This window comes from Streptomyces sp. HM190, assembly GCF_009857135.1.
GTDB lineage: Bacteria > Actinomycetota > Actinomycetes > Streptomycetales > Streptomycetaceae > Streptomyces > Streptomyces heilongjiangensis.
In genome coordinates this window covers 6137886-6195556 of record NZ_CP047318.1, presented here as the reverse complement: position 1 = coordinate 6195556, position 57671 = coordinate 6137886, and the positions used below count along the sequence as shown (strand labels likewise).

Below are 57671 nucleotides of genomic sequence, written 5' to 3'. Positions count from 1 at the left end.
AGAACCTGGCGATACGCACGGGATTCTCGCGCCCCTTAACTGAGCTGGCTGGAGTCTGACGCTCCAGGCTAACGCGGCACAGGGGGCCCGCCTCGCGCATCCGACGTGCCGCGACCGGCCGTGGCACGCGAAAGGGCGCCCTGGTCGTGGTGCCGGGCGCCCTTCGTCCGCTGCCTGCCGGAGCGGTCCTGATCCTTCTCGGGTTTCACGGGATCCGCTCTCACCGGTTCCCCGGGATCCGCCTTGAGCACGGCGCGGGTTCCGTGCGTACGTGAGCGTGCACCTACTCGGCGGACTGGGCGGGCACGGTCATCAGGACCGTCCGGCGGGGGTTCGCCGTCCGGGAGGGGAGGTCGACGGGGTGCTCCTGCTCCGGCGTGCGCAGGTCCTCGGTGTCGGCGAGGTGGGCCAGCGTGGTGCGCCGGGGGTTGGCTATGGTGCGGACCATCATCGTCGTCTTCACTGTTGTCCTGAACCTCGTCGTGAACGGGCGCCGGGCCGGGCCGCAAGGACCGCCCCACAAGCGCGGGTTGTCGGATTCGCCATCCCTGTAAAGCGTCAGGCTAAACATCCGATTCCCGGGCCAGGACGCGAAGAAGGCGTGATCACCGTGTGAGTTTGCTCACCTACTCACAGGCAAATCAGGCAATCCGGACCCTCCCTCCACTCCGACAAAACGGGCATCAGTAAACTGAATCAGGCATTCCGCTGCTGATCATGGCGACTGGGACACCCTCCACCCGCCCCCGTATCGCGGGAGTTTGCCCGCTTTGCTGTGAATCCGCCTCCACGTCGGGTGATCCGCCCCTCACGCGCTGTCACTGTGAACAGACCGTTATCCGTTGGCCTTGTTGCAGATCCGGCACTGTGCTGGAATTCCACGGACCGCCGCCGGATCGTGCCGGCGCGCAGCGGCGCAGAGCAGCGCCGGGCGGCGGTGGAAGGGGGAGCCAGCGCCGGTCACTCACGACCACCAACAGGGGACGTAATTCAGGGCGCCCCCAAGACGCCGACACCGTCCCGCCGTTCATTCGGCGGGGCGCCTGGTCCAGAGGTTGCGACGCTAGTGCAGGGACGTTTCAAGAGGGATGGCAGCGCTTCGGCGGAGCCGGAGCCACACAACGGAGCCGGTAACGGTTCCTCCCCCCAGCACGCCCAGAACCCGGGTCCGGCGGAGATCGGCGACGGCGGTGAGCGCTCCGGGCGCACCGGCGCGTCAGCTCCTCCCGTTCCGCCCGGCAAGCCCAAGGGCGACACGGCCGGCGTGACCGGTCCCGGATCACGAGTAGCCCTGCGCAACTGGCGCATCTCCACTCGTCTCGTCTCGCTGCTCGCCCTCCCCGTGGTGGCGGCGACCTCGCTGGGCGCGCTGCGCATCGGCGACAACGTGGACGACATCCAGCAGCTCGACAACATGCGGCTGCTGACCGACATGACCAAGCAGGCGACCGAGCTCGCCGACGCGCTGCAGAACGAGCGCGACCTCTCCGCCGGTCCCCTCGCCCAGGGTCTGGACGCCAGCGACTTCACCGTCAAGGGCGCCCGTGAGAAGACCGACCAGGCCCGCGTCCTGTTCGCCGACGCGACGCAGGAAGCGGACAGCTCCAGCACCACCCAGAACCTCCCCGGCGTCCGCGACAGCCTCGTGCGCGTCGTGCGTGAGCTGAACAACCTCAACAGCGTCCGCAACAAGGCCTACGCCGACCCGAAGAACTCCACACAGACGGTCGAGGCCTACCACCGTCTGATCATCCAGCTGCTGGAACTCTCCCAGGACATGGCGGAGGCCACCAGCAACCCGGACATGATCAAGCGCACCCGCGCCCTGGCCGCGTTCTCCTCGGCCAAGGAGTACGCGTCCGTGCAGCGCGCGGTCATCGCCGCGGCCCTGCCGGAGAACAAGGACACGTTCGGCACCCTCTCCGAGAACGACCGGCTCTACGCCAGCTCGGCGCTCGCGAACGAGGAGTCCGACCGCACCGCCTTCGCGGACATCTACGGCGACGGCGCCGAGGTCCTCACCAAGCCGATCGACGACGCCAGCCCCACCATCGAGGCCTCCGACCTCTACGCGGACCGCGTGCTCGCCAGCGCCGGCGGTCTGCGCGGCCAGGACAAGCGCTCGTACAAGGACTGGATCGACGACTCCGGTACCAAGATCGAGCGCATGGAGAAGATCGAGGGCTCGCTCCTGGAGGAGATGGAGCAGACCGCTCGCGCGCTCCGTGCCGACGCCGAGCAGGAGGCGATCATCTCCGGTGCGCTGATCCTGCTCGTCCTCGGTGTCTCCCTGGTCGGCGCGTTCGTCGTGGCCCGCTCCATGATCCGCTCGCTGCGCAGGCTGCAGGACACGGCGACCAAGGTCGCCCAGGACCGCCTGCCCGAGCTTGTCAAGCAGCTGTCGGAGTCGGACCCGCAGGACGTCGACACCTCGGTCGAGTCCGTCGGTGTGCACTCGCGGGACGAGATCGGCCAGGTGGCCGCGGCCTTCGACGACGTGCACCGCGAGGCGGTCCGCCTCGCCGCCGAGCAGGCCCTCCTCCGGGGCAACGTCAACGCGATGTTCACCAACCTCTCGCGCCGCTCCCAGGGCCTCATCCAGCGTCAGCTCTCGCTCATCTCCGAACTGGAGTCCCGCGAGGCCGACCCGGACCAGCTGTCCTCGCTGTTCAAGCTCGACCACCTCGCCACCCGCATGCGCCGTAACGGCGAGAACCTCCTCGTCCTCGCCGGTGAGGAGCCCGGCCGCCGCTGGACCCGCCCGGTCCCGCTGGTCGACGTGCTCCGCGCCGCCGCCTCCGAGGTGGAGCAGTACGAGCGCATCGAGCTGGCCTCCGTGCCGACCACCGAGGTGGCCGGCCGTGTGGTCAACGACCTCGTGCACCTCCTCGCCGAGCTGCTCGAGAACGCGACCTCCTTCTCCTCGCCGCAGACCAAGGTGAAGGTCACCGGTCACGCGCTGCCCGACGGGCGGGTGCTGATCGAGATCCACGACACCGGTATCGGCCTCTCCCCCGAGGACCTCGCGGCGATCAACGAGCGCCTCGCCTCGCCGCCCACCGTGGACGTGTCGGTCTCCCGCCGCATGGGTCTGTTCGTGGTCGGCCGTCTGTCGCAGCGCCACGGCATACGCATCCAGCTCCGTCCGTCCGACTCGGGCGGCACGACCGCGCTGGTCATGCTTCCCGTGGACGTCGCGCAGGGCAACAAGAAGCCCGCGCCCGGCAAGCCCGGCCAGGGTGCTCCGTCCACCGGTGGCCCCGCCGCCGCGCAGGCCGCGGCAGGTGCCGCCGCCGCGCGTCGCCAGGCCGGCCAGTCGGGTCCGCAGCTCGGCGGCGGCCCCTCCGGCGGCGGTCTGCTCGGGGGCGCCCCGCAGCGCGGCCAGGTCGGCGCCGGTCAGGGCCCGCGCGCGGCACTGCCCGGCACCCCCGGCGGCCCCGGCAACCCCGGTGGTCAGCGCGGGCCGCAGGGCGGTCCGCCGATGCCCCCGCAGGGCGGTCGGCCCGCCCCTGCGGGCGCCGGTGCCGGCGCGTTCGGCGGCGGTCAGGCCCCGGGTGCCCCGCAGGGCCTCCAGGCCGCCGGGACCAGTGGTCCCGACACCAGGAACTTCGAGAACTTCAACGACTCCGGGCGCCAGGGCGGTTTCGCCGGCGGCGGCTCGGGGCTGCGCTCCGGCGGCAGCTTCGGTGACGGCGGTGCGCCGCGTCAGGGCGGCGCCGGTGACAGCGGTCCCGCTGCCGTGCCCCCGAAGCAGGGCAAGGAGCGTTCCGGCCGGCGCCGGCCGCAGCTGCCCGGCCGTGGCGGCCCGCGCGCCGAGCTGCCCGGTGGCAACGCCCCGCGCACGCCGAGCTGGAGCGACGAGAACGCGCAGCCGCCGGCGCCGCGGGCCTCGCTGGACGCCCCGCGCGGCCACGACGAGCAGCCGGACGTGACGGCGCCGATGCCGCGGGTCGACCCGAACCAGGGTCCGGCCTCGACGTCGCAGTTCCCGCGTCCCGACTTCGACGCCCCGGCCGCCGGGCAGAACGGCTCCGGATCCTTCGTGCGCCCCGACGTGTTCGGCGGCGCCGGTGCCCCGCCCGTGTCGGGCGGTCCGTCCCGCGGCGCCGAGGACCCGGCGTCCACCGGCCGCTTCGCCACGGCGGGCTACGACGGCTCCGGCACGGGCCAGTTCCCCGTGCCCGGCCGCCCGGCCCCGCAGAACAACGGCCAGTACGACGCGCCGGACCGGGCGAACGGCCAGGACACCGGTCAGTTCGGCGTCCTCGGACGGCACAGCGGCCAGGACACCGGGCAGTACGACCCGTCCGGCCGGCAGAACCCGCAGGACACCGGTCAGTTCGAGCGGCCGCAGGTCAACGGCGAGAGCTTCGCCGGGCCCCGCCAGCCGCAGCGTCCCCCGATGCCCCCGCAGCGCCCCGCGCGCCAGGAGCCGGAGGCGCTGCCGCCGGCCGCGGGCCCCGGCGACGGCCGTACCCCGCTGTACGACACGCTGGAGACCAACTGGTTCCACGGTCAGGGCGGCCAGAACGGGCAGAACGGCCAGGGTGGGCAGCAGCCGCAGCGGCAGCCGGGCAACGGCGTCGCCCCGCAGCGCCCCGTCCAGGCCCCCGAGCCCCCGGCCGCTCCGCAGCGGCCGGCGGCCCCCGCCGCGCCGGCGTCCACCGCCTGGCGCAGCACCCCCAATGACGACCTGGTGCGCCAGGCCGAACGCGTCCGTCAGCCGTCGGCGGGCGGGGTCACCACCTCCGGCCTGCCTCGTCGAGTCCCGCGCGCGAACCTCGTGCCGGGCACGGCTCAGCAGCAACAGCACCAAAGCGGTCCGCAGGTCTCGCGTGCGCCTGACGACGTACGTGGCCGGCTGACCAATCTCCGTCGGGGTATCGCGCAGGGTCGTCAGGTCGGCAACGGCCAGACCGGCAGCTTCCCGAACCCCACTCACCAGCAGGAGCGTTAGTTGAGCCAGATGAGCCAGGCGGCACAGAACCTCAACTGGTTGATCACCAACTTCGTGGACAACACCCCCGGGGTGTCCCACACCGTCGTCGTGTCCGCCGACGGTCTCCTCCTGGCGATGTCGGAAGGGTTCCCGCGCGACCGGGCCGACCAGCTCGCCGCCGTCGCCTCGGGACTCACCTCGCTCACGGCCGGGGCGTCCCGGATCTTCGAGGGCGGGAACGTGGCTCAGACGGTCGTGGAGATGGAGCGCGGGTTCCTCTTCCTCATGTCCGTCTCGGACGGCTCGTCCTTGGCCGTCCTGGCCCACCCCGAGTGCGACATCGGCCTCGTCGGTTACGAGATGGCACTGCTTGTCGACCGTGCGGGCGCGGTTCTCACACCCGACCTGCGCGCCGAACTCCAAGGCAGTCTGCTCCACTGACGCCTGCGGATCCACAGAACTCACCAAATCACCGTCCGGCCGACACAGTCCCCCCACCGGCCCCCGTCAGACGGCACGACTGACCGACTTGCTGTCCCGCTCGGAGGATCAATGACCCCGCCCACCGCTCCTCACGATCCGTACGCAGAGCCGTACGGAGATGAGGGCGACCAGCCGCTGGTTCGGCCGTACGCCATGACCGGTGGCCGGACGCGGCCGCGTTACCAGCTCGCCCTCGAGGCGCTGATCAGCACGACGGCGGACCCCGCCCATCTGATGGGGCTGCTTCCCGAGCACCAGCGGATCTGCCACCTGTGCCACGAGGTCAAGTCGGTGGCCGAGGTGTCGGCCCTGCTGTCCATGCCGCTCGGTGTGGCACGGATCCTCGTCGCGGACCTCGCGGAGGCCGGACTCGTCGCGATCCACCAGCCCGGTGGCGACGAGAACGCCGGTGGCGCGCCGGACGTGACTCTGCTGGAAAGGGTGCTCAGTGGACTTCGCAAGCTCTGAACAGGGTCGGGCCACCACCTCCGCGAAGATCGTGGTGGCCGGTGGCTTCGGCGTCGGCAAGACCACGTTCGTGGGTGCCGTCTCCGAGATCAACCCGCTGCGTACCGAGGCCGTGATGACCTCGGCGTCCGCGGGTATCGACGATCTGACCCACACCGGGGACAAGACCACCACCACGGTGGCCATGGACTTCGGCCGTATCACGCTCGACCAGGACCTGATCCTGTACCTGTTCGGCACGCCCGGCCAGGACCGCTTCTGGTTCATGTGGGACGACCTGGTCCGCGGCGCCATCGGCGCCGTGGTGCTGGTGGACACCCGCCGTCTCGCAGACTGCTTCCCCGCGGTCGACTACTTCGAGAACAGCGGTCTGCCGTTCGTCATCGCGCTCAACGGCTTCGACGGTCAGCAGCCGTACACGCCGGACGAGGTCCGCGAGGCGCTGCAGATCGGGCCCGACACCCCGATCATCACGACGGACGCGCGGCACCGCGCGGACGCCAAGAGCGCGCTGATCACGCTGGTCGAGCACGCGCTCATGGCCCGTCTGCGCTAGGGACACGGCGGGCAAAAAGCCGCACCCGGACCGGAATTACGGATCAAGTCCACAACTTCATACGGCAGTTGTCGTAGGTACACCGGTGCCGACTGTGTCTTGTGACACGGTCGGCGTCGGTGTTCATAACGTTTCGACAGAGAAATAGGGTGGTACGACCACGCGTCGCGGTCGATCAGTACCGCTGCGCTCACGATCGCACCGCTTTTTGCCGGAGCTAGCTCTGTATGACCGTTTTATCTGGGACTTACATCACGCGGAATCGTTGCCTCCCAGTGTTTGGAAGTGCGCAACGTGACGTGCTGGAATGCCTGAACTGCCCAATAGTCAAAGACGTACTAGGGCGTGGAGTCACCCGCGGCACGACGTAGGTGCCGGCGCCGAGAGGTTGTTGGTCGAGTGAGGCGAAGCAAGAAAGGTCCCGAGCCGTCGGCGCGGGGCAACTTCACCCCGCCGCCGCGCGGAGCGGCACCCGCACAAGTGACCGGACCGGAGCCGACGGCAGCTCCCGCGCCCAGCGGCAGTCGTCTCTCCCCTCGCAACTGGCGGGTACCCACCCGTCTGAACGCGATCCTGCTCATCCCCGTGCTGGTCGGCCTCGTCATGGGCGGCTTCCAGGTGAAGGGGTCGATCAACACCTGGCAGGAGGCCCGCGACGCCGAGAAGGTGGCCAAGATCGTGGCCGCCGCCGGCGAGTACGCCGAGGCCCTGCTCAACGAGCGCGACCTCTCCGCCGAGCCGCTGCTCCAGGGCAAGCGGGACAGCGACATCGTCAAGGACGCCCGCGCCCTCACCGACGAGAAGGCCGACGCCTTCCACACCGCCGTCGTGGGGATGCCCTCCGGCCAGGGCCTGGAGCGCCGTCTCCGCCTGGTCGAGGAGGCCGAGCCGCAGCTCGACAAGATCCGGCAGACCGCCTACACCCGCGCCGCCGACCCGGTACAGACCGAAGAGGGCTACGTCGCCGTCGAGCACCTGCTGATGGAGTTCTCCAACGAGCTCGGCCTCGGCACCGGCAACGTCACCGCCTACGGCCGTACCGTCTACGCGATCGCCCTCGCCAAGGGCGCCTCCTCCCTCCAGCGCGCGATCGGCATGCACCTGCTGATCCGCCCCAGCGAGGACGAGGCGACCTTCCGCCGGCAGATCACCGCCTTCGCCTCGTACGCCTACCTCGAGAACATCGCCATCCAGGAGTACGTCTCCGGTGGTACCGAGGCGGACGCCGCCCGGCTCCAGCAGGTCCTCGAACAGAAGGAGGAGGAGGGCAAGAAGCAGGTCACCGACGCCGCGGCCGCCGCCAAGGCCAAGGGCCAGGACTTCACCGCGCCGCCCTCCTCCATGCTGAAGATGATCGAGGCGATAGGCAGCGGGCGGTCGCCCGACGAGCTGAAGGCCCTCGGCATCACCCCGGCCACCTGGATGGCCGCCTCCACCCTCAAGTTCGAGGGGTACAGCGAGGTCGAGAACGAACTGATCAACCGCGCGGTGGACGAGGCCGGAACGATCGCCTCCGACGCCCAGCGCGACGCCTACATCAACGGCGCGATCGTCGTGGTCGCCCTGCTCGCCGCGTTCATCATCGCCGGGATCATGGCCCGCCAGATGAGCCGCTCGATGCGCCAGCTGCGCAACGCCGCCTTCGGCATCGCCGAGCAGCGGCTGCCGATGCTGGTCGACCAGCTCTCCCGCACCGACCCCGGCCGGGTCGACACCCGGGTGGCGCCGATCCCGATCACCACCACGGACGAGATCGGCGAGGTCGCCCGCGCGTTCGACCAGGTGCACCGCGAGGCGGTCCGGCTCGCCGCCGAGCAGGCCCTGCTGCGGGGCAACATCAACGCGATCTTCACCAACCTCTCGCGCCGCAACCAGTCCCTGATCGAGGGCCAGCTGACCCTGATCACCGACCTGGAGAACAACGAGGCCGACCCCGACCAGCTGGAGAACCTCTTCAAGCTGGACCACCTGGCCACCCGTATGCGCCGCAACGGCGAGAACCTCCTGGTCCTCGCCGGCGAGGAGCCCGGCCGCCGCTGGGACCAGCCCGTCCCGCTCATCGACGTCCTGCGCGCCGCCTCCTCCGAGGTGGAGCAGTACGAGCGCATCGAGCTGTCCGGTGTCCCCGAGGCCGAGATCCACGGCCGCGCCGTCACCGACCTCGTGCACCTGCTCGCCGAGCTGCTGGAGAACGCCACCACGTTCTCCTCCCCGCAGACCAAGGTGCGCGTCACCGCGACCCGGCTGCCCGACGGCCGCGTGATGATCGAGATCCACGACAAGGGCATCGGCCTCACCGCCGAGGACTTCGCGGACATCAACCACAAGCTGGCCAACCCGCCGACCGTGGACGCCGCGATCTCCCAGCGCATGGGCCTGTTCGTGGTCGGCCGCCTCTCCGACCGCCACGGCATCCGCGTCCAGCTCCGCCCCTCCGGCGAGCAGGCCGGCACGACCTCCCTGGTCATGCTCCCGGACGTGATCACCCATGGTGGCGGTGGCGAGCAGCAGCCGGCCGACCAGTTCACGGTCTCCCAGATCATCCCGGAGCAGCACGGGTACCAGCAGCAGAGCGTCCCGATGCGCACCGCCGCGGAGCTGGGCTTCGACGACAGCCGCTACGAGATACCCGACGACATCCGCGAGCTGGACCCGGTGGGCCGCTCCCTGATGCGTGAGGAGCGCCGCGCGGCCCTGGAGGCCCAGACCCACGGTCAGGACCCGCAGGCGGCCATCGAGGCACCGCGCTACGGCGACGACTTCCAGGCGCCCGAGCCGTCCTACGACAACGGCGCGACGGCCTATGTGGACCAGCAGCGGGCCTACGACCAGCAGACGGCGTACGAGCAGCCGCAGCAGCCGTCGTACGACGAGGCGTACTTCGGCCAGGGCGGCGCCGCGCAGAACGGGAACGGGCGTCCGCAGGGCGGAAGCGACTTCTCCGCGACCGGCGGTTACCCGGAACCCTCCTATGCGGAGTCCGCGCAGGAGGAGCAGGCCCCCGCGGCCCCGGAGACGTACTCGGGCTTCGAGGGGTCGTCCTATCAGGACGACTGGCCGCAGCAGCAGGACTACCAGAGCTCCTACCGCTCCGAGTACGCTCCGGAACCGGAATCTTCGCAGGCCGCTGACGTGAAGGAGCCGGACCGCGTAGGCTTCGACCGTCCGGGATCCATCCCCTCCGCCGGTCACGCGCTGACCGACGCCGGCCTCCCCCGCCGCGGGTCCACCGCGAGCATGGGCGGCACGAGCGCGGGCGCCGTGAACGGACGACAGGATGTGTCCCAGGAGCAGCCGACGACCGGGGGGCCGAACGGCGACTGGCGCTCGGCCAACGACGAGCGCTGGCAGCAGGCGTCCCAGTTGAAGAAGCCGAAGGCGGGCGGGGTCACCTCCTCCGGCCTGCCGCGGCGGGTGCCCAAGGCCAACCTGGTCGAGGGGGCCGCCACGGCGACCCCTCAGGGAGGTCCACAGATCTCCCGCGCTCCCGAGGACGTCCGGGGCAGGCTGAGCAACCTGCGTCGCGGTGTCCAGCGGGGGCGCAACGCAGGCAGTGAAACGAACGGCCAGGGCTTCGGTCCTGACAGCACCTACAACCAGGAGCGTTAGTGTGAGCCCGATGAGCCAGGCGGCACAGAACCTGAACTGGTTGATCACCAACTTCGTGGACAACACCCCCGGGGTGTCCCACACGGTGGTGGTCTCCGCCGACGGACTCCTTCTGGCGATGTCGGAAGGGTTTCCGCGCGACCGAGCCGACCAGCTGGCGGCCGTCGCGTCGGGTCTGACCTCTCTGACCGCGGGTGCCTCCCGCATCTTCGAGGGTGGCAGCGTCAATCAGACGGTTGTGGAGATGGAGCGGGGATTCCTGTTCATCATGTCCATTTCCGACGGTTCCTCCCTCGCCGTTCTCGCACACCCGGAAGCCGACATCGGCCTCATCGGGTACGAGATGGCCCTTCTGGTGGACCGTGCCGGCACGGTTCTGACCCCGGATCTCCGAGCGGAGCTACAGGGCAGCCTGCTCAACTGACAGGGGGACGGTGCGTTTTGGCGTCCCGGGGCCGTAAGGTTTCGGGACGCGGCTTCCCATGAGCCATGGATGCCAGCACAGTCGGAGGAGGAGAGAACGTGGCAACACCCCCAGGCGGTTCATCGTCGGGCAACTGGTCCTACCCCGGCCAGGGGCCGGGCCAGGGTGACCAGAACCGGTACAACTTCCCCTCCGCACCGAGCCGTCAGCAGCCGTACGCACCGCAGGGCCCCGGTCCTTCGCCGTACGACCAACCGCCGGCGCCACGCATCCAGCCGGTACAACCGCATCGCCGCAGCCCCGAGCCGTCTCCCGCGGGAACGGCGAGCAACCCCCTGGTGCGCCCGTACGCCATGACGGGCGGCCGCACCAGGCCGCGCTACCAGCTCGCCATCGAGGCGCTGGTGCACACCACCGCGCAGCCGCATCAGATGCAGGGCCAACTGCCCGAGCATCAGCGGATCTGCAACCTCTGCCGGGAGATCAAGTCGGTGGCCGAGATCTCGGCCCTGCTGACGATCCCTCTCGGCGTGGCCAGGATCCTCGTCGCCGACTTGGCGGAGGCGGGCCTGGTCGCCATTCATCAGCCCGGCGGCGACGAGAACGCCGGTGGCCAGCCAGACGTGACACTGCTCGAAAGGGTGCTCAGTGGACTTCGCAAGCTCTAGCGGCGGTCCTTCCCGCTCCACCACCTCAGCGAAGATCGTGGTGGCGGGTGGCTTCGGCGTGGGCAAGACCACGTTCGTCGGGGCCGTCTCGGAGATCAACCCGCTGCGTACCGAGGCCGTCATGACGTCCGCTTCCGCGGGCATCGACGACCTCACCCACACCGGAGACAAGACGACGACGACCGTCGCCATGGACTTCGGCCGCATCACCCTGGACCAGGACCTGATCCTGTACCTGTTCGGCACGCCCGGCCAGGACCGTTTCTGGTTCATGTGGGACGACCTGGTCCGCGGCGCCATCGGCGCGATCGTCCTTGTGGACACCCGGCGGCTGGCCGACTGCTTCCCGGCGGTCGACTACTTCGAGAACAGCGGGCTGCCGTTCGTCATCGCCCTGAACGGCTTCGACGGTCAGCAGCCGTACAACCCGGACGAGGTCCGTGAGGCGCTGCAGATCGGGCCCGACACGCCGATCATCACGACCGACGCGCGGCACCGTGCCGACGCGAAGTCGGCGCTGATCACGCTGGTCGAGCACGCGCTGATGGCGCGCCTGCGGTAGGTCCGCGACGCTCAGCCGTACGAAGGGGTCTCTCGCCGAGAGGGGCCCCTTTTCGCGTTGCCGGGGTCCCGCCCCTTCGTTCCCGGGCGGTGAGGAGGAGCCGAGTCGTCGCGGCGCAGCAGGGCGCGGACGGCGGCGCGGGCCGGTGGCGCGGTTCGTCCGGGTCACCCCGTGCACGCGAAGGCCCCGGCCGCCCCCCTTGTCGGGAGGCGCCGGGGCCTTCGGAGCGGCTGGATGCCGCCGGGTCACCGCCAGCTGTGCGGGGCGCGGAAGCCGGGCTCGCGCTCCAGGCGCCGCCAGCCGGCACGGGCGCGGCCGTGGTGGGCCGGGGTCTCGGCGGGCCGGGCCGCGGCACGGGCGAGGAGCAGCGCGGTGATCGCGGCCACTTCCTCGGGCTCGGCGTGGCCCTTCTCGACGCGAATGTCAGGAAGCTTCATGGGTGTCAGTCTCCGTGGATGAGGTTTCCGCAGGGGTACGGCGAAGAGACCGGCCGGTTACTGCGGCGGGTTGCCGTGCTTGCGGGAGGGCAGGTCGGCGTGCTTCGTGTGCAGCATCGCCAGGGAGCGGATGAGCACGGAGCGGGTGTCCGCGGGGTCGATGACGTCGTCCACGAGGCCGCGCTCGGCCGCGTAGTACGGGTGCATCAGCTCGGCCTTGTACTCCTTGACCATGCGGACGCGCATCGCCTCGGGGTCCTCGGCCTCGGCGATCTGCCGGCGGAAGATGACGTTGGCGGCACCCTCGGCGCCCATCACCGCGATCTCGTTGGTGGGCCACGCGTAGGTGAGGTCGGCACCGATGGACTGGCTGTCCATGACGATGTACGCACCTCCGTACGCCTTGCGAAGGATCAGGGAGATCCTGGGCACGGTCGCGTTGCAGTAGGCGTAGAGGAGCTTCGCGCCGTGGCGGATGATTCCACCGTGCTCCTGGTCTACACCAGGGAGGAAGCCGGGTACGTCCAGAAGAGTGATGATCGGGATGTTGAAGGCGTCGCACATCTGTACGAAGCGGGCGGCCTTCTCGCTGGCTTCGATGTCGAGGACGCCCGCGAGGGTCTGCGGCTGGTTGGCGACGATGCCGACCACCTGGCCGTCGAGCCGGCCGAGGGCGCAGATGATGTTGCGGGCCCAGCGCTCGTGGACCTCCAGGTAGTCGCCGTCGTCGACGATCTCCTCGATGACCTTGGCCATGTCGTAGGGCCGGTTGCCGTCCGCGGGGACCAGGTCGAGGAGGACGTCGCTGCGGCGGTCCACCGGGTCGGAGGGCTCCACGCGCGGGGGGTTCTCGCGGTTGTTCTGCGGGAGCATCGACAGCAGGTAGCGCACCTCGGCGATGCACGTCTCCTCGTCGTCGTACGCGAAGTGCGCGACGCCGCTGGTCTCGGCGTGCACGTCCGCGCCGCCGAGGCCGTTCTGGGTGATCTCCTCGCCGGTGACGGCCTTGACGACGTCCGGGCCGGTGATGAACATCTGCGAGGTCTCACGGACCATGAACACGAAGTCGGTCAGGGCGGGGCTGTAGGCCGCGCCGCCCGCGCAGGGGCCGAGCATCACGCTGATCTGCGGGATGACACCGGACGCCTTGGTGTTGCGCTGGAAGATGCCGCCGTAGCCGGCGAGGGCGGAGACGCCCTCCTGGATACGGGCGCCGGCGCCGTCGTTGAGGGAGACCAGCGGGGCACCGGCCGCGATGGCCATGTCCATGATCTTGTGGATCTTGGTGGCGTGCGCCTCGCCGAGGGCGCCGCCGAAGATGCGGAAGTCATGGGCGTAGACGAAGACCGTGCGGCCCTCCACCGTGCCCCAGCCGGTGACGACACCGTCGGTGTACGGCTTCTTGGCCTCCAGGCCGAAGCCGGAGGCGCGGTGCCGGCGCAGCTGCTCGACCTCGTTGAAGGAGCCCGGGTCCAGCAGCAGTTCGATGCGCTCCCGGGAGGTCAGCTTGCCCTTGGCGTGCTGCGCCTCGGTCGCCTTCTCGCTCGGGCCGGCGATCGCCTGGGCACGGATCTCGTGCAGTTCGGCCACTCGCCCGCGCGCGTCCGTCGGCTCACCCGGCGCCTCATCCAAAACGGTCATGTAGCGACCTTACGAAGTCGGACAAGAAAACCGGGCCGTTGACTCCGTACAGTCTCCGGCGCGTTTTCCTGGTACCCCTGAACAGAACTGTTCAGGCATGCAGCCGACCCGACTGCTCAGGGGGTGTGCGGGTTGTCGGGGTCTCACAAAGGCGGGTGCTCGCCTCGGGCGAGAGTCACCTCACAGGTGTGGGTGGCGCAGGCGGTGCCGGGGGTCACGCGGAGCCGTAGCCGGCGGCCCGTCGCCTCCAGCACCTCGACGGAGCGATCGGTCCGGGACACCGAGCGGACCGGTCCGTTCCAGGTGACCTCGACCGGCGCCCCGGTGCGCGGGGGTTCGCTCACGCGGAGGGTGGCGGTGCGGCCGCGGCGCCGGAGGAGGACGCTCGCGCCGGCCGAGGCCGCGAGCGGGCCGGACCGGCCCGCCGTCCAGAAGTTCGCGGCCGTCACGCCGAGCGGGGCGACGTGGACCGCCTGGCACGCGCTGTCGTTGGCGAGGACCGACAACCAGCGCCGTTCGGCGGCGCGGGCCGCGACAGCGCGGCGGGACGCCCCGGGCATGAGGACGTAGACGTAGGTGGCGTCGGTGGGGTCGGTGCCGTGGTCCAGCCAGAGGGTCTGCCAGCGCCGGGTGCGGCGTTCGGTGGTGCCGCCTGTGTTGATGTCGGACCATGCGCCGGTGCGGTCCTCGCGGAGGGTGCGCAGGTCCGCCCCGGTGCGGCCGGGCAGGACCCAGCCGCCGTGGCCCGCCAGGTGGGCCCAGCCGGAGCCCTGCACGAAGGGGTGGTGCCCGTCGGCGTCGGGGTCGCCCAGGTTGCGGTTGTCGACGACGGTCTCGACCGGGACGCCGTCCGCGCAGCGGATCCCGGCGCCGAGGCAGATGACGGAGTCGTCGACGCAGAACCACGACTTGCGGGCCCGCAGGGTGGAGCCCAGGCCCTGGAGGTCCTGGCCGATCGCCGCGTACTCGCCGTCCGTGGTCCCGCCGACCCACCGGACGGCGGGTTTCGGCGCGCCCCACTCGCCGCCCTCCCTGTCGGCGAGGCGCCTGGTGGAGACGGTCGTGCCGGGGAGCCGGTACCAGTCGACGGTCGGCCAGAACCAGTCGGTGTACTGGTCGGACCGGGCGCCGCGCCCCCGGGGCCACCACAGGGTCATCCCCGCTCCGGTGTGCCAGCCGCGCGGGTTCTCGCCGTTGCCGCACTCGTAGTGGGCGATGCGGCCGGAGGCCAGGGAGAGGGCGGCCACGAAGGCGGGGCGGCGGTGGACGGCACGGTCCATGGCGGCGAAGAGGTGGTGGCCGACGGGGTCGGGGGCGGGTGGTGCCGGGGACGCCGCGACGGCGTGGAGCCGGGCGAGGTCCGCGACGCCGAACTGGGGGGCGGTGAGGATCGGGGTGACCGTGTCGCGCGCGATCCACCCCTTGATCCGTCCGTGCCACCGCTCGCGCTCGGCCGTGCCGGCGCCCAGCGCGAGGAGGGCGAGCGCCGCGATGAGCGCCTGTCCGTGGAAGTGGTCGCCGCGCAGGACGTGCCGGTCGTCGCCTCTGAGGTGGCCGCGGCTGATGGCCCGGCCGTTGACGGTGTCCATGACGAGGCCGTCGTGGATGAGGGGGGCGTACGCCCGCTCGACGCTGTCGAGGACGATCTGCCGGCCCGGGTCGGTGACCTGCCAGGAGGACCCGGCCAGCAGGGCGAACAGCCGCCCCAGCCCGTCGAGCAGCACCTGCCCGTACGTCCCCGAGTAGGCGACCCAGGTGTGCTGCACGAAGGAGCCGTCGGCGTACAGCCCGTCCCCCTGGGTGACGTACGGGAAGACCGGCGTGAGGGCGTCCCGGGCGAGGGCGATCTTCGCGGGGGTCCGGCCGAGGATGCCGCGCAGGGCGACGCTGCGGCAGAGGTCGACCCGGTTGGCGCCGGTGGAGGTCCCGCTGTACTCCCGCAGCATCGCGTCGGGGACGAAGTGGTCGATCGCCGCGCAGGCGGCGTCCCGCAGGGCGGGCGTCAGTTCGTCGTGGAGGGCGGCGACGATGTCCGTCAGGAGGCGGGGGCTGCCGATCTGCCACTCCCACCAGTTGCCGTAGCGGGTGGTCGCGGGGTGGTAGACGGTCGTGGAGAGGTGGTCGAGGCCGCGGACGACGTCTGCGAGGAGGCCCGCGTCGCCGGTCGAGCCGGTGCCCGGCTGGACGTACGCCTGCGTCATCGTCCACAGCCGTGCGTAGCTCCGGGTGATGCCGGCGGGCGGGTCGAAGGGGCGGTCGGGCCAGAGGGAGCGGGGAGCGGGCGCCATGGTCGCCCGGAAGCCGCGGGCCAGTTCGCCGGTCTCGCGCAGGCGGGAGGCGTAGGGCTCGGCGGTGGGGTCGTAGCCGGCGCCCAGGGCGAGGGTGAGCCAGCGGCGGCGGAGCGCGGCGAACTCGTCGGGCTCGGCGGGCTCGGGCTCGGCGGTGGTGGAGAGCGCGGCGTGCGCGGGATGGTGAGTGGAGGTCGCCGCCAGGGTCGCGGAGAGCAGGAACGAACGGCGCGTGGGGGTCATGCCCATGCCGTATCAGCTCCGCGAGCGGAGATCAACGCTGCGTAATATATTGATCACCCGATCGACAAGGTTGAAAGTTGAACGGAATAGGTCTACGGTGAACCTCGTTCAGCTAGTTGAACCTTGAACGAACACCTCCCAAGGAGACACGTCATGAGCATCTTCGGCCGCAAGAACGACAACGCCTCCTCCGAGCCGGCCGCGACGACCGCCTCCTCGGTGAACCCCGAGCTGGCCGCGCTGACCGGCGACTACACGATCGACCCGTCGCACACCACGCTCGGCTTCGTCGCCCGCCACGCCATGGTCACCAACGTCAAGGGCGGATTCCTCGACTTCTCGGGCTCGCTGCACCTCGACGGCACCGACCCGTCCCGCTCGACCGCCTCCCTCGACGTCCGCATGGACAGCATCGACACCGGCAACGCCGACCGGGACGGCCACCTCAAGAGCGCGGACTTCTTCAAGACGGACGAGTTCCCGACGATGACCTTCCGCTCGACCTCCGCGGAGGCGCTCGGCGGCGACGACTACCGCATCACCGGCGACCTCTCCATCCTCGGCACCACCAAGCCGATCACCATCGACCTGGAGTTCAACGGCGCCGCCAAGGACCCCTTCGGCAACGAGCGCGTCGGCTTCGAGGGCAAGGCGGAGATCCTGCGCTCCGAGTGGGGCCTCACCTGGAACGCCGCGCTGGAGACGGGCGGCGTGCTGGTGTCCGACAAGATCAAGCTGCTGTTCGACATCTCGGCGATCCGCAACGCCGAGTGATCCGGGCAGGGGGAAGCGGGACGGACCGGCCGGGGCCGGCCGGTCCTCACCGCGGGTGACCCGCTTCCAGCCTCCGAAGTGCCGCCCCCAACCGGGCGGCTCGCGCACGGGGCGTACGGGCCTTGAGCAGGCCCAGGACGAGGAGATACCGGTCGGTCCTGCCGAGCCGGTCGAAGGCCTGCCGGGCTCGGGGCAGCCGGGCGAGAGCCGCTTGCAGATCCTCCGGTACGACCGCCTCCTTCTGGGACGCGTACGCCGACGCCCAGCGCCCGTCCGCCTTCGCGGCGTCGACCTCAGCGAGGCCGCCGGGCCGCATCCGGCCCTCGGCGGTCAGTTCCTCCACCCTGCGCACGTTCACCATCGACCAGTCGCCGCGCGGTCTGCGCGGTGTGATCCGCTGCAGGTAGTGGACCTCGTCGCACCGGCGCCGGTGCGAGGTGATCCAGCCGTGGCAGAGGGCGACGTCATTGACCTCCCCGGCACCGACGGACCGCAGCCCGCTCCCCTTCTTGGCGACCTTCACCCACACACCGGGGTGCGGCGCGGGATGAGCGGCCAGCCACGCGTCGAGCCGCTCGGCGTCCTCGAACGCGAGCGCTCCCCCGGGCACGTGGGTCACGGGGGTTTCGACGGACGCGGGGGCCTCGGTGCTGTCGTGAGTGACCATGAGGCCATGATGGGCGGCCTGTAGGACGGCTTCTGCCCTACAGGCGGACGCAGCGGGAAATCAGGTGGCTGGTTCGGACCTCTTGCCTGAGGGGCTGCGGCGTTCCCATAATCCAGCGACAGAATTTGATCTGAGCATGCCAGCAAGCAGCGTCCCCCCGCACGGTCTCGCTTGACATGTTCGCATCAATTCTGGGTTCGTCGCACGAGTCCCCGCATGCTCGACCCCCCACGGAAGGCATCACCTTGAAGCGACTCATCACCGCCCTGAAGAGATGCGCCGCCGTCGGCGCCGCCGCGCTCGCCATCGCGAGCCTCCAGCCGGTCTCGGCGGCCCAGGCCGCCCCGTCACCGGTCGTCGGCGGCACGCGGGCGGCACAGGGCGAGTTCCCGTTCATGGTCCGGTTGTCGATGGGCTGTGGCGGCGCGCTGTACACGCAGCAGATCGTCCTCACCGCCGCGCACTGCGTCGGCGCGACCGGGAACAACACGAGCATCACCGCCACCGCCGGTGTCGTGGACCTCCAGAGCACCAGCGGGCGGGTCCAGGTCCGCTCCACGAAGGTGTACCGGGCCCCCGGCTACAACGGCACGGGCAAGGACTGGGCGCTCATCAAGCTCGCCCAGCCGATCAACCTGCCGACCCTGAAAATCGCCACGACCACCCAGTACAACACCGGTGACTTCACCGTCGCCGGCTGGGGAGCGGCCCGCGAGGGCGGCGCCCAGCAGCGGTACATGTTGAAGGCGACGGTCCCGTTCATCAGTGACGCGACCTGCCGCGCCTACGGCGGCCTCTACAGCGGCCTCGTCCCCGGCGAGGAGATCTGCGCCGGGTTCGCCTCCGGCGGCGTCGACACCTGCCAGGGCGACTCGGGCGGCCCGATGTTCCGCCGCGACAACGCCGGCGCCTGGATCCAGGTCGGCATCGTCAGCTGGGGCGACGGCTGCGCCCAGCCCAACGCCCCGGGTGTCTACTCCGAGGTCTCGACCTTCGCCTCCCAGATAGCGTCGGCCGCCGCCACGCTCTGACCGGCGCCCCCTCCGTACGACGTCCACGGGTCCGGCGCGCGCCAAGCGCCGGGCCCGTGCCCGTGCCGGGCCGGTCAGGCTCAGAAGCCGCCGCCGAAGTCCCCGCCGCCTCCGAAGTCGCCGCCACCCCCGAAGTCACCGCCACCGAAACCGCCGGAGAAGTCGTCCGGGTCGAAGTCACCGCCGGAGACGTCACCGCCGCCGTAGCCGCCGTCCGCGCCGAAGTCGCCGTAGCCGGCGCCGTAGACGGCCCCGTAGGAGGGGGTGGCCATCATGCTGCCGAGCATCGTGCCGACGAGGAGGCCGGGCAGGAGACCGCCGCCGAAGTAGCCGCCCGCCCAGGGGCCGTAGGCGGGACCCGCGTCCCAGTAGGGACGGCGGGCGCCGGAGGCCGTCTCGACCTCGCGGACCATGGGCTCCCGGCCGTCCGCCAGCCGGTCCCGGTCCGCCGCGCACACCGGGACCTCACGGGCCGCGCCGCCCGGCGGCGGGGTCCACAGGACGTCGGCGACCGACGGGCCGTGGCGGGGGTCGAAGAAGCAGGGGGCGCGGCGTTCGGGGAGCGGACCCCCCTCCCGGCGGGCGGCCAGCAGGGCGAGGGAGAAGCGGCCGTCCTCCAGTGCCTGGGTGACCGCGCGCACGTCCTCGGGGCGGGTGGCCGCCGCCATCAGCGACTTCGCCTGCTCGTAGGCGTCGAGGGCGCGCTCGTAGTCGGCGCGCATCGCGTCGTCCGCGCCCGCCTCGGCGGGGTGGAAGTCCAGCCGGTCGAGTTCCTCACCGAAGGCGGTGATGTCCTCGTCGACCACCACGCGCAGCTTCTCCAGGGCCGCGCGGCGCTCCGCCTCCTCCCGGCGGCGCCGACGGCGGACGACGGCGTACGCGCCGACACCGCCCGCTGCCACCAGCGCGCCGACCGCGGCCAGCGCGCCGACGTCCACGCCTCCGTCGCCCCCGGCGCCGCTCCAGCTCGACGGAGCCGTGCCGCCCGGGTCGCTGCGCAGGGCGTCGTCCACGAAGTCGTTGAGCTGGGCCTTGGCGTCGCCCGCGCCCTGCGCCGCGGCGACCAGGTTGGAGACGGTCCGCGGACTCAGGACGCTCGCGTCGGCCCTCGCGTCGAAGCGGTCGCCGAGGCGAATGGCGTACAGGCCGGTGATGCCGGTCTCGGTGCGGAGGTTCCGGAAGAGGTCCTGGGTGGGGTAGCCGGCCGGGAGGACGGCCACGAAGACCGGCTCGTCCGCGGCGCGGATCTGGTCGGCGAGCGCTTCGGCGTCCGACGCGGCGAGCAGGTCGGAGGCGGCCGGGTCGACGTAGACGGGGCCCTCGCGCAGGGCCGCGGCCACCGTCGAGAGGTCCGTGGCAGCGCGGGCGCCCGGCGCTCCGACCGTCAGCACCGCCAGGGCGGCGGCGATGAGCGGCACGATCAGGAGGCGGGTCAGAGACCGGACCGGTACGCCCTTCATACCTTCGAAGCTACCTCGGTCACCGGCAGAACGGAGGATCGGACCGCCCGGAACGGGTCCGGGGGTTCGGCTCCGGTCGGAGGCCGCGCCCCGGTCACACCGGGCGCGGCCGCTCGGCCCGTCGCGTGGTCACTGCGCGGGTTCGACCCCGGCCCGGAGCAGGCCGTACGTGTAGGCGTCCTCCAGGGCCTGCCAGGAGGCGGCGATGACGTTCTCGGCGACGCCCACGGTGGACCACTCGCCGGCGCCGTCGGTGGTGGAGATCAGCACACGGGTCGTGGAGTTGGTGCCGTGCTTGCCCTCCAGGATGCGGACCTTGTAGTCGACCAGCTCCATATTGGCGAGCTGGGGGTAGATCCGCTCCAGGGCGACGCGCAGGGCTCGGTCGAGGGCGTTGACCGGGCCGTTGCCCTCGGCGGTGGCGACGATGCGCTCGCTCTTGGCCCACAGTTTGACGGTGGCCTCGTTGGCGTGGCTCCCGTCGGGGCGGTCCTCGACGATGGCGCGCCAGGACTCGGTGCTGAAGTAGCGCAGCGGCTTGCCGGCCACCTCCTCGCGGAGCAGCAGCTCGAACGACGCGTCGGCCGCCTCGTAGGTGTAGCCCTTGAGTTCGCGCTCCTTGACCCGCTCGACGACCCGGCCGATCAGCTCCCGGTCGCCGCCGAGGTCGACACCCAGCTCCTTGCCCTTGAGCTCGATGGAGGCGCGGCCCGCCATGTCGGAGACCAGCATCCGCATGGTGTTGCCGACCTGCTCGGGGTCGATGTGCTGGTACAGGTCGGGGTCGACCTTGATGGCGGAGGCGTGCAGACCCGCCTTGTGCGCGAAGGCGGAGACCCCCACGTACGGCTGATGCGTGGAGGGGGTCAGGTTGACGACCTCGGCGATCGCGTGGGAGATGCGGGTCATCTCGCGCAGGGCGCCGTCGGGGAGGACCTTCTTGCCGTACTTCAGCTCCAGGGCCGCGACGACCGGGAAGAGGTTGGAGTTGCCGACGCGTTCGCCGTAGCCGTTGGCCGTGCACTGCACGTGGGTGGCGCCCGCGTCGACGGCGGCGAGGGTGTTGGCGACCGCGCAGCCGGTGTCGTCCTGGGCGTGGATGCCGAGCCGGGCGCCGGTGTCGGCGAGGACGGTGGAGACGACCGCCTGGACCTGTGCGGGGAGCATGCCTCCGTTGGTGTCGCAGAGGACCACGACGTCGGCGCCGGCCTCGGCGGCGGCGCGGACGACGGACTTGGCGTACTCGGGGTTGGCGCGGTAGCCGTCGAAGAAGTGCTCGCAGTCGACGAAGACCCGGCGGCCCTGCTCCCGGAGGTGGGAGACGGTGTCGCGGACCATCTCCAGGTTCTCCTCCAGGGTGGTGCGCAGCGCCAGCTCCACATGGCGGTCGTGGGACTTGGCGACCAGGGTGATGACCGGCGCACCGGAGTCGAGGAGCGCCCTGACCTGCGGGTCCTCGCTCGCTCTGCCGCCTGCGCGGCGGGTGGCGCCGAACGCGACGAGCTGGGCGTGCCTGAAGTCGATCTCCTTCTGGGCGCGCGCGAAGAACTCGGTGTCCCGCGGGTTGGCGCCGGGCCAGCCGCCCTCGATGAAGCCCACTCCGAAATCGTCCAGGTGCCGAGCGATGGCCAGCTTGTCGGCGACGGTGAGGTTGATGCCCTCACGCTGGGCGCCGTCTCGCAGGGTGGTGTCGAAGACGTGGAACGAGTCGTCGAGCTCGCTGGTTTCCGTCATGGTGTTCGGCTCCTGATGTCGGATCTCGGTCTGTACCGGAATGACCGGCTCCACCGTCCTCCCATCATCCCGCGCGCTGCGTTCCCGGCTGGGGGTGGGCCAGAAAAGCGAAAAACCTCTCGCGGGTGCGAGAGGTCTGCGCGCGGGTCGAGGACGACGGTGTCCGCCCGTACGTGGTCGTACGTGGCGGTCACTGCGGACCGGCGCGCCTGCTGCCAATAATCATGGCGAACGAGAGCACGGGGGCAGTCTGGCACAGACCGTCCCGGTGCTCACCGTCCGTCTCAGGATGCGAACAGCGCGCTGTGCGCGGGCGCGTGCGCCCCCTCACCCCAGGGACTCGTCCAGGAACTCCCGTACGTGGGACAGGATCCGCTCGCGGTCGGCGCCGCGCAGGCCGATGGCCACGTTGATGGAGAAGCCGTCGAGCAGGGCGCGCAGCCGGGTGGCGAACCGGTCGGGGTCGAGGGTGCGGAACTCGCCGCGCGACATGCCCTCCGCGAGCAGCGCCACCAGGTCGCGGTGCCAGGCGCCCTCGATGGCGGCCTGGCGGTCGCGGGCCTCGTCGTCGGCGTTCTGCGAGCGGTTCCAGACCTCCAGCCAGAGCGTCCAGTGGGGGTCGCGGTGCCCGTCGGGGACGTAGAGGTCGACGTAGGCGTCCAGGCGTTCGCGGGCGGGGGCGGCGCGGGTGAGGAGCCGCGCGCGCTCGGCGCCGAGCCGGCCCTCGCTCCACTCCAGGGTCCGCAGCAGCAGTTCGTCCTTGGAGTGGAAGTAGTAGAGGAGGTGGCCGCTGCTCATGCCGACCTCACGGCCGAGCGCCGCCATGGTGAGCTTCTCCAGACCCCGCTCGGCGATCATGGCCATGGCAGCGCCGAGGACCTCCTCGCGCGGCGGGGCGGTGTTGCGGCGGCGCGTCATCGGTCGGCCACGCGGACGGCGGCGGGCAGGAAGTGGGTCTCGTAGGGGCCGGTGCAGTCGGCGAACAGTGTCGCGACCACCGCGCCGCATCCTCCGCACAGTTCGTTGGGCCCCTCTCGCCCGGGCACCGCACAGCATCCGAACTCCCGGACGGCCGGGTTGGGGGACAGGTACCGCCGGGTGTCCTCCGGGTGCACCACGAGGGTGTCGCGCGGCCCGGCGGACATCAGGCATCCCGGCCCGTCGGGGTCCAGGTGGACCGCGTTGCCGGGATGGGCGACGTCCATCCACGCGGGATCGGGATGCGGAACGTACGGTGCTCCGCAGGGCAGCGGATCCACCGCGTATGTCCCGAGCGGCATCGTCGACGGGGCGCGCCGCGAGCCGTCGGGGTTCTTCCGCCCGTCGTAGAGCGGACGTTCGGGCACCTCGGGCAGCAGGCGCAGCGGCCCGGTGAGAGGCCGGTCGCAGGCGGCGCAGCGCAGGACGTGCGCGGTTGCGCTCGGTGGTGTGGTCATCCGTACGTTTCTACCGGACGCCGGCCCGTGGCTGCTGCTGGGTGATGCAGTGGATGCCGCCCCCGCCGGCGAAGATCGTGCGGGCGTCGACCAGGGTGACCGTGCGGTCGGGGAAGAGTCGGCGGAAGATCGCGGCGGCCTGCTCGTCACGGGGGTCGTCGAAGGCGCAGAGGACGACTCCGCCGTTGCACAGGTAGTGGTTGATGTAGGAGTGGTCGGACCAGCGGCCGTCGGTCTCCAGCTCGGTCGGCGCGGGGACCTCGACGACCTCCAGGCGCCGTCCGCGTGCGTCGGTCTGGGCCCGCAGGAGTCCGATGACCTCCTCGGTGATCTCGTGGTCGGGGTGGGCGGGGTCCGGCTGGGAGTGGGCGACGACCACACCGGGGCGGGCGAACGCGGCGACGATGTCGACGTGGCCCAGGGTGCCGAAGCCACCGGGCGGGTAGTCGGCGGTGAGACCGCGCGGCAGCCAGATCGCCTTGCGGGTGCCGAGCTGGGCGTGGATCTCCGCCTCGACCTCGTCGCGGGTCCAGCCGGGATTGCGTTCGGGCCCGAGCTGCACGGTCTCGGTGAGCAGGACGGTGCCCTCGCCGTCGACGTGGATCGCGCCGCCCTCGTTCACCAGCGTCGAGGCGTAGGTCCGCGCCCGGGCGAGGTCCGCCACGGACGCGGCGATCCTCGCGTCGTGCCCCCAGCGGGCCCAGGGCTGCGCGCCCCAGCCGTTGAACCGCCAGTCGACGGCGGCCAGCCGTCCCCGGTCGTCGGTGAGGAAGGTGGGGCCGATGTCGCGCATCCAGGCGTCGTCCAGGTCGCGTTCGACGGTGTCGACTCCGGGGCCGAGGAGCGCGGTGGCCTCGGCGGCCTGCCCCGGTCCGCACACCACCGTCACCGGTTCGAAGCGGCGGACGGCGCGGGCGACGGACGCCCAGGCGGCGCGGGCGGCGGCGAGGTCGCCGGGGTCGTCGAAGGTGGGGTTGGGGCCGGGCCAGGCCATCCAGGTGCGCTCGTGCGGGGCCCATTCGGCAGGCATGCGGAAGCCGTCGGCGGCAGCGGACATCGCGGGACCTCTCAGAGGAAGTACAGCCGGTTGAGGGAGACGGAGTCGGCCGGCTCGGAGCGGAGCGGCTCCCCGTCGAGCGTGACCAGGCCGGTGCGCGGGTCCACGTCGACCGAGCCGGTACGGGAGTTGCGGACCAGGTCGGCGGGGCCGATGCCGCGGGTGCCGCGCACGGCGACCCTGCGGCGGCGGGTCGGCAGCAGGTCGGCGCCCGCGTCGAGCGCGGCGCGCGCCACGAACGCGACGGAGAGGTCGGCGGCCGTGGCCCCGTGCGCCCCGAACTGCGGTCCCAGCACGAGGGGTTCACAGGCGTCGGTGGCCGCGTTGGGGTCCCCGACGACACCGTAGGCGGGGAAGCCGGACTTCAGCACCAGCTGGGGTTTGGCACCGAAGTACTCGGGGCGCCAGAGCACGATGTCGGCGAGCTTGCCGACCTCCAGGGAGCCGATCTCGTGGGCGAGGCCGTGGGCGATGGCCGGGTTGACGGTGAGTTTGGCGATGTAGCGCAGGACGCGCTCGTTGTCGTGGTCGTCCGGGGCGCCCGACTCGGCCTTCATCTTCCCGGCCATGGCGAAGGTCCGGCGCACGGTCTCGCCCGCGCGTCCCATGCCCTGCGCGTCGGACGAGGTGATGCCGATGGCACCCAGGTCGTGCAGCACGTCCTCGGCGCCCATCGTCCCGGCGCGGATGCGCTCGCGGGCCAGGGCGGCGTCGCCGGGCAGGTCGGTCTTGAGGCCGTGGGCGGAGACGATCATCCCGAAGTGCTCGGCGACGGCGTCCCGGCCGAAGGGCAGGGTCGGGTTGGTGGAGGAGCCGATGACGTTCGGCACCCCGGCCATCTTCAGCACGTTCGGCACGTGGCCGCCGCCGCAGCCCTCGATGTGGAAGGCGTGGATCGTGCGCCCCTCCAGCACGCGCAGGGTGTCCTCGACCGACAGGCACTCGTTCAGCCCGTCGCTGTGCAGGGCCACTTGGACGTCGTGCTCCTCGGCGACGCGCAACGCCGTGTCCAGCGCCCGGGTGTGGGCGCCCATGTCCTCGTGCACCTTGAACCCGGAGGCGCCGCCCTCGGCGAGGGCCTCGACCAGCGGGGCCGCGTGCGACGACGAACCCCGGCCGAGGAAACCGATGTTGACCGGCCAGGCGTCGAACGCGGCGAACGCGTGCCGCAGCGCCCACGGCGAGTTGACCCCGACGCCCCACACCGGTCCGAACTCCTGCCCGATGACGGTGGTCACCCCGGAGGCCAGCGAGGCTTCCATGATCCGCGGCGACAGCAGGTGGACGTGTGTGTCCACGGCCCCCGCGGTGGCGATGAGGCCCTCGCCGGACACGATGGACGTGCCCGTGCCGACCACGACGTCGACCCCGTCGAGGGTGTCGGGGTTCCCGGCCCGCCCGACGGCGTGGATGCGCCCCTCCCGGATACCGATCGACACCTTGCGGATGCCGAGCACCGCGTCGATCACCACGACGTTGCTGACGACCACGTCGCAGGTCTCGCGGACGGCCGCCGCCTTCAGGTGCAGCCCGTCCCGCGCGGTCTTGCCGAACCCGGCGAGGAACTCGTCGCCGTACCGCTGGGCGTCGGACTCGACCCGGATCACGAGGCCCGAGTCGCCGAGCCGGAGCCGGTCCCCGGCGCGGGGGCCGTGGGTGGCGGCGTACGCGTACGGGTCGATCGGGGCGGCTGCCGGACGGTTGGCCGGACTGCCGGCGGCGGGGGTCATCGCGCGGCTCCCAGGTATCCGCAGGCGGCGGCCCTGCGCAGGGCCTCTTCCTTCGCTCCGGGGGCGTCGAGGGGACCGTCGACGAGACCGGCGAAGCCGATGGCGACCCGCTCGCCCCCGAGGGGCAGCAGCCCCACCTCGACGCTCTCCCCCGGTCCGAACCGCACCGACGACCCGGCGGGCACGGCCAGCCGCATCCCGTACGCCTCGGCCCGCGCGAAGTCCAGGCGCGGGTTGGCCTCGAAGAAGTGGAAGTGGGAGGTGACCGAGACGGGCACGGTGGCCGTGTTGGTCACCGTCAGCCGCACGGCCGCCCGGGGGTCCGTGTGGGCGGGCCCCGGCAGCAGCGCGCCGGGCGCCCGCTCGCCGAGGCCGCCGGCGATCGGGTCGGCGACCACCGCGAGCCGGGAACCGTCGTCGAACACCGCCTCGACCTGCACCTCGGTGACGACGTCGGCGACACCGGGCAGGACGTCGTCGGGCCCGAGCACCGACCGCGCCCGCGCGATCGCCTCGTCCAGCCGCGCCCCGTCCCGCGCGGCCTCGCAGACGGTGTCCGCGACGAGCGCGGTCGCCTCGGGCACGTTCAGCCGCAGGCCGCGCGCCCGCCGGGCCCGCGCCAGCTCCGCCGCGCCGAAGAGCAGCAGGCGGTCGCGTTCGGTGGGGGTGAGTCGCACGGGCGGCACCTCCTGTGGCCGGATATTTAGAGCGCCACTCTAAACACGGAACGCGAGAACAGGGAATAGCACAGACTGCACTTACGGGAAGTATTTGAGCGACACTCAAAGCAGCGGGGCCGGCCTGACGAGGGCCCGGCATGACGAAGGCCCGGCATGACGAAGGGCCGGCATGACGAAGGGCCGCCGCGGACGTGTCGTCCGCGGCGGCCCCCTGGCCGGGCCGGTGTGCAGGTCAGGCCAGGACGTGCATCCAGCCGTGCTTGTCCTCGACCGTGCCGCGCTGGATGTCCAGCAGGGCCTCACGGAGCTTGAGGGTGACCGGGCCGGGCTCGCCGCCGGACTGCTGCCAGGAGGCGCCGGTGCGCTTGACGGTACCGACGGGCGTGATGACCGCGGCGGTGCCGCAGGCGAAGACCTCGGTGAGGGCGCCGCTCTCGGCGTCGGCCTGCCACTGGTCGATGGAGATCCGGCCCTCCTCGGCGGGGTGGCCGAGGTCGGCGGCGACGGTCAGCAGGGAGTCACGGGTGACGCCCTCCAGGATGGAACCGGTCAGGGACGGGGTCACGATGCGGTCGCCGTACACGAAGTACAGGTTCATGCCGCCGAGTTCCTCGACCCACTTCCGCTCGACCGCGTCGAGGTAGCAGACCTGGGCGCAGCCCTCGGCGGCGGCCTCGGCCTGGGCCAGCAGGGACGCGGCGTAGTTGCCGCCGGTCTTGGCGTCGCCCATGCCACCGGGGACGGCACGCACGTGGTCCTCGGAGACCCAGATGGGGACGGGCTGGACGCCGCCGGGGAAGTAGGCGCCGGCCGGGGAGGCGATGACCAGGAAGAGGTACTCGTTGGCCGGCTTCACGCCCAGGCCGACCTCGGTGGCGATCATGAAGGGGCGCAGGTACAGGGACTCCTCGCCGCCGTGCGCGGGCACCCACGCCTTGTCCTGCCGGACCAGCAGGTCGCACGCCTCGATGAAGGTCTCCACCGGCAGCTCGGGCATCGCGAGGCGCCGGGCGGACTTCTGGAAGCGCAGGGCGTTCATCTCCGGGCGGAACGTGGCCACGGAGCCGTCGGGCCGGCGGTACGCCTTGAGCCCCTCGAAGATCTCCTGCGCGTAGTGCAGGGTCATGTTCGCGGGGTCGAGGGAGAGCGGGCCGTACGGCACGAGCTGCCCGTCGTGCCAGCCGCGGCCCTCGGTCCACTTGATCGTCACCATGTGGTCGGTGAAGTGGCGGCCGAAGCCGGGGTTGGCCAGGATCGCCTCGCGCTCGGCATCGGAGAGCGGATGGGCGGACGGCTTCAGCTCGATCGTGGGCGTCGTCATGAGTGATGTCCTTCACCGGTTGTGTGTGACGGGCCGCGCTCACGTCCCGCACTGCCAGTGGCCAGTGTGAGGACGTCCGAGCATTCACTCATTCCGCGGCACCTCGTTCGATTATCGCCCGGCGGGGGGCGTGGACGAAACGTGGATGACCGTGGACGAAAACGGTGCGATGCGGCCCGGGGGATGATGGTGACACCCGGCGGGAGCACGCGGAAGCCGCCGGGTGCGATGCGACCCGGCGGCTTTCGATGGGCTCCCCCTGCTGGACCGGGGCCGCGGGGCTCCGGGTCCGGGGGAGGTGTCGAGCGCTCGGCGGGTCAGCCGGCTACTCGTACGGCGAGGGCGTCGCCGATCTCGGCCGTCGAACGGGCGGGCTTGCCCACGCGCTCCGCGAGGTCGGCGGAGACGGCCTCCTCGATCGCTGCGGCCTCGGCCTCGTAGCCGACGTGGCGCAGGAGCAGGGCGACGGACAGGACGGTGGCGGACGGGTCGGCCTTGCCCTGACCGGCGATGTCCGGGGCCGAGCCGTGGACGGGCTCGAACATGGACGGGAACTCGCCGGACGGGTTGATGTTCCCGGAGGCGGCGACGCCGATGCCACCGGAGACGGCCGCGGCGAGGTCGGTGATGATGTCGCCGAAGAGGTTGTCGGTGACGATCACGTCGAAGCGGCCGGGGTCGGTGACCAGGTAGATGGTCGCGGCGTCGACGTGGATGTAGTCAGTGGTGACCTCGGGGAACTCCTCGGCCACCTTGGTGAAGATGTTCGTCCACAGGTGGCCCGCGAAGGTGAGCACGTTGTTCTTGTGGACCAGCGTGAGCTTCTTGCGGGGGCGGGCCTGGGCGCGGGCGAAGGCGTCGCGGACCACGCGCTCGACACCGAAGGCCGTGTTCACGGAGACCTCGGTGGCGACCTCCTGCGGGGTGCCCTTGCGGATGGTGCCGCCGTTGCCGGTGTACGGGCCCTCGGTGCCCTCGCGGACCACGACGAAGTCGATCTCCGGCTGGCCGGCGAGCGGGGTGGCCACGCCCGGCAGCAGCTTCGACGGACGCAGGTTGACGTGGTGGTCGAAGGCGAAGCGGAGCTTGAGCAGGAAGCCGCGCTCCAGGACGCCGGAGGGGACGCTCGGGTCGCCGATCGCGCCCAGCAGGATCGCGTCGTGCTGCTTCAGCGCGTCGAGGTCGGCGTCGGTGAGGGTCTCACCGGTGGCGTGGTAGCGCTTGGCGCCGAAGTCGTACTCCTTGGTCTCCAGCTTCACATCCTGCGGAAGGACGGCGGAGAGGACCTTGAGACCCTGGGCCACGACTTCCTGACCGATGCCGTCACCGGGGATCACTGCGAGATTGAGGCTGCGAGACATGTGCGGCACCGTACTCCTTGTCCCACGGGATGACACGGGCTGTCCGCGATATGGACGTACCGGAGCGACGTGGGCACCGATCCGTTGACCGGCGTTCACCCGTGTGTTTGCCGGGAGTTGGCATCTGCTGGGAAGTTGCCCAGCATGACTGCGCCATCCAGGGGGACGCCCCCCGGACTCCCCGTCCCCGACGTCGGCATCCCCGAGCGGCTGGCCCGCCGTCTCAGCATGCCGGAACAGTACGAGTACCTGCGCACCAAGCTGACGCGGCGGCGCACCCTGGTGACCGCCGGGGCAGTGGCCGGCGGACTGCTGACCGGCTGCTCCGGGTCGGACGCGACGACCGGGCGGTCCGCCTCCCCCTCCGCCACGGCCACCGGGAGGGTACCGGCCTCGGCGGTCGTCCCCTTCGGCCGTCATCTCGCCCTCGGCGCCGACCCGAAGACGCAGATGCGGATCTCCTGGCAGCTGCCGGCGGCCGTCAAGAAGCCGTTCGTGCGGGTGGGGCTGCGCCCCGAGGACCTGAGCCGGCGCGTCGACGCCGAGATCCGTGACCTGTACACCCCGGAACTCCAGGGCGTGCGCCCGGCGTTCGAGCAGTACTACGTGCACGCGGCGCTGGACGGCCTGAAGCCCGGCACGACGTACTACTACGGCGTCGGCCACGAGGGCTTCGACCCGGCCGCGCCGGCCCACCGCAAGACGATCACGTCGTTCCGTACGGCGCCCGCGACACCGGAACGGTTCGTGTTCACCGCCTTCGGCGACCAGGGCGTCAGCAAGGACGCGCTCGCCAACGACCACGTGCTGCTGCGGGAGAGCCCCGCCTTCCACCTGCACGCGGGGGACCTCTGCTACGCGGACACCACCGGCCACGGCGAGAAGTCGGACTCCTACGACCCCGGCTTCTGGGACCTGTTCCTCAAGCAGAACGAGCTGGTGGCGAAGTCGGTGCCGTGGATGGTGACGACCGGCAACCACGACATGGAGGCGTGGTACTCGCCGGACGGATACGGCGGCCAGGTGGCCCGCTGGTCGCTCCCGGACAGCGGCTTCGACCCGCGCGGGGCGCCGGGCGTGTACTCGTTCGTCTACGGCAACGTGGGCGTGGTCGCGCTCGACGCGAACGACGTGTCGTACGAGATCCCGGCCAACCTGGGCTACACGGACGGGAGGCAGACGGCGTGGCTCGACCGGCGGCTCGGTGAGCTGCGGGCCGACAAGACGGTCGACTTCGTCGTGGTGTACTTCCACCACTGCGCCTACTCCACCTCACGCCACGCGTCCGACGGGGGCGTGCGCGCCGCGTGGCTGCCGCTGTTCGCCAAGCACCAGGTGGACCTGGTGATCAACGGGCACAACCACGCGTACGAGCGGACCGACGCCATCAAGAACGGCGAGGTCGGCAGGCGGGTGCCGGTCGGCGGGTCGACCGACCCCACACGGGACGGCATCGTGTACGTCACGGCGGGCGGCGGCGGCAAGGAGCTGTACGCCTTCCCGCCGGGCGTGAAGGACAGCTACGAGGGCCGGGTCCGCGACCTCGACTCGATCGAGTCCTTCCGGTGGACGAGGTCCAAGGAGCGCAGGGCCGAGGTCGTGGAGTGGTCCCGAGTCCGCTACACCGGCTTCTCGTTCCTGTCGGTGGAGGTGGAGACGGGGACGAGACCCCGGCTCAAGGTGTCCGCGCTCGCCCAGAACGGCGAGCGGGTCGATCACTTCGAGGTGCGGCGCGGCGCGTGAGCCGATGCCCCACGGCCGCGCCGCACCCCGAACGGGTGCGGCTCCCGGCTGGTGGGGCGGCTCAGTGCCCGGTGGAGCCGCCGTTGTCCCTGCGGTCGAGGGCGCGCTGGAGGGCGGCGGCGGCGTTCTTGCGGTCGGACTCGGTGGTCCGGGAAACGTGGCGGACTCGGCGGCGGACAGTCGTCTCGGCCATGGGGAATCGACTCCTTCGAGGCATTCCGGAGTACGGAAACAAAGGGCTGTGAGACGCCGGTTCGGGCGGGGAGCGGGGCCGCAGGGGTTGCCTGCCTAGGACCTCCGGCTCACGACCGCCATGCGCTGGGTCGAGCGAGACGTTCGGCTCCTACAAAGCTAAGCGAGGCCGGGGCATCTGTCTCCACAGTTAGTCGGACTTCCTACTATCTGAGACGGTGGATTGGGTCACACCCCTCTGACCTGCGTGTTCTTCCTGTGCCCCGATCCCCCGGACGGCGCGGATCAGAGCACGTCGCCGTCCCGCCAGTCGAACACCAGCTCGGCCCCGGGGTCGTCCACGGCGGCGGGCGCGGGCCACACGTACACGGACCCCTCCTCCTCGGGCAGCCGGACCACGCCGTCGGGGCCGAGCGCGCTGATCCGTCCGGCCCACACCCGCCAGCCGCGGGCGGTGTACAGGTGGGCGCCCTCGTCGCTGGCGCAGAGCGCGCCGAGGTCGTAGGCACGGGTGACGACGCCTTCCAGGGCGGCGGTGATCCGCGAACCGATGCCGGTGCGCCGCACGTCCCGGCGCACGGCCACCCCCTCGACGTAGCCGACGCGCAGCCACCGCGCCCCGTACCGGACCCGCCGCATGACGACCGCCCCGTGCCCGGCGAGTCCCCGCGCGTCGTGGACGAGCGCGTGCACGCCGCCCAGGGTGTGGTCCCAGTCCTCCGGCGAGAAGTCGCCGTCGAAGGCGTCGTGCAACAGCCCGCGTACGGCGTCGAGTTCGGCGGGGGTGAGGTCGGCGGTGTGCGCGGTGCGGAGGCCGGATGCGGTCATCACCCCATTGTCGCGGCGGCCGGGCGGGCGCGGGCCGCCGGGCCGATCGCGGGGATGTGGAGACACGACAGCGGGCCGGATCGGCGAGGATCCGGCCCGCTGCGGGGAGGCGGGGGTCAGCCCATGTGCGGGTACGTGTAGTCCGTCGGCGGGACCAGCGTCTCCTTGATCGCGCGGGTCAGGGTCCAGCGCATCAGGTTCTGCGGGGCGCCCGCCTTGTCGTTGGTGCCGGAGGCGCGACCGCCGCCGAACGGCTGCTGGCCGACGACCGCGCCGGTGGACTTGTCGTTGATGTAGAAGTTGCCGGCCGCGTAGCGGAGCTTGTCCATCGTGTACGCGGCGGCCGCGCGGTCCCCGGCGATGACCGCGCCGGTGAGGGCGTAGTCGGACACCGACTCCATCTGGGTCAGCATCTCCTCGTACTTCTCGTCCTCGTACACGTACACCGCGAGGAACGGGCCGAAGTACTCGGTGGTGAAGACGTCGTGCTCCGGGTCCGAGCACTCGACGACGGTCGGGCGGACGAACCAGCCGACGGAGTCGTCGTAGGAGCCGCCCGCGACGATCGTGCACGCCGGGTCGGACTTGGCGCCGTCGATGGCGGCCTTGACCTTGGCGAAGGCGCGCTCGTCGATGACGGCGCCGAGGAAGTTCGACAGGTCGGTGACGTCGCCCATGGTGAGGTGGTCGACCTCGGCGGCGAACTCCTCCTTGAAGCCGTCGTTCCAGATGGACGCCGGGATGTAGGCGCGGGAGGTCGCCGAGCACTTCTGGCCCTGGTACTCGAAGGCGCCCCGGGTGAGGGCCGTCCTCAGCACCGCGCGGTCGGCGCTCGGGTGGGCGACGACGAAGTCCTTGCCGCCGGTCTCGCCGACCAGACGCGGGTAGGAGCGGTACTTCTCGATGTTGGCGCCGACCGTCTTCCACAGGTACTGGAAGGTCTTGGTGGAGCCGGTGAAGTGGATGCCGGCGAGGTCCCGGTGCTCCAGGGCGACCTTCGAGACCTCGATGCCGTCGCCGGTGACGAGGTTGATGACGCCCTTCGGCAGCCCGGCCTCCTCCAGCAGCCGCATGAGCAGCACGGCGGCGTGCGTCTGGGTCGGACTCGGCTTCCACACGACCACGTTGCCCATGAGGGCGGGCGCGGTGGGCAGGTTGCCTGCGATCGCCGTGAAGTTGAACGGGGTGATCGCGTAGACGAAGCCCTCCAGCGGGCGGTGGTCGAGACGGTTCCAGACGCCGGGGGAGTTCGCCGGGGGCTGCTCGGCGAGCAGGTCGCGGGCGTACTTGACGTTGAAGCGCCAGAAGTCGACCAGCTCGCACGGGGTGTCGATCTCGGCCTGCTGGGCGGTCTTGGACTGGCCGAGCATGGTGGAGGCGGCCATGGTCTCGCGCCAGGGACCGGCGAGCAGGTCGGCGGCGCGCAGGATGATCGCGGCGCGGTCGTCGAAGGACATCGCGCGCCAGGCGGGCGCGGCGGCGAGGGCCGCGTCGATGGCGTCCCGCGCGTCCTGCTGGGTGGCGTTGGCGTAGGTGCCGAGACGGGCCTTGTGGTTGTGGGGCTGGACGACGTCGAAGCGGTCGCCGCCGCCCATCCGCCGCTCGCCGCCGATGGTGCAGGGCAGGTCGATCGGGTTCTCGGCCAGCTCCTTCAGCTTGGCCTCCAGCCGGGCACGCTCGGGTGAGCCGGGGGCGTAGCCGTGCACCGGCTCGTTGACGGGGGTGGGGACCTGGGTCACAGCGTCCATGGGTTCCGTAACTCCTTACTGAGCGGGCGGTTTTCGGGCTCAGCCCTTGCTGACCATCGAACGGACGAAGAAGCGCAGGTTGGCCGGCTTCTCCGCCAGACGCCTCATGAAGTAGCCGTACCAGTCCGTGCCGTAGGCGGTGTAGACGCGCATGCGGTGGCCCTCGGCGGCGAGCCGGTGGTGCTCGTCGGTGCGGATGCCGTACAGCATCTGGAACTCGTACTCGTCGAGCTTGCGCCCCGCGCGGTGGGCGAGTTCCTGGGCGATGGAGATGAGGCGGGGGTCGTGGGACCCGACCATCGGGTAGCCCTCGCCGTCCATGAGGATCTTCAGGACGCGGACGTACGCCTTGTCGATCTCGGTCTTCCGCTGGTGGGCGACGGAGGCGGGCTCCTTGTAGGCGCCCTTCACCAGACGCACCCGGCTGCCGTTCGCGGCGAGCCGGCGGGCGTCGGCCTCGGTGCGGAAGAGATAGGCCTGGATGACGCAGCCGGTCTGCGGGAAGTCGCGGCGCAGCTCCTCGTGGATGGAGAACATCGAGTCGAGGGTGGTGTGGTCCTCCGCGTCGAGCGTGACGGTCGTACCGATCGCGGCGGCGGCCTCGACGACGGGGCGGACGTTCGCGAGGGCCAGCTCGTGGCCGCCGTCCAGCGCTTGGCCGAAGAGGGACAGCTTGACCGACATCTCGGCGCGTTCGCCCAGCTCCAGGGCGCCGAGGCGGTCGATCAGCTCCAGGTAGGCGTCGCGGGCGGCGGCGGCCTGCTCGGGGCGGGTGATGTCCTCGCCGACGACGTCCATCGTCACCTCGAGGCCCGCGGACGTGAGCGCCTCGACGACGGGGACGATGTCGTCGACGCCTTCGCCGGGGATGAAGCGGTCGACGACCTGCCTGGTCACGGGCGCGGCCGAGATCAGACGTCGCATCCGGTCGCTGCGCGACGCGGCGAGAATCACGGGACCCAGCACGGGGCACCTCCACGAACCAGCAGACAGAACCACCGTGAAACCTAAGGATCCCCCCGTCCGCCGGCCATCGACAGCTGTCACGCATCCGTGCCGCCGATCTCAGACAGATGTATGAAGGAGGCCGCGGGATGGGGGAGAATGCCCTCGTGACGCCGGACGCCGCATCGTTCCACCACGTGGGTGACTACCAGGAGCTCGTCGACGAGATCTCGGCGCTGCTCGGCGCCCCGGCAACGCTGGAGAACCGCGACTTCGAGCTGATCGCGTTCGGCGCGTACGACAGCGAGGGCGACCTCGACCCCTCGGCCCTGGACCCGGTCCGGACCCGCTCGATCCTGACCCGCCGCTCGACGACGGCCGTGCGGGAGTGGTTCGAGGGCTTCGGCATCACCCGGGCGACCGCCCCCGTCCGCATCCCCCCGACCCCCGAGGCCGGCGTGCTCCGGGGCCGCGTCTGCCTCCCCGTGCGCCACCGGGGTGTCGTCCTCGGCTACGTCTGGCTCCTGGACGGCGACCCGGGCCCCACCGACGCCCAGCTGTCCGCCGCCATGGCGGTCGCCTCCCGCATCGGCGCGCTCCTCGCGGACGAGGCGCAGGCGGGCGCCGACCTCACCCGGGAGCTGCGGGCGGTGCTCACGGCCGGGCCCGGCTGGGAGCGGGACATGGCGGTGGCGGATCTGCGCGCCGCCCTCGGCCCGCGCGGCGACGGCGTCCACACGGTGGTGTGCGTGGCCCCGTGGCCGTCGGCGGACCCGGACGACGCCCCGTCCTTCCGTACGGTGCCGGGGGCGACGGCGCTGTGCACGGTGCCGTGGGGGGCGGCCGGCCAGAGCCTCGCCCTGCTGGTGCGGCTGCGCTCACCGGACGTCGCGGCGCCCGCGCTCACGGCGGCCGGCCGGCTGCTGGAGCGGGCGGGCGCGCGGGCGGCGGCCGGGGTCGCGGGCGCCCGGACGGGCCTCGGCGAGCTGGGCACCGCGTGGCGCGAGGCGTCGGCGGCGGCCCGCGCGGCACGGGCGGAGCCCCGGCTCGGCCCGGTCGCCGAGTGGCGTTCCATCGGCCCGTACCGCCTCCTGACCTCCCTGCCGCCGGGGGCCCCGCAGGACCCGGCGGTCCGGGCGCTGCTGTCGCCCGCGCACCGCGAACTGGCCCGCACCGCCGAGACGTTCCTCGACTGCGCGGGCCAGGCGGGCCGTACGGCGGCGGAGTTGGGAATCCACCGCCAGACCCTCTACTACCGCCTCTCCCGCGTCGAACAGCTGACAGGCCTGGACCTGGACGACGGCGAGGACCGGCTCCTGCTGCACATGGCGCTGAAGGGGGCGCGGCTCTGACGGACCTGTGGTGCCGAGGGACGGCGTTCAGCAGGAGATCGTGACGGTTCTCCGCCACGAGTTGCTCGCGAAGCGGCCACGGCGATGGCGCGAAACCAGGCTTCTGAAAACGATTATCATCGTGCTACGGTCATGGCGCGTTCAACCTTTGACCACGCCTTTACTCGGAGTGTCCCGTGCGCGTCCCCGTCCGTCTTGTCCCCCTGACCGCGGTCACCGCGGCCACCGCCCTGCTCACGGGCTGCTTCTCGTCGACGGGGGCCGACGGGGCCGCCGGTGGCGAGGGCAGGCGGATCCGGGTCGCGCACATGCTGCCGCCCCGCTCGGGCCTGTCGCCGCTGTCCGACGACGCGTTCAAGCTGTCGCGCTGGTCGACCGCCGAAACCCTGGTGAAGCTGGACCCGGAGGGCGACGCCCGACCCGCGCTCGCCACCGAGTGGAAGCGGTCGGGCAGGCGCTGGACGTTCACGATCAGAAAGGACGTGACCTTCCACGACGGCACGAAGCTCACCGGCGACGCGGTCGTCAACTCCCTCACCCGCGCGGCCACCGCCTCCCCCAAGCCCCGCATCCTCGACGGCGTGGAGCTGACCGCGAAGGCCGACGGTGACACCGTCACCGTCACCACCGCCGTGGAGGACCCGCTGGTCCCCCAGCGCCTCAGCTCGCCCCAGCTGTCGATCCTCGCGCCGAAGGCGTACCGGGGGAAGACGGTGAACCCGGTCGGCGCGGGCACCGGCCCCTTCGAACTGACCAAGGTCAACGGCACGTCCTCCGCCGCGCTCGACCGCTACGACGGCTACTGGGGAGGCAGGGCCAAGGCACCCGGCATCGACGTGACGTTCGTACCGGACGGCACCGCCCGCGCCGCCGCCCTGCGCACCGGCGAGGCCGACATCGTCGAGGCGATCCCCGTCTCGCAGGCCGCCGTGCTCGACCAGGACCTGATCACCGAGGTCCCCATGCCGCGCACCAACACCCTCTACCTGAACACCGAGAAGGGCGTCTTCAAGGACGCCTCGCTGCGCGCCGCCGCCCGCGAGGCCATCGACGCCGAGTCGATCGTCGAGGGGGTCTACGAGGGACGCGCCGACGTCGCCGAGGGGCTGCTCGGGCCCGCGCTGCCCTGGGCCGCCGACCTGCGGTCGACGGTGCGCCGTGCCGAGCCCGGCGACCCGGCCGGCCGGTCGATCACCATCGGCACCTTCACCGACCGCGCCGAACTGCCCGAGGTCGCCGCCACGCTGCAACAGCAGCTCCAGAAGGCCGGGTTCAAGGTGAAGCTCGACGTGCGCGAGTACGCCACCATCGAATCCGACGCGCTGGCGGGCGAGTTCGACGCGTTCGTCCTCTCCCGGGCGACCGTCCTCGACTCCGGGGACCCGGCCGCCTACCTCTACAGCGACTTCGCCTCCGACGGCTCCTTCAACATCGCCCAACTGGCCGACGACACGGTCGACGCCGCCGTGCGGAAGGCGTCCGACACCGCCGCCGGCGACGCCCGCCGCAAGGCCCTCATCGAGGCCGAGACCGCCGTCCTGCGCACCGACGCCGCCGTGCCGATGCTCCACGAGCGCGTCATCCAGGGCGACGCGGCCGGTGTCGTGGGCGCGGCCCACGACCCGCGCGAACGCGAGCTGGTCACCACCGCCACCTACGTCAAGTGAGGCAAGCCGTAGGGAAGTCGGTCGGCCCCGCGGGGCCGACCCGCTTCCTGTGCCTGCTCGCCGTCCTGGCCGCCGTGGGCCTGCTGCCCTGGTTCTCCGGCCGGGACCCGGCGCTGACCGTGCTGCGGGCCCGGTCCGCCGAACAGGAGGCGACGCCCGAGGCGCTGGCCGCGATCCGCGAGGACCTGGGCCTGGGCGCCGGCCCCCTGTCCCTGCTGGGCCGTTGGGCGTCCGGGCTGCTGCGCGGCGACCTCGGCACGTCCTGGGTGTCCGGCACCGAGGTGCTCCCCTCGGTGGTCTCCGGCCTCCAGGTCTCCCTCGGCCTCATGGGCGCCGCCTTCGCCGTCGCCGTGCTGCTGGCCTGCGCACTCGTCGCCCCGGTGCTCGTACGGGGCCGGGGGACGGCCGGCGCGTTCGCCGCGATGCTCGCCGCCGTCCCCGAGTTCCTGCTGGCCACGGTGGCGCTGCTGGTGTGCGGGGTGTGGCTGGGCCTGCTGCCGACCTCCGGCTGGGCGGGCCCCGCGTACCTGGTCCTGCCCGCGGTCGCCCTCGGCGTCCCGGCGGGCGGTCTGCTCGGCCGGCTGGTCGCGGACGCGCTGCCCGCCGTGCTCGACGAACGCTGGGTGGAGCTGTGGCGGGGCGCGGGCGTCGGCCGGGCACGGGTCGCGGCGGCGGCGCTCCGGCGCGTCCTGCCGCCCCTGGTGCCCCAGTTCGGCATGGCCGCCGTCGGGCTGACCGGCTCCGCGGTGGCCGTGGAGACGGTGTTCGCGGTGCCCGGCATCGGCCGCACGGCCCTCGGCGCGGCCAAGTCCCAGGACCTCCCCCTCCTCCAGGGATCGGTCCTCGCGCTCCTCGCGCTGGGCCTGGTCGCCGGTGCCCTGGCCGCCCTCGTCCGGCGCCGGCTCCTCGGCCCCGCCCTGCGCGACGCGGGCCTCACCCTCCCGGCCGCCCGCCCGTTCCGCACCCGTCCGGCGCTGCCGCTGACCCTCGCGGTGCTCCTAGGGGTCACGATCGGCTGGGGGCTGCTGCGCGACCCGTACGCCGTGGACACCACCGCCCGGCTGCTGCCGCCGTCCTGGGCGCACCCGCTCGGCACGGACGGGCTCGGCCGTGACGTCCTGGCCCGCCTCGGCCACGGCGCCGCCACCACCGTCGGCACGGCGGCGGCGGTCTGCGCCCTGAGCCTGCTCGCGGCCCTCGCGCTCGGTTTCCTGCCCCGTGTGGCCGAGGGCGCGTCGGACATCGCCAACGCGCTGCCCCCGGTGATCGCCGGCATCCTGGTCGCCGCCGCGGCGGGCCCCGGCACGCGGGGCGCGGCCCTCGCCGTGGCCCTGATCTCCTGGCCCCCGCTGGCCGCGCACGCGGCGGCCCTGGTCCAGGAGGTGCGGGCGTCCACGTTCCTCACCGCCCAACGCGCGATCGGCGCGAGCCCGTGGTGGATCCTCACCCGGCACGTCCTGCCCTCGGTGGCCGCCCCGGTCACCCGGCACGCCGTCCTCCGCCTCCCCGGCATCGCCCTCGCCCTCGCCTCGCTGGGCTTCCTCGGTCTGGGCGCCCAGCCGCCCACCCCCGAATGGGGCCTGCTGCTCGACGAGTCCCGCGCCTACGTCGAACGCGCCCCGTGGGCGGCCCTCGCCCCGGCGGTCGCGCTGGCCCTGCTGGCGGGCCTCGCGGTCTCCGGCTCGGCGGCCACGCGGGGGCGGACGCGACGGAACGGGAGCGCGAGGGCCGGCCGGCCCCGGACGGACGACAAGGACCGGCCCCGGCACCCGAAGGCCCCCGCCGGCGGCCGGGACGGCGACGACGAGACCCTGGCGGGAGCCCCACATGCCTGACGCACCCCTCGCACCCCGCACACCCCCCTCGGCCTCCCCGCCGCCCTCGCCCCGCGCCCCGGCCGCGCCCGGCGCCCTGCTGTCGGTGCGTGATCTGAGGGTCGCCTTCGGCGCCCTGGAGGTCGTCCGCGGGCTTTCCTTCGACGTCCGTCCCCGCGAGGTGCTCGCCCTGGTCGGCGAGTCCGGCGCGGGCAAGTCCCTCACCGCGCGGGCCCTGCTGGGCATGCTTCCGCGGGGCACGACGACGAGCGGGAGCGTCCGGCTGCGGGACGCGCCGGGGTCGTACGCCGAACTCGTGGGCGCCACCCGCCCCGCCCTGGCCGCCCTGCGGGGCCGCCGGATCGCCCTCGTGCCCCAGGACGCCCTGTCCGCCCTGTCCCCCGTGCACCCCGTCGGCGACCAACTCGCCGCGGCCGTAAGGTCGGTGGACGGGGTCTCCCGCTCGCAGGCCAGGGCCAGGGCGGTCGCCGCCCTCGACCGGGTGGGCATCCCCGACGCCGCGCGCAGGGCGCGGGCCTACCCCCACGAGTACTCCGGCGGGATGCGGCAGCGGGCGGTGATCGCCATGGCGACGATCAACGAACCGGACGTCGTGGTCGCCGACGAGCCCACCACCGCGCTCGACGCGGACCTGCGGGACCAGGTGCTGCGGGTCCTCGGTGAGCAGCGCGAGGCGGTCGGCGCCGCGCTCGTCCTGGTCACGCACGACCTGGGTGTGGTCCGCGGCCACACCGACCGCGTCCTGGTCATGTACGCGGGCCGCCAGGTCGAACAGGGCCCGACACGCCGGGTGCTGGACCGCCCGCGCGCCCCGTACACGGCGGGACTGCTGGCGTCGCTGCCGCCGGCGGACAGCGAGGACGGCGAGGACGGACCCGCCGGCGGTGCTCCGCGGCCCGGCGGCTCAGGCCGGCGCCGCCGGCTGCCCGCCCTCCCCGGCACCCCGCCCGTGCCCGACGCGCTGCCGCCCGGCTGCGCGTTCGCGCCCCGCTGCCCGCTCGCCGAGGACCGCTGCCGCCGCGAGGAACCCGGCCCGTGGACGGTCGGCGACGGCCACGAGGTCTCCTGCCACCGCTGGGACGACGTGCCGTACCCGGCGACCGAGTTGTTCCTGGAGCGGCCCGCGTGAACCAGCACACCGCCCTGCTCGACGTGCGCGACCTGGTCGTCCGCTACGGCGCGGTCACCGCCGTCGACCATGTCTCCTTCACCGTGGACGCGGGCGAGACCCTCGCCCTGAACGGCCCCTCCGGCTGCGGCAAGTCCTCCACGGTGGCCGCCGTGCTCCAGCTGCGCCGCCCCGAGAACGGCTCGGTCCGCTTCGAGGGCCGGGAGCTGACGACGCTGAGCGAGCGCGAACTGCGGCCGCTGCGGCCCCGGATGCAGCCGGTCTTCCAGGACCCGTACGGCTCGCTCAGTCCCCGTCACCGGATCCGGGACGCGGTCGCGGAACCCCTGCGCGTCCAGGGCCGCTGGGACGCGGCCGGCCCCGCGCGGGTCGCCGCGCTCCTCGACCGTGTCGGCCTCGACCCGGCCTACGGCGACCGCTTCCCGCACGAGCTGTCCGGCGGCCAGTGCCAGCGCGCCGGGATAGCCCGCGCCCTGGCCTCCGAGCCCCGTCTGCTCGTCCTCGACGAACCGGTCTCCGCCCTCGACCCGTCCGTCCGGGCCGGCGTCCTCAACCTCCTCGCCGACCTCCAGGACGACCTGGGGCTCGCCTATCTGTTCATCTGTCACGATCGCGCAGTCGTACGGCACTTCGCGGACCGGGCGGTCGAGATGCGCGGGGGCCGGCTGGTGCCGGCGTAGTCACTCCCCCCGTGCCGCCGCGATGATCCGCAGCAGTCCCTCGGCGAGTTCGTCGGCCTCGGGGGCGCTCGGCGGGTCGAAGGTCCACTGCGCGATCAGGCCCGTCATCAGCGTCACCAGGAGCTTTCCGAGGGTGTCGACGTCCTTGTCCGTGACGTCCTCCTCCCGGCCGCCCATGAGCATCGGGATCAGGCCGCGCCCCGCCTCGCGCTGCGCCAGCGCCAGGTGGTCGCGCACCTCGGGCAGCTGATCACCCATGACGATGATCTCCATGCTGAGCCGCCAGACCGAGCCGGGCTCCCGCATGGTGTCGATGACGTTCGCCCACACCTCGCGGAACCGCTCGATCGAACCGGGCGCGCCGCTCAGCGCGCGTTCCCCCTCGTCGAAGTCCACCGAGACGTCGCCGACCAGGGACACGTACGCCTGTGCGAGCAACGCGTCCTTCGAGCCGTAGTGGTAGCCGATCGACGCCAGGTTCGTCCCCGACTCCTTGACGATGTCGCGTGCCGTCGTCCGCACGAAGCCCTTGGCGAGCAGGCAGCGCCTGGCGCCTTCCAGCAGATCCTCACGGTGTCCCATGCGCCTCAGCCTAGCCGCGTCTCCATACACCTGTCCCATACGAGCGTGTTGCACGATTGTTTTAAACGCTCGTACTAGACGCACGTATAAAACATTCGTACAGTCCCTCCCATGACGACGAATCCCCGGATCTCCCCGGCCCCGCCCCAGCGGGCCGGCCGCCGTGAATGGACCGCTCTCTGCGTCCTGATGCTGCCGCTGATGCTGGTGTCGATGGACGTGTCGGTGCTGTACTTCGCGATCCCGGCGATCAGCGCCGACCTGGAGCCGAGCGGCACCCAGCAGCTGTGGATCTTCGACATCTACGCGTTCGTGCTGGCCGGACTGCTGATGACGATGGGCTCCCTGGGCGACCGCATCGGCCGCCGGCGGCTCCTGCTGATCGGCGCGGCGGCGTTCGGCGCCGCCTCCGTGGTCGCCGCGTACGCCGACAGCGCCGAGACCCTGATCGCGGCACGCGCCGTCCTCGGCATCGGCGGCGCCACCCTGATGCCGTCGACGATGGCACTGACCCGCACGATGTTCACCGACCCCGGCCAGCGGGCCACGGCGATCGGCATCTGGTCCGGTGTGATGACGGCGGGCGTCGCGCTCGGGTCGGTGCTGAGCGGCGTCCTGGTCGAGTTCTTCTGGTGGGGCTCGGTCTTCCTGGTCAACCTGCCCGCGATGGCCCTGCTCCTGCTGCTCGGCCCGGTGCTCCTGCCCGAGTGGAAGGACCCCCGGCCCGGCCGCTTCGACCTGCTGAGCGTCCCGCTGTCGCTGGCGGCGGTCCTGCCGGTCGTCTACGGCCTCAAGGAGATCCCCTCGGAGGGCTGGAACGTCCGCCACGAGGTCAGCCTGACCGTCGGCCTGCTCTTCGCCGTCCTCTTCGTGCACCGCCAGCGCACGACGCCGTACCCGATGATCTCCCCCGCCCTGTTCCGCGGCCCCGGCTTCACCCCGGCGGTCGCCCTCAACCTCCTCGCGGCCTTCGGCATGATGGGCTCGGCGTACTTCACCACCCAGTACCTGCAGTCCGTCCTCGGCAAGAGCGCGCTGGAGGCCGCGCTGTGGGGGCTGCTGCCCTCCCTGCTCATCGGGGTCGCCGCGCCGGTCGCCACCCGACTCGTGCAGCGGGGCGTGAACCGGGCGTACGTGGTGGCGGCGGGCTTCACGACCGCCGCCTGTGGCTACGGCCTCCTCGCCGCCGCCGGACCGGACGCCCTGTGGCTGGTGCTGGCCGGGGCCGGGGTGCTCGCCGCCGGCATCGTGACGGTGATGTCGCAGATGACCGACCTGGCCCTCGGCGCCGCCCCCGTGGAACGCGCCGGATCCGCCTCGTCCCTCCTCGAGACCGGGCAGGAGTTCGGTGGGGCCCTCGGCATGGCCGTCCTCGGTTCCATCGGCACCGCCGTCTACCGCCACGAGATCACCGCGTCGGCGCCCGCTGCGGCCCGCGAGACCCTCGGGGGCGCGCTCGCCGTCGCCGGGCAGCTCCCCGGTGCCGCCGGCGAGACCCTGGCGACCGCCGCCCGCGCCGCCTTCACCAGCGGTATGCAGGGCGCGGCGGTCGCGGGAGCCGCCGTCCTGCTGGGGGCCGCCGCGGTGGCCGCGATCACCCTGCGCGGCGTCCGGGCGAGGGAGCACGAGCCGGTCCCCACCCCCGCCGGGGAAGGTCCCGCGAGCGAAGGGGACGACGACCGCGGCACCGGGCGGCACCCCGTCGGACCCGTCCGGACATGAGAAGGGCCGGGGCCCGGCCGCACACCGCGAAGGACTCAGACGAGGTTCACCGAACGCGCCGAGGTCGCGCCGATCTCCTCGGCCACCTCGGCGAGCACTCCCTGGGACACCGTGTCGTCGACGGTGAGCACCGCGAGGGCCTCACCACCGGCGGCGGACCGGGCGACCTGCATACCGGCGATGTTGATGCCGTGCTCGCCGAAGATCCGGCCGACCGTGCCGACGACGCCGGGACGGTCCCCGTAGCGCAGGACGACCATGTGGTCCGCGAGCGCGAGGTCCACGTCGTACTCGCCGACGGCCACGATCTTCTGGTGGTGCTTCGGCCCGGCCAGGGTGCCGGACACCGAGACCTCCTCGCCGCTGCCGAGCGTGCCCCGCACGGTGACGACGTTGCGGTGGTCCGGCGACTCCGAGCTGGTCGTCAGCCGCACCTCGACGCCCCGCTCCTGCGCGAACAGCGGCGCGTTCACGTACGACACGGTCTCGTCGACGACGTCCTCGAAGACACCCTTCAGCGCGGACAGCTCCAGCACCTTCACGTCGTGCTGGGTGATCTCGCCGTACACCTCGACGTCGAGGCGGACCGCGACCTCACCGGCCAGCGCGGTGAAGATGCGGCCGAGGCGCTCGGCGAGCGGCAGACCCGGCTTGACGTCCTCGGCGATGACACCGCCCTGCACGTTCACCGCGTCCGGGACCAGCTCACCGGCGAGGGCGAGCCGCACGGAGCGGGCGACGGCGATACCGGCCTTCTCCTGCGCCTCGTCGGTGGAGGCACCGAGGTGCGGGGTGCAGACGACCTGGTCCAGCTCGAACAGCGGGGAGTCGGTGCACGGCTCCTTGGCGTACACGTCGAGGCCGGCACCGGCGACGCGGCCCTCCTTGAGCGCCGAGTACAGCGCGGCCTCGTCGACGATCCCACCGCGCGCGGCGTTCACGATGCGCACCGACGGCTTGACCTTGTGCAGCGCCTCGGCGCCGATCAGGCCGACCGTCTCGGGGGTCTTCGGCAGGTGGACGGTGATGAAGTCGGAGACCTCCAGCAGCTCGTCCAGCGACAGGACCTTCACGCCCATCTGCGCGGCGCGCGCGGGCTGCACGTACGGGTCGTAGGCGACGACCTTCATGCCGAAGGCGGACATGCGCTGCGCGACGAGCGCGCCGATACGGCCGAGGCCGACCACACCGAGGGTCTTCTCGGCCAGCTCCACGCCCGTGTACTTGCTGCGCTTCCACTCGCCGTTCTTCAGCGCCGTGTTCGCCTGCGGGATGTGGCGGGCGGTGGCGAGGAGGAGACCGCAGGCCAGCTCGGCGGCGGTCACGATGTTCGAGGTGGGGGCATTGACGACCATCACGCCGGCCTTGGTGGCGGCGGAGACGTCCACGTTGTCCAGGCCGACACCGGCTCGCGCGACGACCTTCAGCTTCCTGGCGGCGGCGATCGCCTCGGCGTCGACCTTGGTGGCCGAGCGGATGAGGATGGCGTCGACGTCGGCGATGGCCGGGAGCAGTTCGGCTCGGTCCGCCCCGTTGGCGTGCCGGATCTCGAAGTCCGGGCCCAACGCGTCGACGGTGGCGGGCGACAGCTCTTCAGCGATCAGTACGACTGGTTTCGAGCTCACGTGAGTCCTCACAAGTCCAATGCTGCGGACGGCCGTCCCGACGGCCGCAGGCGGTGGAGGGTGGTGTCCGCGTGGAAGACGCACGACGCTGTGGGCCTGACGCGTATGTAGTCCAGCAGTGTAGTGGCGCCGAGGGCGTCGTCCCACGCCACTGCGGAAAGGTCACCCGGACGTGAGAAGAGGCCGGCCGCGGCTCCGGGTGAACCCGCCGCGGCCGGCCTCTCCGAATCAGGCCTCTTCGTCGTTGACCCAGCTCATCAGCTTGCGCAGCTCCTTGCCGGTGGTCTCCAGCAGGTGCTCCGAGTCCTGGGTCTTGTACTCGTTGTACTTCTTCAGACCGCCGTGGTACTCGTCCATCCAGGCCTGGGCGAAGGTGCCGTCCTGGATCTCGGCGAGGACCTTCTTCATCTCGGCCTTGGTGGCGTCCGTGATGATCCGCGGGCCGGTGACGTAGTCGCCCCACTCGGCGGTCTCGGAGATCGACCAGCGCATCTTCTCCAGGCCGCCCTCGTACATGAGGTCCACGATCAGCTTCAGCTCGTGCAGGCACTCGAAGTACGCGATCTCCGGCTGGTAGCCGGCCTCGGTCAGCGTCTCGAAGCCCGCCTTGACCAGCGCCGCGGTGCCACCGCAGAGGACGGCCTGCTCACCGAACAGGTCGGTCTCGGTCTCCTCGGTGAAGGTGGTCTTGATGACGCCGGCGCGGGTGCCGCCGATGCCCTTGGCGTAGGACAGGGCGAGCGCGAAGGCGTTGCCGGTGGCGTCCTGCTCGACGGCGGCGATGCAGGGAACGCCGCGGCCCTCCTCGTACTGGCGGCGGACCAGGTGGCCCGGGCCCTTCGGGGCGACCATGCAGACGTCCACGCCGGCCGGGGGCTTGATGAAGCCGAAGCGGATGTTGAAGCCGTGGCCGAAGAACAGGGCGTCGCCGTCGTTGAGGTTCGGGGCGATGTGCTCCTCGTAGACCTGGGCCTGGATCGGGTCCGGGACCAGGATCATGATGACGTCGGCCTCGGCGGCGGCCTCCGACGGGGTCACGACGCGCAGACCCTGCTCCTCCGCCTTCGCCTTGGACTTCGAGCCCTCGTGCAGACCGACGCGGACGTCGACACCCGAGTCGCGCAGCGACAGCGCGTGGGCGTGGCCCTGGCTGCCGTAGCCGATGACCGCGACCTTGCGGCCCTGGATGATGGACAGGTCGGCGTCAGCGTCGTAGAACAGCTCGGCCACTTTGGGTTCTCTCCTTGAGTGCAGGTGTTGCGTCCCACCGTATGACGGCGGAGGGAAGGGAAGTCTCGGGGTCTCGGCATACGGGCGGACGGCGTGTCACCGGCCGCCCGAGCCGTCGGTCAGGCAGTCGTCCACCAGGCGTACGGCGCCTGGCGGGGGGTTGGAACCCGTCAGGCGGAGCGGTCCAGGGCGCGCAGCGACCGGTCGGTGATCGAGCGGGCGCCGCGGCCGATCGCGATGGTGCCGGACTGGACCAGCTCCTTGATGCCGAACGGCTCCAGCATCTTCAGCATCGCGGACAGCTTGTCGGTGGACCCGGTGGCCTCGATGGTGACGGCCTCCGGGGAGACGTCGACGGTCTTGGCGCGGAACAGCTGGACGATCTCGACGATCTGGGAGCGCGTCTCGTTGTCGGCGCGCACCTTCACCAGAACGAGTTCGCGCTGGACGGCGGAGGACGGCTCCAGCTCGACGATCTTCAGCACGTTGACGAGCTTGTTGAGCTGCTTGGTCACCTGCTCCAGCGGCAGCTCCTCGATCACGTTCACCACGATGGTGATGCGGGAGATCTCGGGGTGCTCGGTGACGCCGACCGCGAGCGAGTCGATGTTGAAGCCGCGGCGGGAGAACAGGGCGGCGATCCGGGCCAGGATGCCGGGGGTGTTCTCCACCAGGACGGAGAGCGTGTGCTTGGACATGGTCTGCTTCCTTTACCTACGGCTCTCAGTCGTCTTCGTTGTCGCCGAAGTCGGGGCGGACGTCCCGGGCGGCCATGATCTCGTCGTTGGAGGTGCCGGCGGCGACCATCGGCCACACCATCGCGTCCTCGTGGACGATGAAGTCGACGACGACCGGGCGGTCGTTGATCGAGTTCGCCTCCTCGATGACCTTGTCGAGGTCGTCCGGGGACTCGCAGCGGATGGCGTAGCAGCCCATGGCCTCCGACAGCTTCACGAAGTCGGGGACGCGGGTGCCGCGGGCGTTCGGGTTGACGTCGTCCGGGCCGGAGTGGAGCACCGTGTTGGAGTAGCGCTGGTTGTAGAACAGCGTCTGCCACTGGCGGACCATGCCGAGGGCGCCGTTGTTGATGACCGCGACCTTGATCGGGATGCCGTTCAGGGCGCAGGTGGTGAGCTCCTGGTTGGTCATCTGGAAGCAGCCGTCGCCGTCGATCGCCCAGACGGTGCGGTCGGGGGCGCCGGCCTTGGCGCCCATGGCCGCCGGGACCGCGTAGCCCATCGTTCCGGCGCCGCCGGAGTTCAGCCACGTGGCCGGCTTCTCGTACTGGATGAAGTGGGCGGCCCACATCTGGTGCTGGCCGACACCCGCCGCGAAGATCGTGCCCTCGGGGGCGAGCCGGCCGATGCGCTCGATGACCTGCTGCGGGGAGAGCGAGCCGTCGGCGGGCTGGTCGTAGCCCAGCGGGTAGGTCTCGCGCCAGCGGTCGAGGTCCTTCCACCAGGCGCTGTAGTCGCCCTGGTTGCCCTCGCTGTGCTCCCTCTGCACGGCCTGGATCAGGTCGGCGATGACCTCGCGGGCGTCACCGACGATCGGCACGTCGGCGGCGCGGTTCTTGCCGATCTCGGCCGGGTCGATGTCCGCGTGGACGATCTTGGCGTGCGGGGCGAAGCTGTCCAGCTTGCCGGTGACGCGGTCGTCGAAGCGGGCGCCGAGGGCGACGATCAGGTCGGCCTTCTGCAGTCCGGTGACGGCGGCCACGGAGCCGTGCATGCCGGGCATGCCCAGGTGCTGCGGGTGGCTGTCGGGGAACGCGCCGAGCGCCATCAGCGTGGTGGTGACGGGCGCGCCGGTCAGCTCGGCGAGCACCTTCAGCTCGGCGGTCGCGCCGGCCTTGATGACACCGCCGCCGACGTACAGGACGGGCCGCTTCGCGGCGGTGATCAGCTTGGCGGCCTCACGGATCTGCTTGGCGTGCGGCTTGGTCACGGGGCGGTAGCCGGGGAGGTCGGTCGCGGGCGGCCAGCTGAAGGTCGTACGGGCCTGGAGGGCGTCCTTGGCGATGTCGACCAGGACCGGGCCGGGACGGCCGGTGGAGGCGATGTGGAAGGCCTGCGCGATGGTGCGCGGGATGTCCTCCGCCTTGGTGACGAGGAAGTTGTGCTTGGTGATCGGCATGGTGATGCCGACGATGTCCGCCTCCTGGAAGGCGTCCGTACCGATCGCCTTGGACGCGACCTGGCCGGTGATCGCGACCATCGGCACCGAGTCCATGTGGGCGTCGGCGATCGGGGTCACCAGGTTGGTGGCGCCGGGGCCCGAGGTGGCCATGCAGACACCGACCCTGCCGGTGGCCTGGGCGTAACCGGTCGCGGCGTGGCCTGCGCCCTGTTCGTGGCGCACCAGCACGTGCCGCACACGGGTCGAGTCCATCAGCGGGTCGTACGCCGGGAGGATCGCGCCGCCGGGAATGCCGAACACAGTGTCGGCCCCGACCTCCTCGAGAGAGCGGATGAGGGACTGCGCGCCCGTGACGTGTTCGACGGGGGCGGTCTGTCCTCCGGATCGGGGCCGCGGCTGCGGATGGTGGGCCCCGGAGGCCTGCTCGGTCATCGGCATTCTCTTCTCGATGCTGAGGGTTTTTTGCGAAGTTCGTGCGGTGTGCGGCTTGCGCTGACTGGTGCCCGTGCAACAAAAAACCCCTCCTTGCCACGAGGCAAGCGAGGGGAGCGCGCCGGGTACGGTCGCTGGGGATTCCGGATCGTCCTCCGGTCGGTCCCAGCTTCAGCCGACGCGCTTTCCAAGTACGAGAATTCGGGTGCGCATGGCACTGACCCTCCCCCCGGCACGCACCGTGTGTCAAGTGGGTGGGACAGGAGTCTCATTATGTGAGAGAAGGGCATTGCCGCCTCCGTAGCCAGCGGGGACACCCCTTGTGTACACCCCTGCCCCACCGCCCGCGAACGCGGGCTCGGCCGCTCCGGAGGGCACGGGGTAGTGGCCCAGGGACAGCGCCCGGCGCAGCCGGTACTCGTCCAGCGGTCCGCAGAAGGCGGCACCCTGGCCGTGCGTACAGCCCATCGTGCGCAGGGCGATGACCTGCTCGGGCAGGTCCACTCCCTCGGCCACGGTCTGGAGCCCCAGATCGCCCGCGATGCGCAGCAGGCCGCCGGTGATCGTGTGGAGCCGGGGGGACTCCACGACGCCCTCGACGAGACCGCGGTCGAGCTTCACCACGTCGACGGGGAGGCGGCGCAGTGCCGTGATGGCGCCGTGGGCGCTGCCGAAGCCGTCCAGGGCGATCCGGACCCCGAGGCGCCGCAACTGCTTCAACCGGCGTTCCAGGCCGTCCAGGGAGCCCTTCAGCTGGTCCGTGTCGGACAGTTCGATCACCAGGGAGCCGGAGGGCAGTCCATGGCGGGTCAGCAGCGTCTCCAGGGAGCCGGGGGGCAGGGAGAGGTCCAGCAGCCGGCGGGCGCCGATACGGACGGACACCGGTACGTTCAGGCCGTTGTCGAGACGGTCGGCGGCCTGCTCGACCGCCTGCTCCAGCATCCACCGGCCCAGCTCGGCGGTCTTGTCGCTGTCCTCGGAGACCCGGAGGAACTCGGCCGGGGTGAACAGCACCCCCTGGGACGAGCGCCAGCGGGCCGCGGTCGCCACCGAGGCGATGCGACCGGTGTCCAGCTCCACGACGGGCTGGTTCAGCAGCATGAACTCGCCGTCGTGCAGCGCGGCCCGCAGCCGGGTGGCCAGCTCGGCCTTGCGGACGACGTCCTGCTGCATCTGGGGCTGGTACAGCTCGACGCGGCCCTTGCCGGACGCCTTGGCGCGGTACATCGCGAGGTCGGCGTTGCGCAGCAGGTCGCCCGCGCCGAGACCGGGCTCGGCGAAGGCGACGCCGATGGAGGCGGCCACCCGGACGTCGTTGCCGTCGATGGAGTAGGGCTGGGACAGGGTGAGCCTCAGCCGGTCGGCCAGTTCGAGGATGTGCTGTTCCCGGGCGGCCCGGTCACGGGAGCCGTCCCCCACGATGAGGGCCGCGAACTCGTCGCCGCCGAGGCGGGAGGCGGTGTCCCCGTGGCGGACCGCTTCCTGGAGTCTGCGGGCGGCCTGGACGAGGAGTTCGTCGCCTGCCTGGTGCCCGATGGTGTCGTTGACGGCCTTGAAGCCGTCGAGGTCGATGAAGAGGACCGCCGTGTTGCGCAGGGCGAGGCCCCGGTCGGTGCAGCGGCGGCCGGAGAGCGCCTGCTGGACTCGCTTGGTGAACAGCGCGCGGTTGGGCAGGTCGGTCAGGGGGTCGTGCTCGGCGTTGTGCTGCAGCTGGGCCTGGAGGCGCACTCTTTCGGTCACGTCCCGGCTGTTGAAGATGAGGCCCCCGTGGTGGCGGTTGACCGTGGACTCCACGTTCAGCCAGCCGCCGTCGCCGGACTTGAAGCGGCACTCGATCCGGGTGGTGGGTTCTTCGGCCGGGCTCGCGGCGAGGAAGCGGCGCACCTCGTGCACCACGCAGCCGAGGTCCTCGGGGTGGATGATCGAGGCCAGCTCCTTGCCGACCAGTTCCTCCGCGGGGCGTCCGTAGACCCCGGCGGCGGCCGGGCTGACGTAGCGGAGGATGCCGCTGGGCGCGGCGATCATGATGACGTCGCTGGAGCCCTGGACCAGGGAGCGGAAGTGGTTCTCCTTCTGGGCCAGCTCCTGTGTGAGGGTGATGTTGTCGAGCAGCATGATGCCCTGGCGGACGACGAGGGCGAGCACGACGGTGCAGGCGGTGATCAGCACCACGCGGTCGACGCTGCGGCCGTTGAGGACGTTGTAGAGGATGCCCAGGGTGCAGACCGCCGCGGCCAGGTACGGGGTGAGCGCGGCCAGGGATCCCGCGATGGGGCGGGTGGCCGCATACCGACGGGGGCCTCCGTCCTGGAGGAGCGCGTGGACCTGGCCGGCCTGGGGGCCGTCGTACCGCTGCGGGGCGTCGTGCCGCTGGCCGGGGATGTGTTCGTGCACCACGCGCGTGTGCGTCCCGTCCTCGGGGTGTCCGTGCCGCTGCCCGGCCCAGGGTGCGTAGGCGAGGAGCAGGGAGCCCGCGAACCAGCCCGCGTCGAGGAGCTGACCCGAGCGGTAGCCGTCGTGCAGCAGCGGTGAGGTGAACAGGGCGTCGCACACCACTGTGAGCGCGAGCGCGCCGATCGCGGTGTTCACCGCGGAGCGGTGCATCGCGGTGCGGCGGAAGTGGAGGGCGAGCACCATGCTGACCAGGGCGATGTCGAGCAGCGGATAGGCCAGCGAGAGCGCGGTGTGCGCCGTGGTCGAACCGTCGAGCTGGGCGGTCTGGGCGAGGGCGAGGCTCCAGGAGAGGGTGACCAGGGAGCCGCCGATGAGCCAGGCGTCGAGCGCCAGGCAGACCCAGCCGGCCTTGGTCACGGGCCGCTTCGCCAGCACCAGCAGACCGACGATGGCGGGCGGCGCGAAGCAGAGGAAGAACAGGTCGGCGTAGCTGGGGTTCGGGACGGGTCGCTCCAGGACGACTTCGTACCACCCCCAGACGCCGTTGCCCAGGGCCGCCATGGCGGACGAGAGGGCGAACAGCAGCCAGGCCGGCCGGAGGCCGCCGCGGCGGCCGCGCGCGTAGCGGAAGCAGGAGACGGCGGCGGCCGCAGCTGCGGCGGCCAGCCCGAAGTCACCCATGACGAGGGCGACTTTCTCATCGCCCCAGCCGAGCGCGGCACCGACGGCGTAGGCCGCGCACAGCAGGGCGAGCACGAGCTGGGCCCGCAGGCTCGCTCCACCGCGGTCGGAGGCCGGCTCTCCGGGCAGGAGGGAGCCGGACAGCGACCTGGTCGAGCGGAGCGTGGGGTTCAGCGTGGAGGCGGTGGACGGGCGGGGGCTCACTGGAACTCCCCGGTGATCACCGCTCCCTGGTCCCGCCGGTCGCGGGTCGTGGGACAGGTGTGCTTTCTGCGGCTGTCCTTCCCGTGGCAACGGCCGTGACAGCCGTGGTCGTCGTGGCTCCCCCGCGGGTGCCTCGACGTCACAGCTCGCCAGGGCCGCCGTCGGCGGGTCCGTCGCGTCGGATCGTTCGTCCATAGGCCGTGCATCGCCCGTCGCCCCCCTCGCTGTCTCAAGTCCGTCCCCGGCGCCGAACGGTGTGCGGCGCAGCCCCTGTCGGGACGATACACCAGTATCGTCACTCAGGGACATAGTTCCTCTACGCTCAGTGACCACCTGCGGCAATGCGGGCACGGACCGCTTCCGAAGGAATGCGGAGGGTGCCCGAAGTGGATTACGCGTCTGCCGTCGCGCCCGTCGTAAGGACCACGTTGCGCAACGGCTCGTGGTTCACGAACCGTGCCAACTGGTCCGCCAACAGCCTTTTCGCACGCGGCAGGAAGGCCGAGCTGGGGCCGCCGACGTGCGGAGTGATGAGGACGCCGGGCGCCTGCCACAGGGGGTGACCGGGCGGCAGCGGCTCGGGGTCGGTGACGTCGAGGGCGGCGGTGATGCGTCCGTTCTCCAGTTCCGCGAGAAGTGCCTTGGTGTCGACGACGGCTCCGCGGGCCACGTTCACCAGCAGGGCGCCGTCCTTCATCCGGGCCAGGAAATCGGCGTCGACCAGGCTCTTCGTCTGCTCGGTGAGCGGCGTGGAGAGGATCACGACGTCCGCCTCGGGCAGCAGGGTCGGGAGGGCGGTGAGCGGATGCACCGGTCCGCGCTCCGTGGTGCGCGCGGAGCGCGCGACGCGCGCCACCCGCGCCACCTCGAAGGGGGTGAGCCGGTCCTCGATGGCGGCGCCGATCGCGCCGTAGCCGACGATCAGGACGTTCCTGTCGGCGAGCGCGGGCCGGAACCCGGCCTGCCAGAGCCCCTGTTGCTGAGCCCGCACGAAGTCGGGCACGCCCCGCAGGGAGGCGAGGGTGAGGGTCAGCGCGAGTTCCGCCGTGCTGGCCTCGTGCACACCGCGCGCGTTGCACAGCTGGACACCGGGCGCGACCACCGACAGCCGTGACAGGACGTCGTCGACGCCCGCGGTCAGCGTCTGGACGACCTTCAGCCCCCGCATGTGCTCCAGCGGTCCGACGCGCACCGACAGCCGCTTCATGTAGGGCACGACGTACAGCACGCAGTCGGCCGGGTCGGCGGGGTACTCCTGGGTGCCGTCCTCACCCCCGTCCCAGAACAGATAGTCGGGCCCCGGCGGCAGGCCCTCGATCTCGTCCGGGGGGATGGGGAGCCACACGTCGCCGGTCACGTCGGCGGTCCTGGCAGCGGTGAGGTCAGCAGTCATGCTCCGGAGGCTATGTCAGGCGCCCGGTACGGCAGAGGTTAGGTTGGGGGTCAGGAGAGGGAGGGTCACGACCAGGTGGAGCGCAGGACGATCGGCGCGGCGACGCTCGAGGTGGGGGCCGTCGGACTCGGATGCATGCCGATGAGCTGGGCTTATACCGGATCGCGACGGCGGGGCGAGGAGTCGACGCGGACGGTGCACCGGGCGCTCGACCTCGGCACGACGCTGCTGGACACGGCCGACATGTACGGCCCGTTCACCAACGAGCTGCTGGTGGGGCGGGTGTTGAGGGAGCGCCGCGCGGAGGCGTTCGTCTCCACGAAGGTGGGCCTGCTGGTGGGCGAGCAGCACATCGTCGCCAACGGCCGCCCCGGCTATGTGAAGCGGGCCTGTGACGCCTCGCTGCGACGGCTCCAGACCGACGTCATCGACCTGTACCAGTTGCACCGCGAGGACCCCGAGGTGCCCGTCGAGGAGACATGGGGCGCGATGGCGGAGCTCGTCCAGGCCGGAAAGGTACGGTCGTTGGGGCTGTGCGCGGTGGGGGCGCGGGCGGGCCGCCGCCCCGGGACCGGCCTGCACGACGCGACGCTGCGCCGGCTGCGGCGCCTGCAGCAGGTGTTCCCGGTGAGCGCGGTGCAGGCCGAGCTGTCGGTCTGGTCGCGGGAGGCCCTGGCCGATCTCCTTCCCTGGTGCGCGGCCCGCGGCATCGGTCTCCTCGCCGCCATGCCCCTGGGCAACGGCTTCCTCAGCGGCACGCTCACTCCGGGGCAGGGCTTCGAACCCGACGACGTCCGCGCCCGGCACCCCCGCTTCACCGCCGAGATGATGGCCGCGAACCAGCCGATCGTCGTCGGCCTGCGCCGCATAGCGGCCCGCCACGGGGACGGGGTCACCCCCGCCCAGGTGGCCCTGGCCTGGCTCCTCACGCTGGGCCCCCACGTGGTCCCGGTGCCCGGCACGAAACACGCGCGCTGGGCCGCGGAGAACGCGGCGGCCGCGGTCCTGAACCTGACCCCGAGGGACCTGGCGGAGGTCGCCGCCCTCCCCCCGGCCCAGGGATCCTGGGACTGAGCACCGGGAGCCCCCGCGACGGGGGCGGGGAAGCGGAAAACGCGTCGTGATCCGCCGGACGTGGAACCTGCGGGGCACTCGCGGTGTAAGAACAGGAGAAGCTCCGCGTCGAAGGGATCGTGATGGTGCAACGTCGAGCGGTGACGGCCACCTTGGCCGTGTCCGCGCTCCTGCTGACGGCCGGCTGTTCCTCCGACGACGGGAAGCAGCCGGTGACCCCCGTCGGCTCCTCCACCGCCTCCGCCCCTTCGTCCGCCCCCTCCGGCGGCGCGGAGAAGGAGACCGCGCCCCCCGCCAAGGGCTCGGTCGAAGTGGTCCGCACCGTGGCCGAGGGCCTGGACACCCCCTGGGGCCTGGCCCCCCTGCCCGAGGGCGGCCTCCTGGTGTCCTCCCGCGACCAGGGCACGATCAACAGGATCGACACCGAGTCGGGCCGGAGGACGGAGCTCGGCGAGGTCCCCGGCGTGGCCGCGGCCGGCGAGGGCGGCCTCCTCGGCATCGCCGTCTCCCCGGACTACGCCTCCGACCACATGATCTACGCCTACTTCACCTCGGAGTCCGACAACCGCATCGTGCGCATGCTGTACGACCCCCAGAAGCCCGAGGGCGAGCAGCTCGGCGCCCCCGACACGATCCTGCGTGGCATCCCCAAGGGCACCAACCACAACGGCGGCCGGATCGCCTTCGGCCCCGACCAGATGCTGTACGCCGGCACGGGCGAGCGCTACGAGGGGCCCCTGGCCCAGGACAAGAAGTCCCTCGGCGGCAAGATCCTCCGGATGACCCCGGACGGCGAGCCCGCCCCGGGCAACCCCTTCGGCGACTCCTTGGTGTATTCGTACGGCCACCGCAACGTCCAGGGCCTCGCCTGGGACAGCAAGCAGCGCCTGTGGGCGTCGGAATTCGGCCAGGACACCTGGGACGAGCTGAACCAGATCCGCCCCGGCGGGAACTACGGATGGCCGGAGGTGGAGGGCAAGGAGGGCAAGGCCGGTTTCGTCGACCCGGTGGCCGTGTGGAGCGTCGACGACGCCTCCCCGAGCGGCATCGCGACGGCGGAGGGTTCCGTCTGGATGGCGGGCCTGAAGGGCCGGCGTCTGTGGCGCGTCCCCCTCCAGGGCACCAAGGTCTCGGCCGACCCCCAGTCCTTCCTGGAGGGCGAGTACGGCCGCCTGCGCACGGTCGTCGCCGCCGGCGGCGACAAGCTCTGGCTGACCACCAGCGAGACGGACGGCCGGGGCTCCCCGGAGAGCGGCGACGACAAAATCCTGGAACTGCGGGTGAAGTAGCCGGGCCCGGCGCCCGCCCCCACCTCTCCCCCGGTCACCGCGGCCCCGGCCCCGCCCCCACCCCGTCCGGGAACAGCCCCAGCCGATGGGCGAGGGCCGCCGCCTCGCCGCGGCCCCCGACGCTCAGCTTGGCGAGGATGCGGGAGACGTGGACGCTGGCCGTCTTCGGGGAGATGAAGAGTTCCTCGGCGATCTGGCGGTTGGTGCGGCCCGCGGCGACCAGACGCAGGACCTCGTGCTCACGTCCGGTGAGGCCGAGGGCGGCGACGGGGTCGGCCGGTGCGAGCGCCGGCCCGGCGGTGCGGCCGAGGGACAGGCGGGCGCGCCGGGCGAGGAGGTGGACGCTCTCGGCGAGCGGGCGGGCGCCGAGGTGGTCGGCGACGGCGGCGGACAGCCGGAGCAGTTCCGTCGCCCGGTGCCGGGCCTCGTCGTCGGCGCCGTCCGAGAGGAGGGCCTCGGCGAGCCGGTGCCGGACGCGGGCGAGGTCGTAGGGGCGTTCGAGGGGCTCGAAGGCGGTGACGACCTCGGCCCAGGTGTCGGGGCTCATCAGGCCCTCGGCGCGCCGCAGTTCGGCGCGCACCCACTGTTCGTGGGCGAGCCAGATCGGTGCGCCGGTGGTGAGCTTCCTGACCACCGCGAGGATCCGTTCGAGGACCTCCGCGCGGCCCTGACCGGCGGTGGGCAGTCCCCGGGCGTCGGCCTCCGCGACGGCGGCGGTGAGCAGCAGTGGCCAGGCGTAGCGCTGGGTTCCGGCGGGGAGGCCGGCGTCGAGGACGCGGGCGAGTTCGGCGCGGGCGTCGGGGAGGCGGCCCTCGGCGGCGGCGATGCCGATGGCGAGGAGCGAGAGCGGCAGGTTGTTCTGCGGCATGGGGTTGTGGGTGCCGAAGTGGCCTTGGGCGGCGGCGTGTTGGCGCCGGGCCTCGGCGGTGTCGCCGCGGGCGAGCGCGACGGCGGCGACGCAGAGGGCGCTGTCGCCGAGCCGTCTGGCGCTCGGGCCGATGCCCCGGGACCTGTTCGCGGCGTCGAGTGCCTCGTCCCACTGGCCGAGGGAGACGAGCGACTCGGCGAGATTGCCCCAGACCCATGCCTCGGAGTCCGACAGGCCCATCCGCCGGGTCAGGTCGATGCCCTCGCGCAGGACGCGGACGGCTTCGCGGGAGCGGCCGACGCTCTCCAGGCTGGAGGGCAGGTTGACATGGCTGCGGCCCACGACGGCGG

The 57671-nt window shown here is 72.0% G+C and carries 45 protein-coding genes and 1 pseudogene (2 of these 46 cut by a window edge); 19 read left to right on the top strand and 27 right to left on the bottom strand.

The genetic code is table 11. The features are described from left to right. Positions 1-19, bottom strand: the 5' portion of a protein-coding gene (locus GSY65_RS26580) for a fumarylacetoacetate hydrolase family protein (RefSeq protein WP_159773375.1). It extends 776 nt beyond the left edge of the window; the window shows 19 of its 795 coding nt (coding positions 1-19); it begins with the start codon at positions 17-19; the stop codon falls past the left edge of the window. A gap of 264 nt (positions 20-283) precedes the next feature. Next, the gene (locus tag GSY65_RS26575) at positions 284-463 is read right to left on the bottom strand and encodes a hypothetical protein (RefSeq protein WP_159773373.1); all 180 of its coding nucleotides are present in this window, start codon (positions 461-463) and stop codon (positions 284-286) included. Between the two features lie 603 nt (positions 464-1066). Between GSY65_RS26575 and GSY65_RS26570 the strand changes: the two genes are divergently transcribed. From GSY65_RS26570 to GSY65_RS26535, 8 genes are all read left to right on the top strand, one after another. Further along, complete coding sequence (locus tag GSY65_RS26570) at positions 1067-4957, top strand: sensor histidine kinase (protein ID WP_159773371.1); 3891 nt, start codon at positions 1067-1069, stop codon at positions 4955-4957. Between the two features lie 9 nt (positions 4958-4966). Next, positions 4967-5380, top strand: a complete 414-nt coding sequence (locus GSY65_RS26565; protein ID WP_003973453.1) for a roadblock/LC7 domain-containing protein — start codon at positions 4967-4969, stop codon at positions 5378-5380. Between the two features lie 111 nt (positions 5381-5491). Next, complete coding sequence (locus GSY65_RS26560; RefSeq protein WP_009314205.1) at positions 5492-5890, top strand: DUF742 domain-containing protein; 399 nt, start codon at positions 5492-5494, stop codon at positions 5888-5890. After that, entirely contained in the window at positions 5871-6446 is a 576-nt protein-coding gene (locus GSY65_RS26555; RefSeq protein ID WP_055714096.1) for a GTP-binding protein, read from the top strand. Before GSY65_RS26560 ends, GSY65_RS26555 begins: the two co-directional genes overlap by 20 nt. A gap of 399 nt (positions 6447-6845) precedes the next feature. After that, positions 6846-10055 (top strand): sensor histidine kinase, encoded by a 3210-nt coding sequence (locus GSY65_RS26550; protein ID WP_201452679.1) that lies wholly within the window; start codon positions 6846-6848, stop codon positions 10053-10055. 10 nt (positions 10056-10065) lie between these two features. Next, positions 10066-10479 (top strand): roadblock/LC7 domain-containing protein, encoded by a 414-nt coding sequence (locus tag GSY65_RS26545; protein ID WP_004983065.1) that lies wholly within the window; start codon positions 10066-10068, stop codon positions 10477-10479. A 98-nt stretch (positions 10480-10577) separates the two neighbouring features. Continuing rightward, positions 10578-11147, top strand: coding sequence for a DUF742 domain-containing protein (locus GSY65_RS26540; protein WP_159773369.1), 570 nt, complete (start codon positions 10578-10580; stop codon positions 11145-11147). Next, complete coding sequence (locus GSY65_RS26535) at positions 11128-11709, top strand: GTP-binding protein (protein WP_009314218.1); 582 nt, start codon at positions 11128-11130, stop codon at positions 11707-11709. The genes GSY65_RS26540 and GSY65_RS26535 overlap by 20 nt, the downstream gene beginning before the upstream one ends. A gap of 245 nt (positions 11710-11954) precedes the next feature. Here GSY65_RS26535 and GSY65_RS26530 read toward each other — a convergent pair whose 3' ends face one another. From GSY65_RS26530 to GSY65_RS26520, 3 genes are all read right to left on the bottom strand, one after another. Beyond that, entirely contained in the window at positions 11955-12146 is a 192-nt protein-coding gene (locus GSY65_RS26530) for an acyl-CoA carboxylase epsilon subunit (RefSeq protein WP_159773367.1), read from the bottom strand. 57 nt (positions 12147-12203) lie between these two features. Continuing rightward, positions 12204-13787: an acyl-CoA carboxylase subunit beta gene (locus GSY65_RS26525; RefSeq protein WP_159773365.1), complete on the bottom strand. Its 1584-nt coding sequence runs from the start codon at positions 13785-13787 to the stop codon at positions 12204-12206. Between the two features lie 143 nt (positions 13788-13930). After that, positions 13931-16324 (bottom strand): polysaccharide lyase 8 family protein, encoded by a 2394-nt coding sequence (locus GSY65_RS26520; RefSeq protein ID WP_159773363.1) that lies wholly within the window; start codon positions 16322-16324, stop codon positions 13931-13933. A 147-nt stretch (positions 16325-16471) separates the two neighbouring features. On the opposite strand from GSY65_RS26520, the gene GSY65_RS26515 reads away from it, so the two are divergent. After that, positions 16472-17092, top strand: coding sequence for a YceI family protein (locus GSY65_RS26515; protein ID WP_159773361.1), 621 nt, complete (start codon positions 16472-16474; stop codon positions 17090-17092). Positions 17093-17138: 46 nt separating this feature from the next. Here the strand turns inward: GSY65_RS26515 and GSY65_RS26510 are convergent, their stop codons facing one another. After that, positions 17139-17759: a YdeI/OmpD-associated family protein gene (locus GSY65_RS26510; RefSeq protein WP_159773359.1), complete on the bottom strand. Its 621-nt coding sequence runs from the start codon at positions 17757-17759 to the stop codon at positions 17139-17141. A gap of 245 nt (positions 17760-18004) precedes the next feature. Between GSY65_RS26510 and GSY65_RS26505 the strand changes: the two genes are divergently transcribed. Beyond that, positions 18005-18790, top strand: coding sequence for a S1 family peptidase (locus tag GSY65_RS26505; RefSeq protein WP_159773357.1), 786 nt, complete (start codon positions 18005-18007; stop codon positions 18788-18790). A gap of 80 nt (positions 18791-18870) precedes the next feature. Here GSY65_RS26505 and GSY65_RS26500 read toward each other — a convergent pair whose 3' ends face one another. The 9 genes from GSY65_RS26500 to GSY65_RS26455 form a co-directional block, all read right to left on the bottom strand. After that, a complete protein-coding gene (locus tag GSY65_RS26500) occupies positions 18871-20250 on the bottom strand; it encodes a hypothetical protein (protein WP_159773355.1) in 1380 nt (459 codons plus the stop codon). A 129-nt stretch (positions 20251-20379) separates the two neighbouring features. Further along, on the bottom strand, positions 20380-21984 hold the full coding sequence (gene cimA, locus GSY65_RS26495; protein ID WP_159773353.1) for a citramalate synthase: 1605 nt from the start codon (positions 21982-21984) through the stop codon (positions 20380-20382). A 327-nt stretch (positions 21985-22311) separates the two neighbouring features. Then, complete coding sequence (locus GSY65_RS26485) at positions 22312-22902, bottom strand: TetR/AcrR family transcriptional regulator (RefSeq protein WP_159773351.1); 591 nt, start codon at positions 22900-22902, stop codon at positions 22312-22314. Next, positions 22899-23420 carry a hypothetical protein gene (locus tag GSY65_RS26480; protein WP_159773349.1) on the bottom strand — a complete coding sequence of 174 codons (522 nt, stop codon included), beginning with the start codon at positions 23418-23420 and terminating at the stop codon, positions 22899-22901. Before GSY65_RS26480 ends, GSY65_RS26485 begins: the two co-directional genes overlap by 4 nt. A gap of 10 nt (positions 23421-23430) precedes the next feature. Then, positions 23431-24477, bottom strand: coding sequence for an agmatine deiminase family protein (locus tag GSY65_RS26475; protein ID WP_159773347.1), 1047 nt, complete (start codon positions 24475-24477; stop codon positions 23431-23433). An 11-nt stretch (positions 24478-24488) separates the two neighbouring features. Further along, entirely contained in the window at positions 24489-26207 is a 1719-nt protein-coding gene (locus GSY65_RS26470; RefSeq protein ID WP_159773345.1) for an urease subunit alpha, read from the bottom strand. Next, positions 26204-26884 carry an urease subunit gamma gene (gene ureA / locus GSY65_RS26465; RefSeq protein ID WP_159773343.1) on the bottom strand — a complete coding sequence of 227 codons (681 nt, stop codon included), beginning with the start codon at positions 26882-26884 and terminating at the stop codon, positions 26204-26206. The genes GSY65_RS26470 and ureA overlap by 4 nt, the downstream gene beginning before the upstream one ends. A 235-nt stretch (positions 26885-27119) precedes the next feature. Continuing rightward, positions 27120-28208, bottom strand: coding sequence for a branched-chain amino acid aminotransferase (locus GSY65_RS26460; protein WP_159773341.1), 1089 nt, complete (start codon positions 28206-28208; stop codon positions 27120-27122). Between the two features lie 317 nt (positions 28209-28525). Then, positions 28526-29569: a 3-isopropylmalate dehydrogenase gene (locus GSY65_RS26455; protein ID WP_159773339.1), complete on the bottom strand. Its 1044-nt coding sequence runs from the start codon at positions 29567-29569 to the stop codon at positions 28526-28528. A gap of 144 nt (positions 29570-29713) precedes the next feature. On the opposite strand from GSY65_RS26455, the gene GSY65_RS26450 reads away from it, so the two are divergent. Beyond that, entirely contained in the window at positions 29714-31312 is a 1599-nt protein-coding gene (locus GSY65_RS26450; RefSeq protein WP_159773337.1) for a purple acid phosphatase family protein, read from the top strand. A 61-nt stretch (positions 31313-31373) separates the two neighbouring features. Here GSY65_RS26450 and GSY65_RS34370 read toward each other — a convergent pair whose 3' ends face one another. The 4 genes from GSY65_RS34370 to GSY65_RS26430 all read right to left on the bottom strand — a co-directional run bounded on the left by GSY65_RS34370 (position 31374) and on the right by GSY65_RS26430 (position 35046). Further along, on the bottom strand, positions 31374-31505 hold the full coding sequence (locus tag GSY65_RS34370; RefSeq protein ID WP_005479955.1) for a hypothetical protein: 132 nt from the start codon (positions 31503-31505) through the stop codon (positions 31374-31376). 284 nt (positions 31506-31789) lie between these two features. Next, the gene (locus GSY65_RS26440) at positions 31790-32332 is read right to left on the bottom strand and encodes a GNAT family N-acetyltransferase (RefSeq protein ID WP_159773335.1); all 543 of its coding nucleotides are present in this window, start codon (positions 32330-32332) and stop codon (positions 31790-31792) included. Positions 32333-32448: 116 nt separating this feature from the next. Further along, the gene (pruA, locus tag GSY65_RS26435) at positions 32449-34080 is read right to left on the bottom strand and encodes an L-glutamate gamma-semialdehyde dehydrogenase (protein ID WP_159773333.1); all 1632 of its coding nucleotides are present in this window, start codon (positions 34078-34080) and stop codon (positions 32449-32451) included. Between the two features lie 39 nt (positions 34081-34119). Beyond that, a complete protein-coding gene (locus GSY65_RS26430; protein WP_159773331.1) occupies positions 34120-35046 on the bottom strand; it encodes a proline dehydrogenase family protein in 927 nt (308 codons plus the stop codon). Positions 35047-35174: 128 nt separating this feature from the next. Here GSY65_RS26430 and GSY65_RS26425 point away from each other — a divergent pair, with 128 nt between their 5' ends. The 5 genes from GSY65_RS26425 to GSY65_RS26405 all read left to right on the top strand — a co-directional run bounded on the left by GSY65_RS26425 (position 35175) and on the right by GSY65_RS26405 (position 41688). Continuing rightward, entirely contained in the window at positions 35175-36377 is a 1203-nt protein-coding gene (locus GSY65_RS26425) for a PucR family transcriptional regulator (protein WP_159773329.1), read from the top strand. 176 nt (positions 36378-36553) lie between these two features. Then, positions 36554-38044: an ABC transporter substrate-binding protein gene (locus GSY65_RS26420; protein ID WP_159773327.1), complete on the top strand. Its 1491-nt coding sequence runs from the start codon at positions 36554-36556 to the stop codon at positions 38042-38044. Next, positions 38041-39879, top strand: coding sequence for an ABC transporter permease subunit (locus GSY65_RS26415; protein ID WP_236580063.1), 1839 nt, complete (start codon positions 38041-38043; stop codon positions 39877-39879). Before GSY65_RS26420 ends, GSY65_RS26415 begins: the two co-directional genes overlap by 4 nt. Then, positions 39872-41008, top strand: a complete 1137-nt coding sequence (locus GSY65_RS26410; protein ID WP_159773325.1) for an ABC transporter ATP-binding protein — start codon at positions 39872-39874, stop codon at positions 41006-41008. The genes GSY65_RS26415 and GSY65_RS26410 overlap by 8 nt, the downstream gene beginning before the upstream one ends. Beyond that, complete coding sequence (locus GSY65_RS26405) at positions 41005-41688, top strand: ATP-binding cassette domain-containing protein (protein WP_159773323.1); 684 nt, start codon at positions 41005-41007, stop codon at positions 41686-41688. Before GSY65_RS26410 ends, GSY65_RS26405 begins: the two co-directional genes overlap by 4 nt. Here the strand turns inward: GSY65_RS26405 and GSY65_RS26400 are convergent, their stop codons facing one another. Beyond that, on the bottom strand, positions 41689-42270 hold the full coding sequence (locus GSY65_RS26400) for a TetR/AcrR family transcriptional regulator (protein WP_159773321.1): 582 nt from the start codon (positions 42268-42270) through the stop codon (positions 41689-41691). Positions 42271-42381: 111 nt separating this feature from the next. On the opposite strand from GSY65_RS26400, the gene GSY65_RS26395 reads away from it, so the two are divergent. Beyond that, positions 42382-43992, top strand: coding sequence for an MFS transporter (locus GSY65_RS26395; protein ID WP_159773319.1), 1611 nt, complete (start codon positions 42382-42384; stop codon positions 43990-43992). Positions 43993-44027: 35 nt separating this feature from the next. Here GSY65_RS26395 and serA read toward each other — a convergent pair whose 3' ends face one another. The 6 genes from serA to GSY65_RS26365 all read right to left on the bottom strand — a co-directional run bounded on the left by serA (position 44028) and on the right by GSY65_RS26365 (position 54090). Beyond that, complete coding sequence (gene serA / locus GSY65_RS26390; RefSeq protein WP_159773317.1) at positions 44028-45617, bottom strand: phosphoglycerate dehydrogenase; 1590 nt, start codon at positions 45615-45617, stop codon at positions 44028-44030. A gap of 228 nt (positions 45618-45845) precedes the next feature. Further along, positions 45846-46847: a ketol-acid reductoisomerase gene (gene ilvC, locus GSY65_RS26385; protein WP_159773315.1), complete on the bottom strand. Its 1002-nt coding sequence runs from the start codon at positions 46845-46847 to the stop codon at positions 45846-45848. A 170-nt stretch (positions 46848-47017) separates the two neighbouring features. Then, positions 47018-47545, bottom strand: a complete 528-nt coding sequence (gene ilvN / locus GSY65_RS26380) for an acetolactate synthase small subunit (protein WP_159773313.1) — start codon at positions 47543-47545, stop codon at positions 47018-47020. A 25-nt stretch (positions 47546-47570) separates the two neighbouring features. Continuing rightward, positions 47571-49424 (bottom strand): acetolactate synthase large subunit, encoded by a 1854-nt coding sequence (locus tag GSY65_RS26375; protein ID WP_159773311.1) that lies wholly within the window; start codon positions 49422-49424, stop codon positions 47571-47573. Positions 49425-49664: 240 nt separating this feature from the next. Then, positions 49665-52697, bottom strand: a complete 3033-nt coding sequence (locus GSY65_RS26370; protein WP_201452678.1) for a putative bifunctional diguanylate cyclase/phosphodiesterase — start codon at positions 52695-52697, stop codon at positions 49665-49667. Positions 52698-53088: 391 nt separating this feature from the next. Then, on the bottom strand, positions 53089-54090 hold the full coding sequence (locus GSY65_RS26365; RefSeq protein ID WP_201452677.1) for a 2-hydroxyacid dehydrogenase: 1002 nt from the start codon (positions 54088-54090) through the stop codon (positions 53089-53091). Between the two features lie 75 nt (positions 54091-54165). Between GSY65_RS26365 and GSY65_RS26360 the strand changes: the two genes are divergently transcribed. Beyond that, positions 54166-55164, top strand: coding sequence for an aldo/keto reductase (locus tag GSY65_RS26360; RefSeq protein ID WP_159773307.1), 999 nt, complete (start codon positions 54166-54168; stop codon positions 55162-55164). A 122-nt stretch (positions 55165-55286) separates the two neighbouring features. Then, positions 55287-56453, top strand: coding sequence for a PQQ-dependent sugar dehydrogenase (locus GSY65_RS26355; RefSeq protein ID WP_159773305.1), 1167 nt, complete (start codon positions 55287-55289; stop codon positions 56451-56453). Between the two features lie 34 nt (positions 56454-56487). Here the strand turns inward: GSY65_RS26355 and GSY65_RS34550 are convergent. Continuing rightward, positions 56488-57671 (bottom strand): annotated as a pseudogene (locus tag GSY65_RS34550) (LuxR C-terminal-related transcriptional regulator) (its annotated part continues 178 nt past the right edge of the window); the annotation flags it as partial.

Bases quoted from the DNA above. Each gene is read 5' to 3' on its own strand.
- GSY65_RS26470 (WP_159773345.1), bottom strand. From the start codon at position 26,207: ATGACCCCCGCCGCCGGCAGTCCGGCCAACCGTCCGGCAGCCGCCCCG.
- GSY65_RS26480 (WP_159773349.1), bottom strand. From the start codon at position 23,420: ATGACCACACCACCGAGCGCAACCGCGCACGTCCTGCGCTGCGCCGCC.
- GSY65_RS26355 (WP_159773305.1), top strand. From the start codon at position 55,287: ATGGTGCAACGTCGAGCGGTGACGGCCACCTTGGCCGTGTCCGCGCTC.
- ilvN (WP_159773313.1), bottom strand. From the start codon at position 47,545: ATGTCCAAGCACACGCTCTCCGTCCTGGTGGAGAACACCCCCGGCATC.
- GSY65_RS26440 (WP_159773335.1), bottom strand. From the start codon at position 32,332: ATGACCGCATCCGGCCTCCGCACCGCGCACACCGCCGACCTCACCCCC.
- GSY65_RS26400 (WP_159773321.1), bottom strand. From the start codon at position 42,270: ATGGGACACCGTGAGGATCTGCTGGAAGGCGCCAGGCGCTGCCTGCTC.
- GSY65_RS26395 (WP_159773319.1), top strand. From the start codon at position 42,382: ATGACGACGAATCCCCGGATCTCCCCGGCCCCGCCCCAGCGGGCCGGC.
- GSY65_RS26410 (WP_159773325.1), top strand. From the start codon at position 39,872: ATGCCTGACGCACCCCTCGCACCCCGCACACCCCCCTCGGCCTCCCCG.
- GSY65_RS26560 (WP_009314205.1), top strand. From the start codon at position 5,492: ATGACCCCGCCCACCGCTCCTCACGATCCGTACGCAGAGCCGTACGGA.
- GSY65_RS26545 (WP_004983065.1), top strand. From the start codon at position 10,066: ATGAGCCAGGCGGCACAGAACCTGAACTGGTTGATCACCAACTTCGTG.
- GSY65_RS26425 (WP_159773329.1), top strand. From the start codon at position 35,175: ATGGGGGAGAATGCCCTCGTGACGCCGGACGCCGCATCGTTCCACCAC.
- GSY65_RS26525 (WP_159773365.1), bottom strand. From the start codon at position 13,787: ATGACCGTTTTGGATGAGGCGCCGGGTGAGCCGACGGACGCGCGCGGG.
- GSY65_RS26500 (WP_159773355.1), bottom strand. From the start codon at position 20,250: ATGAAGGGCGTACCGGTCCGGTCTCTGACCCGCCTCCTGATCGTGCCG.
- GSY65_RS26520 (WP_159773363.1), bottom strand. From the start codon at position 16,324: ATGGGCATGACCCCCACGCGCCGTTCGTTCCTGCTCTCCGCGACCCTG.
- GSY65_RS26365 (WP_201452677.1), bottom strand. From the start codon at position 54,090: ATGACTGCTGACCTCACCGCTGCCAGGACCGCCGACGTGACCGGCGAC.
- GSY65_RS26450 (WP_159773337.1), top strand. From the start codon at position 29,714: ATGACTGCGCCATCCAGGGGGACGCCCCCCGGACTCCCCGTCCCCGAC.
- GSY65_RS26530 (WP_159773367.1), bottom strand. From the start codon at position 12,146: ATGAAGCTTCCTGACATTCGCGTCGAGAAGGGCCACGCCGAGCCCGAG.
- GSY65_RS26460 (WP_159773341.1), bottom strand. From the start codon at position 28,208: ATGACGACGCCCACGATCGAGCTGAAGCCGTCCGCCCATCCGCTCTCC.
- cimA (WP_159773353.1), bottom strand. From the start codon at position 21,984: ATGACGGAAACCAGCGAGCTCGACGACTCGTTCCACGTCTTCGACACC.
- GSY65_RS34370 (WP_005479955.1), bottom strand. From the start codon at position 31,505: ATGGCCGAGACGACTGTCCGCCGCCGAGTCCGCCACGTTTCCCGGACC.
- GSY65_RS26485 (WP_159773351.1), bottom strand. From the start codon at position 22,902: ATGACGCGCCGCCGCAACACCGCCCCGCCGCGCGAGGAGGTCCTCGGC.
- GSY65_RS26475 (WP_159773347.1), bottom strand. From the start codon at position 24,477: ATGTCCGCTGCCGCCGACGGCTTCCGCATGCCTGCCGAATGGGCCCCG.
- GSY65_RS26510 (WP_159773359.1), bottom strand. From the start codon at position 17,759: ATGGTCACTCACGACAGCACCGAGGCCCCCGCGTCCGTCGAAACCCCC.
- GSY65_RS26455 (WP_159773339.1), bottom strand. From the start codon at position 29,569: ATGTCTCGCAGCCTCAATCTCGCAGTGATCCCCGGTGACGGCATCGGT.
- GSY65_RS26375 (WP_159773311.1), bottom strand. From the start codon at position 49,424: ATGCCGATGACCGAGCAGGCCTCCGGGGCCCACCATCCGCAGCCGCGG.
- GSY65_RS26565 (WP_003973453.1), top strand. From the start codon at position 4,967: ATGAGCCAGGCGGCACAGAACCTCAACTGGTTGATCACCAACTTCGTG.
- GSY65_RS26515 (WP_159773361.1), top strand. From the start codon at position 16,472: ATGAGCATCTTCGGCCGCAAGAACGACAACGCCTCCTCCGAGCCGGCC.
- pruA (WP_159773333.1), bottom strand. From the start codon at position 34,080: ATGGACGCTGTGACCCAGGTCCCCACCCCCGTCAACGAGCCGGTGCAC.